General features: G+C 71.1%; 49 protein-coding genes and 2 pseudogenes (1 of these 51 running past the window's edge). 21 read left to right on the top strand and 30 right to left on the bottom strand.

Annotation, left to right across the window (positions count from 1 at the left end):
- The 5 genes from ACFYOP_RS21650 to ACFYOP_RS21630 all read left to right on the top strand — a co-directional run.
- Positions 1-643: hypothetical protein (locus ACFYOP_RS21650; protein WP_388452410.1), on the top strand; the 643-nt coding region annotated here is incomplete at its 5' end.
- A 92-nt stretch (positions 644-735) separates the two neighbouring features.
- Positions 736-1,464, top strand: coding sequence for a class F sortase (locus ACFYOP_RS21645; protein WP_356898854.1), 729 nt, complete (start codon positions 736-738; stop codon positions 1,462-1,464).
- Between the two features lie 12 nt (positions 1,465-1,476).
- Complete coding sequence (locus ACFYOP_RS21640) at positions 1,477-2,427, top strand: nucleoside hydrolase (protein ID WP_356898853.1); 951 nt, start codon at positions 1,477-1,479, stop codon at positions 2,425-2,427.
- A gap of 145 nt (positions 2,428-2,572) precedes the next feature.
- Positions 2,573-3,277 (top strand): class F sortase, encoded by a 705-nt coding sequence (locus ACFYOP_RS21635; protein WP_356898852.1) that lies wholly within the window; start codon positions 2,573-2,575, stop codon positions 3,275-3,277.
- 90 nt (positions 3,278-3,367) lie between these two features.
- Positions 3,368-3,718 carry a PRC-barrel domain containing protein gene (locus ACFYOP_RS21630; RefSeq protein ID WP_356898851.1) on the top strand — a complete coding sequence of 117 codons (351 nt, stop codon included), beginning with the start codon at positions 3,368-3,370 and terminating at the stop codon, positions 3,716-3,718.
- Between the two features lie 27 nt (positions 3,719-3,745).
- Here the strand turns inward: ACFYOP_RS21630 and ACFYOP_RS21625 are convergent, their stop codons facing one another.
- The gene (locus ACFYOP_RS21625; RefSeq protein WP_356898850.1) at positions 3,746-3,961 is read right to left on the bottom strand and encodes a DUF6381 family protein; all 216 of its coding nucleotides are present in this window, start codon (positions 3,959-3,961) and stop codon (positions 3,746-3,748) included.
- A gap of 272 nt (positions 3,962-4,233) precedes the next feature.
- On the opposite strand from ACFYOP_RS21625, the gene ACFYOP_RS21620 reads away from it, so the two are divergent.
- On the top strand, positions 4,234-4,710 hold the full coding sequence (locus ACFYOP_RS21620) for an SSI family serine proteinase inhibitor (protein WP_356898849.1): 477 nt from the start codon (positions 4,234-4,236) through the stop codon (positions 4,708-4,710).
- Between the two features lie 30 nt (positions 4,711-4,740).
- On the opposite strand, the gene ACFYOP_RS21615 is transcribed toward ACFYOP_RS21620, so the two are convergent.
- From ACFYOP_RS21615 to ACFYOP_RS21595, 5 genes are all read right to left on the bottom strand, one after another.
- On the bottom strand, positions 4,741-4,899 hold the full coding sequence (locus ACFYOP_RS21615) for a hypothetical protein (protein WP_356898848.1): 159 nt from the start codon (positions 4,897-4,899) through the stop codon (positions 4,741-4,743).
- A gap of 93 nt (positions 4,900-4,992) precedes the next feature.
- Positions 4,993-5,946, bottom strand: a complete 954-nt coding sequence (locus ACFYOP_RS21610) for a cytochrome c oxidase assembly protein (protein WP_356898847.1) — start codon at positions 5,944-5,946, stop codon at positions 4,993-4,995.
- A gap of 153 nt (positions 5,947-6,099) precedes the next feature.
- Positions 6,100-7,125, bottom strand: coding sequence for a 6-phosphofructokinase (locus ACFYOP_RS21605; RefSeq protein WP_356898846.1), 1,026 nt, complete (start codon positions 7,123-7,125; stop codon positions 6,100-6,102).
- Positions 7,126-7,311: 186 nt separating this feature from the next.
- Positions 7,312-8,040, bottom strand: coding sequence for a glutamine amidotransferase (locus ACFYOP_RS21600; protein WP_356898845.1), 729 nt, complete (start codon positions 8,038-8,040; stop codon positions 7,312-7,314).
- Positions 8,041-8,069: 29 nt separating this feature from the next.
- A complete protein-coding gene (locus ACFYOP_RS21595) occupies positions 8,070-9,308 on the bottom strand; it encodes a MurT ligase domain-containing protein (RefSeq protein ID WP_356898844.1) in 1,239 nt (412 codons plus the stop codon).
- A gap of 149 nt (positions 9,309-9,457) precedes the next feature.
- On the opposite strand from ACFYOP_RS21595, the gene def reads away from it, so the two are divergent.
- Positions 9,458-10,021 (top strand): peptide deformylase, encoded by a 564-nt coding sequence (def, locus tag ACFYOP_RS21590; protein ID WP_356898843.1) that lies wholly within the window; start codon positions 9,458-9,460, stop codon positions 10,019-10,021.
- Positions 10,022-10,324: 303 nt separating this feature from the next.
- Here def and ACFYOP_RS21585 read toward each other — a convergent pair whose 3' ends face one another.
- A complete protein-coding gene (locus ACFYOP_RS21585; protein ID WP_356898842.1) occupies positions 10,325-10,960 on the bottom strand; it encodes a TetR family transcriptional regulator in 636 nt (211 codons plus the stop codon).
- A 165-nt stretch (positions 10,961-11,125) separates the two neighbouring features.
- Between ACFYOP_RS21585 and ACFYOP_RS21580 the strand changes: the two genes are divergently transcribed.
- On the top strand, positions 11,126-12,352 hold the full coding sequence (locus tag ACFYOP_RS21580; RefSeq protein ID WP_356898841.1) for an acyl-CoA dehydrogenase family protein: 1,227 nt from the start codon (positions 11,126-11,128) through the stop codon (positions 12,350-12,352).
- 68 nt (positions 12,353-12,420) lie between these two features.
- On the opposite strand, the gene ACFYOP_RS21575 is transcribed toward ACFYOP_RS21580, so the two are convergent.
- From ACFYOP_RS21575 to ACFYOP_RS21560, 4 genes are all read right to left on the bottom strand, one after another.
- Positions 12,421-12,633 carry a hypothetical protein gene (locus tag ACFYOP_RS21575; protein ID WP_356898840.1) on the bottom strand — a complete coding sequence of 71 codons (213 nt, stop codon included), beginning with the start codon at positions 12,631-12,633 and terminating at the stop codon, positions 12,421-12,423.
- A 53-nt stretch (positions 12,634-12,686) separates the two neighbouring features.
- Entirely contained in the window at positions 12,687-13,172 is a 486-nt protein-coding gene (locus tag ACFYOP_RS21570) for a glutathione peroxidase (protein WP_356898839.1), read from the bottom strand.
- Positions 13,173-13,259: 87 nt separating this feature from the next.
- The gene (locus ACFYOP_RS21565) at positions 13,260-14,126 is read right to left on the bottom strand and encodes an acyl-CoA thioesterase II (RefSeq protein ID WP_356898838.1); all 867 of its coding nucleotides are present in this window, start codon (positions 14,124-14,126) and stop codon (positions 13,260-13,262) included.
- Positions 14,127-14,187: 61 nt separating this feature from the next.
- Positions 14,188-16,701 carry a DUF3516 domain-containing protein gene (locus tag ACFYOP_RS21560; RefSeq protein ID WP_356898837.1) on the bottom strand — a complete coding sequence of 838 codons (2,514 nt, stop codon included), beginning with the start codon at positions 16,699-16,701 and terminating at the stop codon, positions 14,188-14,190.
- A gap of 119 nt (positions 16,702-16,820) precedes the next feature.
- Here ACFYOP_RS21560 and ACFYOP_RS21555 point away from each other — a divergent pair, with 119 nt between their 5' ends.
- A complete protein-coding gene (locus tag ACFYOP_RS21555) occupies positions 16,821-17,612 on the top strand; it encodes a metal-dependent hydrolase (RefSeq protein ID WP_356898835.1) in 792 nt (263 codons plus the stop codon).
- 115 nt (positions 17,613-17,727) lie between these two features.
- Here the strand turns inward: ACFYOP_RS21555 and ACFYOP_RS21550 are convergent, their stop codons facing one another.
- The 3 genes from ACFYOP_RS21550 to ACFYOP_RS21540 form a co-directional block, all read right to left on the bottom strand.
- A complete protein-coding gene (locus ACFYOP_RS21550; RefSeq protein WP_356898834.1) occupies positions 17,728-19,509 on the bottom strand; it encodes an ABC transporter ATP-binding protein in 1,782 nt (593 codons plus the stop codon).
- Positions 19,506-21,341 (bottom strand): ABC transporter ATP-binding protein, encoded by a 1,836-nt coding sequence (locus ACFYOP_RS21545; protein WP_356898833.1) that lies wholly within the window; start codon positions 21,339-21,341, stop codon positions 19,506-19,508. The genes ACFYOP_RS21550 and ACFYOP_RS21545 overlap by 4 nt, the downstream gene beginning before the upstream one ends.
- A 186-nt stretch (positions 21,342-21,527) precedes the next feature.
- Positions 21,528-21,974, bottom strand: a complete 447-nt coding sequence (locus ACFYOP_RS21540) for a MarR family transcriptional regulator (protein WP_356898832.1) — start codon at positions 21,972-21,974, stop codon at positions 21,528-21,530.
- Positions 21,975-22,065: 91 nt separating this feature from the next.
- On the opposite strand from ACFYOP_RS21540, the gene ACFYOP_RS21535 reads away from it, so the two are divergent.
- Together ACFYOP_RS21535 and mltG are read left to right on the top strand one after the other, a co-directional pair.
- The gene (locus tag ACFYOP_RS21535; RefSeq protein WP_356898831.1) at positions 22,066-23,874 is read left to right on the top strand and encodes an ABC transporter ATP-binding protein; all 1,809 of its coding nucleotides are present in this window, start codon (positions 22,066-22,068) and stop codon (positions 23,872-23,874) included.
- Positions 23,875-24,290: 416 nt separating this feature from the next.
- On the top strand, positions 24,291-25,163 hold the full coding sequence (gene mltG, locus ACFYOP_RS21530; protein WP_356898830.1) for an endolytic transglycosylase MltG: 873 nt from the start codon (positions 24,291-24,293) through the stop codon (positions 25,161-25,163).
- Positions 25,164-25,184: 21 nt separating this feature from the next.
- Here mltG and ACFYOP_RS21525 read toward each other — a convergent pair whose 3' ends face one another.
- Both ACFYOP_RS21525 and ACFYOP_RS21520 read right to left on the bottom strand, forming a co-directional pair.
- Positions 25,185-26,282, bottom strand: coding sequence for an NAD(P)-binding domain-containing protein (locus ACFYOP_RS21525; RefSeq protein WP_356898829.1), 1,098 nt, complete (start codon positions 26,280-26,282; stop codon positions 25,185-25,187).
- 70 nt (positions 26,283-26,352) lie between these two features.
- Entirely contained in the window at positions 26,353-26,784 is a 432-nt protein-coding gene (locus ACFYOP_RS21520) for a hypothetical protein (RefSeq protein ID WP_356898828.1), read from the bottom strand.
- A gap of 231 nt (positions 26,785-27,015) precedes the next feature.
- On the opposite strand from ACFYOP_RS21520, the gene ACFYOP_RS21515 reads away from it, so the two are divergent.
- Both ACFYOP_RS21515 and ACFYOP_RS21510 read left to right on the top strand, forming a co-directional pair.
- Positions 27,016-27,438: a YjbQ family protein gene (locus tag ACFYOP_RS21515; protein WP_356898827.1), complete on the top strand. Its 423-nt coding sequence runs from the start codon at positions 27,016-27,018 to the stop codon at positions 27,436-27,438.
- Between the two features lie 67 nt (positions 27,439-27,505).
- Positions 27,506-28,183 (top strand): recombinase family protein, encoded by a 678-nt coding sequence (locus ACFYOP_RS21510; protein WP_356898826.1) that lies wholly within the window; start codon positions 27,506-27,508, stop codon positions 28,181-28,183.
- Here the strand turns inward: ACFYOP_RS21510 and ACFYOP_RS21505 are convergent.
- The 5 genes and pseudogenes from ACFYOP_RS21505 to ACFYOP_RS21485 all read right to left on the bottom strand — a co-directional run.
- A pseudogene (locus ACFYOP_RS21505) lies at positions 28,175-28,402 on the bottom strand (transposase family protein); the annotation flags it as partial. The gene ACFYOP_RS21510 and the pseudogene ACFYOP_RS21505 overlap by 9 nt on opposite strands.
- A 15-nt stretch (positions 28,403-28,417) precedes the next feature.
- Positions 28,418-29,689: a TIGR02679 family protein gene (locus ACFYOP_RS21500; RefSeq protein ID WP_356898824.1), complete on the bottom strand. Its 1,272-nt coding sequence runs from the start codon at positions 29,687-29,689 to the stop codon at positions 28,418-28,420.
- Positions 29,686-33,924, bottom strand: coding sequence for a TIGR02680 family protein (locus ACFYOP_RS21495; protein WP_356898823.1), 4,239 nt, complete (start codon positions 33,922-33,924; stop codon positions 29,686-29,688). Before ACFYOP_RS21495 ends, ACFYOP_RS21500 begins: the two co-directional genes overlap by 4 nt.
- Complete coding sequence (locus ACFYOP_RS21490) at positions 33,921-35,246, bottom strand: TIGR02678 family protein (protein ID WP_356898822.1); 1,326 nt, start codon at positions 35,244-35,246, stop codon at positions 33,921-33,923. Before ACFYOP_RS21490 ends, ACFYOP_RS21495 begins: the two co-directional genes overlap by 4 nt.
- Positions 35,243-36,862, bottom strand: coding sequence for a TIGR02677 family protein (locus ACFYOP_RS21485; RefSeq protein WP_356898820.1), 1,620 nt, complete (start codon positions 36,860-36,862; stop codon positions 35,243-35,245). The genes ACFYOP_RS21490 and ACFYOP_RS21485 overlap by 4 nt, the downstream gene beginning before the upstream one ends.
- 419 nt (positions 36,863-37,281) lie before the next feature.
- Here ACFYOP_RS21485 and ACFYOP_RS21480 point away from each other — a divergent pair, with 419 nt between their 5' ends.
- The 8 genes from ACFYOP_RS21480 (at position 37,282) to ACFYOP_RS21445 (ending at position 46,733) form a co-directional block, all read left to right on the top strand.
- Positions 37,282-37,626 carry an alpha-amylase gene (locus ACFYOP_RS21480; RefSeq protein ID WP_356898819.1) on the top strand — a complete coding sequence of 115 codons (345 nt, stop codon included), beginning with the start codon at positions 37,282-37,284 and terminating at the stop codon, positions 37,624-37,626.
- A gap of 386 nt (positions 37,627-38,012) precedes the next feature.
- Positions 38,013-39,821, top strand: a complete 1,809-nt coding sequence (locus ACFYOP_RS21475; protein ID WP_356898818.1) for a cytochrome P450 — start codon at positions 38,013-38,015, stop codon at positions 39,819-39,821.
- Positions 39,822-39,872: 51 nt separating this feature from the next.
- Positions 39,873-40,892, top strand: a complete 1,020-nt coding sequence (locus ACFYOP_RS21470) for a UbiA family prenyltransferase (protein ID WP_388452387.1) — start codon at positions 39,873-39,875, stop codon at positions 40,890-40,892.
- An 11-nt stretch (positions 40,893-40,903) separates the two neighbouring features.
- Entirely contained in the window at positions 40,904-41,596 is a 693-nt protein-coding gene (locus ACFYOP_RS21465; RefSeq protein WP_356898816.1) for a ubiquinone/menaquinone biosynthesis methyltransferase, read from the top strand.
- Between the two features lie 148 nt (positions 41,597-41,744).
- Entirely contained in the window at positions 41,745-43,622 is a 1,878-nt protein-coding gene (locus ACFYOP_RS21460) for a non-ribosomal peptide synthetase (protein ID WP_356898814.1), read from the top strand.
- Positions 43,619-44,350: a thioesterase domain-containing protein gene (locus ACFYOP_RS21455; RefSeq protein ID WP_356898813.1), complete on the top strand. Its 732-nt coding sequence runs from the start codon at positions 43,619-43,621 to the stop codon at positions 44,348-44,350. The genes ACFYOP_RS21460 and ACFYOP_RS21455 overlap by 4 nt, the downstream gene beginning before the upstream one ends.
- An 11-nt stretch (positions 44,351-44,361) precedes the next feature.
- Positions 44,362-45,561, top strand: coding sequence for a cytochrome P450 (locus tag ACFYOP_RS21450; RefSeq protein ID WP_356898812.1), 1,200 nt, complete (start codon positions 44,362-44,364; stop codon positions 45,559-45,561).
- Positions 45,558-46,733, top strand: coding sequence for a DUF711 family protein (locus tag ACFYOP_RS21445; protein ID WP_356898811.1), 1,176 nt, complete (start codon positions 45,558-45,560; stop codon positions 46,731-46,733). Before ACFYOP_RS21450 ends, ACFYOP_RS21445 begins: the two co-directional genes overlap by 4 nt.
- Before the next feature lie 32 nt (positions 46,734-46,765).
- Here the strand turns inward: ACFYOP_RS21445 and ACFYOP_RS21440 are convergent, their stop codons facing one another.
- The 9 genes and pseudogenes from ACFYOP_RS21440 to ACFYOP_RS21400 form a co-directional block, all read right to left on the bottom strand.
- On the bottom strand, positions 46,766-48,415 hold the full coding sequence (locus ACFYOP_RS21440; RefSeq protein ID WP_356898810.1) for an FAD-dependent oxidoreductase: 1,650 nt from the start codon (positions 48,413-48,415) through the stop codon (positions 46,766-46,768).
- Between the two features lie 43 nt (positions 48,416-48,458).
- Positions 48,459-49,371: pseudogene (locus ACFYOP_RS21435) on the bottom strand (diiron oxygenase).
- 328 nt (positions 49,372-49,699) lie between these two features.
- Entirely contained in the window at positions 49,700-51,319 is a 1,620-nt protein-coding gene (locus ACFYOP_RS21430; RefSeq protein ID WP_356898809.1) for a polyamine aminopropyltransferase, read from the bottom strand.
- 7 nt (positions 51,320-51,326) lie between these two features.
- Entirely contained in the window at positions 51,327-51,764 is a 438-nt protein-coding gene (locus ACFYOP_RS21425) for a DUF350 domain-containing protein (protein WP_356898808.1), read from the bottom strand.
- Between the two features lie 58 nt (positions 51,765-51,822).
- Entirely contained in the window at positions 51,823-52,230 is a 408-nt protein-coding gene (locus tag ACFYOP_RS21420) for a DUF4247 domain-containing protein (protein WP_356898807.1), read from the bottom strand.
- Positions 52,227-52,724, bottom strand: coding sequence for a DUF2617 family protein (locus ACFYOP_RS21415; protein WP_356898805.1), 498 nt, complete (start codon positions 52,722-52,724; stop codon positions 52,227-52,229). Before ACFYOP_RS21415 ends, ACFYOP_RS21420 begins: the two co-directional genes overlap by 4 nt.
- Positions 52,725-53,590: 866 nt before the next feature.
- Positions 53,591-54,277 carry an HAD family phosphatase gene (locus tag ACFYOP_RS21410; RefSeq protein WP_356898804.1) on the bottom strand — a complete coding sequence of 229 codons (687 nt, stop codon included), beginning with the start codon at positions 54,275-54,277 and terminating at the stop codon, positions 53,591-53,593.
- Between the two features lie 25 nt (positions 54,278-54,302).
- Positions 54,303-54,785: an Lrp/AsnC family transcriptional regulator gene (locus ACFYOP_RS21405; RefSeq protein ID WP_356898803.1), complete on the bottom strand. Its 483-nt coding sequence runs from the start codon at positions 54,783-54,785 to the stop codon at positions 54,303-54,305.
- A 94-nt stretch (positions 54,786-54,879) separates the two neighbouring features.
- Positions 54,880-56,340, bottom strand: the 3' portion of a protein-coding gene (locus ACFYOP_RS21400) for a SpoIIE family protein phosphatase (RefSeq protein ID WP_356898802.1). Its footprint extends 1,263 nt past the window's final position; only the last 1,461 of its 2,724 coding nucleotides appear in the window; the start codon falls outside the window, past its right edge — the gene reads right to left on this strand; the stop codon is at positions 54,880-54,882.

The raw sequence follows: 56,340 nt of genomic DNA, 5'->3' as shown, positions 1-56,340 counted from the left end.
CAAGGGCGGTAAGCCGCACGGTGGCATGCACACGGGTGGTGGTGCTCTCGCGTCGGTGACGGAGGACCACAAGGACTGGGAGAAGGACAAGGGCGGTAAGCCGCACGGTGGTATGCACACGGGTGGCGGCGCCCTCGCGTCGGTGACGGAGGACCACAAGGACTGGGAGAAGGACAAGGGCGGTAAGCCGCACGGTGGCATGCACACGGGTGGTGGTGCTCTCGCGTCGGTGACGGAGGACCACAAGGACTGGGAGAAGGACAAGGGCGGCAAGCCGCACGGCGGTATGCACGCGGGTGGTGGTGCTCTCGCGTCGGTGACGGAGGACCACAAGGACTGGGAGAAGGACAAGGGCGGTAAGCCGCACGGTGGCATGCACACCGGCGGCGGCGCCCTCGCCACGGTGACCAACGAGGACTGGGAGAAGGACAAGAGCGGGTCGGGCAACTCGGAGACCGGCGGCCGGTCCGAGAAGTCGGAGGGCTGGAAGGGCGAGAAGCCCAGCGGCGGCATGCACACCGGTGGCGGCGGCCTGGCCTCCTCCGGCAGCGGCATGGCGGCGGGGAGCCTGCTCCTCCTCGGCGGCCTCGGCGCCGGTGCCTACATGCTGCGCCGGCGCAACGCGAACGGCACCGCGGCCTGACCGCGTCCGTCTCGTGGTGATGTGACCGCGGCCGCCGCCTGGCTCAGGCGGCGGCCGCGGCTTCGACAGCAAGGTGCAAAGGATCCGCCCGCATGACTGTTCGTCCGACCGACGTCTCAGGAGCCTCGTGGATCGCCGGCGTGTCCCGTCGCGCGGTGCCGCTGGTGCTGTGGCCGCTGGCGCTCGCCGTGCTGGCGCTGACCCTGCTCAATGCCATCGCGGCGTCGCCGGCGTCCGCGCCGGGCAAGGCAGGCGACGAACCCCGGCCTGCCGCCGCCGCGCCGGGCAAGTCGTCCGAGGCGTCCGCGCCGGCCAAGGCTGCCGCGCCGTCGCATCCGGCGCTGCCCCGCTCGGCCCCCACCCGGCTGGTCATTCCGCAGATCGGCGTCGACGCGCCCTTCACCGACCTGGCCATCGGGCCCTCCGGCGCTCTTGACGCGCCGCCGCAGGACGACGTGAACCTCGTCGGCTGGTTCGCCGCCGGGGTGTCCCCGGGCGAACACGGCACCAGCATCATCGCCGGCCACGTCGACACCGTCACCTCGCCTGCGGTCTTCGCCGAGCTGAGCGAACTCAAGCCGGGCCACCGCTTCCACGTCCGGCGGAAGGACGGCACGACGGCCACCTTCGTCGTCGACTCCCTCGAAAGCTTCCACAAGGACGCGTTCCCGAGCGAGCGGGTCTACGCGGACACCCCGGACGCCCAGGTGCGGCTCATCACCTGCAGCGGCAGCTACGACCGCAAGGCCAAGGACTACACCGAGAACCTGGTCGTCTTCGCCCACCTCGACGCCCCGAAGACACCTCCCGCCGCCCCGTGATCGGACAGTGCCGTGCCCGAGCCCGTACCCGTCGTCCTCGACTGCGATCCCGGACACGACGACGCCCTCGCCATCATGCTGGCCGCCGCCGACCCGGCGGTCGACCTGCTCGCGATCACGACCGTGGCGGGGAACCAGACCCTCGAGCGCACGACCCTGAACGCCCGCCGGGTCTGCACCGCCGCCGGGATCACCGGGGTGCCGATCGCCGCGGGCTGTGCGCGGCCGCTCGCCCAGCCGCTGCTGGTCGCCGGCGACGTCCACGGCGACTCGGGCCTGGACGGGCCCAGCTTTCCCGAACCGGCCGTGGACGTGGTGCCCGAGCACGCGGTCGACCTCATGCACAAGGTTCTGGCGGAGCACCCGGAGCCGGTCACGCTCGTGCCCACCGGCCCGCTGACCAATGTGGCGCTGCTGCTGACCCGTCACCCCGACAGTACCCGGCACATCCGCGAGATCGTCCTCATGGGCGGCTCCGCCGGGCGGGGCAACACAACACCCGCCGCCGAGTTCAACGTCTACGTCGACCCCGAGGCCGCGGCCATCGTGTTCGGCAGCGGGCTCCCCGTCACGATGTGCGGTCTCGATGTCACCCACCAGGCGCTCGCCACGCCCGACGTGCTGAGCCGCCTCGAGAACCTGGACACCGGACTGTCGCGCATCTGCGTGGAGTTGCTGACGTACTTCGCGTCGGCCTACCGCCGGCTGTGGGGGTTCGCCGCCCCTCCGCTGCACGATCCGGTCGCCGTGGCCCGGGTCATCGACCCCGGGATCGTGCGCTGCGTCGAGGCGAACGTGGTCGTCGAACTGCACGGGCAGTACACGCGCGGCGCGACCGTGGTCGACCTCCACCGGTACCTGGACCGGCCGGTGAACGCGCGGGTCGCGGTCGAGCTGGACGTCGAGAGGTTCTGGGACCGGGTGATCACGGCGGTCGACGTACTCGGCGGCCACGCACCCTGACGCACCGCCGGCAAGTCCTGCCGCCGCGTCACTCGTCTCGCGCACAACGTCGTCCGTCTGCCGCTCTCCCAGGTGGTGGGGCGGCCGGAACAGCCCGACCGTGAATCTCGTCGTCCCTGTGTCGTCGCCGTGAAAGGTACGCATCATGGTCCAGCAGCAGCAGCAGCAGCAACAGTCGGAGGAGCCGCCCGCCACCCGTTCGTTGGGGCGCGCCCTGCTGTGGCCCCTTGCCGCGGTGGCACTGGGCATCCTGCTCATCCACAACTCCGTCGGCGCCCCTTCGGACGCCAAGCCGCCGACGCGGCCCGTGCTCGCGGCCCCCGCCTCACCGGCGCCCGACGCCGCCTCGGCCCCGACCTCGCGGCCCGGCGCGGGCATGACGCTGCCGCGTGCCGAGCCGACGCGCCTGATCATCCGGTCCATCGCCGTGGACGCGCCGTTCATGCCGCTGTCCATCGGCGCGTCCGGACAGCTCGACTCGCCGCCGCCGACGGACGGCAACCTGGTCGGCTGGTTCCGGGAGGGCGTGACGCCGGGCGAGCCGGGGGCCGCGATCGTCGCCGGGCACGTCGACACCAAGTCCGGGCCCGGAGTGTTCCTGTATCTGGGTTCGGTCGGGCCCGGCACGCTGGTGGACGTGGCGCGCGAGGACGGCTCGGTCGTCACCTTCGCCGTCGACTCCGTCGAGAGCTTCAGCAAGACCGACTTCCCCGACGACCGGGTCTACGGGGACACCCCGGACCCGCAACTGCGCCTGATCACCTGCGGCGGCGAGTACGACAAGAAGGCCAAGGACTACAAGGAGAACGTCGTCGTCTTCGCGCACATGGTGGCCGCGCGGCAGGGCTGAGAACGGCCGGTCGGCAGCGGTGTCAGGACCGGGCGCACGGGTACCCGCGCCGATGTGACGGGAAGATCCCGTACAGGCGAGGAGGCGACGATGGCAGGCGACATGTGGGGCTACCCGGAGACCGCCCGTTACGCACCGGGGGCGCAGCTCGTCGGGTACTCCGTCGAGGCGTCCGACGGGTCGATCGGGAAGATCGACAAGCACACCGAGGAAGTCGGCCGCTCGTACCTCGTCGTCGACACCGGACCGTGGATCCTCGGCCGGCGGGTGCTGCTGCCCGCCGGGCTCGTCTCCGAGATCGACACCACGGCCGAGACCGTCCGAGTGGCCTGCACCAAGGCCGAGGTCAAGGACTCACCGCCGTTCGAGAGCGGCAGGCACGAGGACGACGCGGACTACATCCAGCAGATCGAGAGTCACTACGCCAACCGCCACATGTAGACGGCGGGCATCAGACGGACAGGCCCCCTACTGGGGGCCTTCCTCGTCCATGTCGTCGGCCACGAAGCGGTCGCCGGTCTCCCGGCGCAGCTCCGCCTCGCTGCGCGACCGCAACCGCTCCGCGCGGTACCTGAGCCGCTCCGACTGCTCCGGGTCCTCGGCGCGGCGGGCCTGCTCGAACAGCTGCTCCGCCTTGTCGCGGTCGTGCTCCGCGTGGGTGCGATGGCTGTCGTGCTCATGCATGGCGTCCTCCTGCGGTCCGCGGCGGCTGCGTTCCGGCGCGGGTGGCCGGACCCCGTCCAGGAGCCGACTGCCCGTGTCATATCGGGGCAAACCAGGCATTCGATGTGGGAACGGGGGAGCGGACGGTGGTGCGCGCCGTACGGGCCAAGCGGCGCACCCGTACGCGCTACCGAGCGGCGCGGCGCATTGCGCCGTGCGGCGGCCGGGGAGTGCTCTATGCCTCGCCCCGCTCGTGCCGGCCGAGAGCCGGCCTTCCCCACCAGGAGCACCCGATGCACCGCAGTGCCGCCCTTGCCGCCGCCGCCCTGTTCGCCGTCGCCGTGGCCGCACCCGCCACGGCGTCGTCGGCCTCACCCGCGCCGGACGCGCCGGGCTCGCCGGACACCGTACAGATCGCCGCCGCCGACCGGACCGACGCCGTCGACCGCCCGGGTGAGCCGGACCCGAAGCGCGGGCTGTTCCTGACCGTGTCGGGCGCCGAGAACACCTGGATCCGCGGCGTGCTCCTGCACTGCAGCCCCGTACCCGCGGGCCCCCACCCGGAAGCGGCGGCCGCCTGCGCCGCGCTGGACGTCGCCGACGGCGACCTGGACCGGCTCCCGGGCGACCGGAACCCGTGCACGCATCAGTACGACCCGGTCACGGTCAGTGCCACCGGCGCCTGGCGGGGACGTCCGACCGCCTGGCACAAGACCTTCGCCAACGCCTGCGAACTCGCCGTGCACACCGGAGCGGTCTTCCGCTTCTGACCGGCGCGGGGCGGCCCGGACCCGGCGGCCTCAGGTGCCCTTGGAGGCGACCACCCCGATCGTCACCATTCCGAGTACCACCCAGCCGAACCAGAGCCAGCCGTTGCTGCCGAGTGCCGCTGTGTACGCCGTCACGGCCACCAGGGACCCGACGGTCAGCACTCCCATCGTCTTCGTGGAACCGGACATGAGCGCCCTCCTTCGGCGGCGGGAGCCGTCGAGGACCATCGTCGCCCCTGTACGGGTCCCGGCGCTACCGCCCGGCGGCAAGCCGGCCGCCGGCTACCCGCCGCGGGCCTGGAGCGAGGCGAGATAGGCGTTGTACGCCTCGAGCTCCTTGTCGCCGTCCCGGTCCGCCGCCCGGTCCCTGCGCTTGGCCAGCCGCTGGTCGGAGCGGTACCACTGGAACACCAGCGCGATCAGCACCAGCACCGACGGGATCTCGCTGAACGCCCACGCGATGCCGCCCGCCGCGTTCTGGTCGGAGAGCGCGTCGATCCCGAGCGAGGCCGGCGGGTCGCGGTACGCGCCGACCATCGGCTCCGTGGCCATCATCAGCGCGATGCCGAAGAAGGCGTGGAACGGCATCCCGGCGAACAGCTCCAGCATCCGCATCACATAGCCCGGCCGGTGCGGCCCGGGGTCCACCCCCATGATCGGCCAGAAGAACACCAGACCGACCGCGAGGAAGTGGACCATCATCGCGATGTGCCCGGGCTTCGAGTCCATCAGGAAGTCGAACAGCGGCGTGAAGTACAGCCCGTACAGGCTGGCGATGAACAGCGGGATGGTGAAGGCCGGGTGCGTGACGATCCGCATGTAGTGGCTGTGCAGCAGCATCAGGAGCACCTCGCGGGGCCCCTTGCCCCCCCGGCGGGCCGCGACGGGCAGCGCGCGCAGCGCGAGCGTGATCGGCGCGCCCAGCAGCAGCAGGATCGGCGACAGCATGCTGATCACCATGTGCTGCACCATGTGCACGCTGAACATGACCATGCCGTAGTCGTTCAGCTTGGTGCACATCATCAGCGCGATGCTCAGCACCCCGGCGGCGAACCACACCGTGCGGCTCACCGCCCAGTCGTCGCCGCGGCGGCGCAGCCGCACGACGCCCCAGCCGTACAGGCCGAGCGCGAGGAGGCAGCCGACGAGGAAGAAGACGTCCGGTGAGAACTCGAGGCCCCGCCCCAGCGTGAACGGCGGCAGATCCATCGTCATGCCGTGCCCGCTGTGATCCATCTGTCTACTCCCGGGGGCTGCCTCGTCCGCGCCGACGATCCGTACCGGCGATTCGCGCGGGTTGTCCGCTTGCTCGCACCAGAGTAGAACCGCCCCCGGCCGCGACTGCGACCGGGGGCGGTTCGTACGGATCCGGGCGGACCCGCGGGCGGATCAGAGGACCGTCTCGGCCTCTTCGTACCGGTCCTCGGGCACCGTCTTCAGCGTCTGGGTGGCCTCGGCGAGCGGCACCATCGTGATGTCGGTGCCGCGCAGCGCGGTCATCATGCCGAACTCGCCGCGGTGCGCGGCCTCCACCGCGTGCCACCCGAACCGGGTCGCCAGCACCCGGTCGTAGGCCGTGGGCGTGCCGCCGCGCTGGACGTGGCCGAGGATCACCGGGCGGGCCTCCTTGCCGAGCCGCTCCTCCAGCTCGACGGAGAGCTGGCGGGCCACACCCGCGAAGCGCTCGTGGCCGTAGACGTCCTTGCCGCCCTCGTCCCACCGCATCGTGCCCTCGCGGGGCTTGGCGCCCTCGGCGACGACCACGATCGCGAACCGCTTGCCGGCCTCGAACCGGGCGCCGACGCGCTTCGTCAGCTCCGCGATGTCGAACGGGCGCTCCGGCACCACGATCGCGTGCGCGCCGGCCGCCATGCCCGAGTGCAGCGCGATCCAGCCGGTGTGCCGGCCCATGACCTCGACGATCAGGACCCGCTGGTGCGACTCGGCGGTCGTCTTCAGCCGGTCCAGCGCCTCCGTGGCCACGCCGACGGCCGTGTCGAAGCCGAAGGTGACGTCCGTGGAGGAGATGTCGTTGTCGATCGTCTTGGGGACGCCGACGATCGGAAGCCCGCTGTCGGAGAGCAGCCGGGCCGCCTTGAGGGTGCCCTCACCGCCGATCGGGATGATGGCGTCCAGGCCGAGGTCGGCCACGTGGCCCCTGGCCCGCTCCACGCCGTCGCGCAGATGCGCGGGCTGGACCCGGGAAGAGCCGAGGATGGTGCCGCCGCGGGCGAGGATGCCGCCCACCGCGTCGAGGTCGAGCTTGCGGTAGTCGCACTCCAGGAGGCCCTTCCAGCCGTCGTGGAAGCCGATGACCTCGTCACCGTGGTCGACTACGGCGCGGTGCACGACGGAACGGATGACAGCGTTCAGACCGGGGCAGTCGCCGCCGGAAGTGAGCACACCAATGCGCATTGCCCGAAAACCTTTACAACGTGGGCGGACTCCCGGACCACGTCGTCCGGTCGGTTCCGTGTCACCCTACCGGCGCACGGTGGAGGTTCCGAAACGGGCGTCCGCCTGGTGGGACCGCGCCGCGGCCTGCTCGCTCAGTTGAGCGAGGAGGCCGCGGAATGGGTGCTCGGGTGAGCGGAAAGACCGTCAGGCGGGCTGCGTCGCGGCCGTGATCCGCTCCGCGCGCAGCGCCTCGTACCACCGGTCGTCGGTCGGCGGCAGCGCGTTCACGTCGAGGGCCAGCTTCAGCAGCAGATCGGCGATCTGCGGGTTGCGGGCCATGACCGGGCCGTGCATGTACGTGCCGAAGACGGTCTCGTTGTACGCGCCCTCCGTGCCGTCCCCCGTGCCGTTGCCCCGGCCGAGGACGGTACGGGCGAACGGGCGGGCCGACGGGCCGAGATGGGTGATGCCCTGGTGGTTCTCGAAGCCCGTCAGCTGCGGCAGGCCCAACTGCGGGTCGATGTCCGCCAGTACGTCGCCGACGCAGCGCTCGCCCTCGCCGCGGGTGGAGACCACGTCGATCAGCCCGAGACCGGGCTCGCGCTCACCGAGGTCGTTGATGAACTCGTGGCCGAGGATCTGGTAGCCCGCGCACACCGAGAAGATGATGGCGCCGTTCGACGCCGCCCGGCTCAGACCGCCGTCGCGGCGCAGCCGCTCCGCCGCGAGCCGCTGCGGACGGTCCTCGCCGCCGCCGATCAGATAGATGTCGCCGGACGTCGGCACCGGCTGATCGCTGCGCACGTCGATCCGCATCACATCGAGGCCGCGCTGCCGGGCACGGCGCTCGACGACGAGGGCGTTGCCCTGGTCGCCGTAGGTGCTGAGCAGATCCGGGTAGACCCACACCAGACGCAGGCTGCTGTCACTCATTCTCATCAGTCCTCTTCGTCCGTCCGCCGTCAGTTGCCGACGCGGCGGCGCACGTCCTGGAAGGCGGTGTAGTTGGCGATCAGCTCGATCCGGCCGGGCGGGGCGCTCTGCACCGCCTCGTCGACCGACTCGCACACCCGGAAGTCCAGCCCCGCGACCTCGAGCCGGACCGCGAGGTCCAGCCTGCGGTCGCCGATCACCATGATCGGGTGCCCGGCGAGCCGGGTGTAGTCGACGTCCCACAGCCAGGAGGTGTCCGTGCCGTCCGCGCCGCGGGCGTTCACGGAAAGGATCACCGGCGTCGGCGGCGGGTCGATCAGCGAGAACGTCTCCAGCCAGCCGGCCGGGTTCTTCGCCAGCAGCAGCCGCACGTCGCGGCCGAGGAAGGACACCACGTCGTACCGTCCGGCCACTGCCTGCACCTGGTACATGCGCTCCAGGGCGACCTGCGGCGGCACGCCGAAGCTCGCGGCCACGGCGGCGGAGGTGGCGGCGTTGGCCTTGTTGGCGCGGCCCGGCAGCTGGAGGTGGATCGGCCACGCCGAACCGTGCGGGTCGATGACGTGGTCACCGCTGAGCACCCAGCTCGGGGCGGGGCGGCGGAAACCGCACTCGGCGCAGAACCAGTCGTCGCCGGGGCGCTGCATCACACCGCCGCAGGACGGGCAGGACCAGGCGTCGTCCTTCCACTCCTGGCCGGCGGCCACCCACACCACGTTGGGCGAGGAGGAGGCGGCCCACACCACGAGCGGGTCGTCCGCGTTCGCGATGATCATCGCCTTCGAACCGGACAGGCCCTCACGCCACTTCTCGGCCAGCATCCGGGTCTCCGCCGCGCGGTCCAGCTGGTCGCGCGAGAGGTTCAGCAGCGCGATGGCCTTCGGTGTCACATCCCTCGCCACACCGGCGAGGTACTTCTCGTCGACCTCGATCACACCGAACCGGGCGTCAGAGCCGCCGGCCAGCGCCGAGGTGATGCCCGCGGGCATGTTCGCGCCGAGCGCGTTCGACACGACCGGGCCGCTGGCGCGCAGCGCCTCCGCGATGAGCCGGGTCGTCGTGGTCTTGCCGTTGGTCGCAGAGACGAGGACCACGTCCAGGTGCTGCGCCAGCCTCTTCAGCAGATCGGGGTCGAGCTTGAGCGCCACCCGGCCGCCGATCACCGATCCGCTGCCTCGCCCGGCGGCGCGGGACACCGCTGCTGCGGCCTTGCCCGCCGTCACGGCCAGCTTGGCTCGCGGCGTCAGGGGCTCCGAGTTGCCTGACATCGTCCTTGATCCTCCTTGCGTCGGTCCGGACTCAGCCTATCCAGCTCCGGCGGGCCGCCCGTACCGCGGCACCGTCGGGAAACGTGGAGGTCACGGGGGAAACCGAGCGCGGGGTACGGGGACCATACGGGGAACGTACGCTGGGCGCCATGCGAAACCGGTCGATCCCAGGCAGTACCGGACGCGTCAGGCCCATGAGCCTGCTCGCGGACCCGGTCCTGCACGCGCCCTGCGAGCCCGTCACAGACTTCGGTCCCGCTCTCGCGGAACTCGTCGAGGACCTGTTCGCGACGATGTACGCGGCGCAGGGTGTCGGTCTCGCCGCGAATCAGGTCGGTGTCGGGCTCCAGGTCTTCGTCTACGACTGCCCAGACGACGAGGACGTCCGCCACCTCGGACACCTCGTCAACCCCCGTCTGGTGGCCGCGGACGGCGTCATCGTCCGCGGCCCCGAGGGCTGCCTGTCCCTGCCGGGTCTGGAGGCGGGCACGGAGCGCCACGACCGTGCGGTGGTCGAGGGCCTGACCCTCACCGGCGAGGCGGTCCGGGTGGAGGGCACGGGCTTCTTCGCGCGCTGCCTGCAGCACGAGTACGACCACCTGCAGGGCCTGGTCTACGCGGACCGCCTGCCGCGCCGCCGCCGGGCCCGGCTGGGGCGGGCGGCACGGAAGGCGCCGTGGGCGACGGGGGAGCGGGTGGCGCGGCTGCTGTGACGTTGCGTTGCGGGGCGGGTGCGGCGCCTGCGGCGGGCTTGTTCCCCTACCGCCCCTTCCCGCTGTACCGATGTGCGGCTCCGCCGCGTGGGGGCAAGCCCCGGACCCCGTGCCCCCCGGGCGGCGGGCCGGGCTCCGCCCGTGCCCGGTACCGCGCTTCGCGCGGCGGCCTCAATCTCCCCCTACGGCCTGGCGGTCGTAGGGGGAGATTGAGGCGCGGGGTTCGGGGCGGAGCCCCGACAAGACCAGCGAGTTCCAGCCCCGCCGGCCATTGAGGCGCGGCGCCCACCGGCCGGACGTGTGTCAGAAGCCGGGGCCTCCCACGCGGTCCTTGACCACGAAGAGGCGGCCGCACAGAAGGTCCGTCAGGCTTTCCACCAACTCCGCGCGTGAGCAAGGGCGTTCGCCCAGCCACCAGTCGCCCGCCGCGTGCATCATGCCGACGATGCCGTGGCCCCAGACGCGGGCCACGAGGTCGCCCGTGGGGCCCAGGTCGACGCGTTCGGCGATCACGTTGCCGAGTTCCTCGCCGAGGCGGCGCAGGAGCGGGGCCGAGTGGCGGCCCACGTCGAAGCCCGCCTCTGAGGAGTGGCTGTCCTCCGCCGGGTGCATCAGGAAGCGGTACACCTGAGGGCGGGCCTCGATCGCGGCGAGATACGTGTCGAGCGTGACCGCGACCCGCTCGCGGCGGTCGACGTCCGCGTCGACGGCCCCCTGAAGGGCCCTCAGCAGCGCGTCGGTGTGGCGCTTGGCCAGCGCCCGGTAGAGCCCGCTCTTGTCGCCGAAGTGCCGGTAGAGGATGGGCTTGGTGATGCCGGCCTCGGCGGCGATGGCGTTCATGGAGGCGTGGGGGCCGTCCCGGAGCACCACCCGGTCGGCGGCTTCCAGGAGTTCCCGGCGCCGCTGGTTTGCCGACCGCTGCTGTTGTGTGGTCTCCATGTGCTTCTCCCCGCCCGGATGATTGCGTGACGCCTGCGCAACGTAACACTCTGCCCGTACGCACACCTGATCGGGCCATGGCCGGTTGACAGGGGCTACCAGTCGGTAACACACTTCCGTTACCGCAGGTAACATGCACGTCATCGCCGCAGCGCTGGAGGGGACATGACCGAGTTCACGCTCGATCTCAACGACGACCAGAAGCAGGTCCGTGACTGGTTGAACGGATTCGCCAGGGACGTCATGCGCCCCGCCGCCGCCGAGTGGGACGAGCGTGAGGAGACCCCGTGGCCGGTGATCCAGGAAGCGGCCAAGCTCGGAATCTATTCCCTCGACTTCTACGCCCAGCAGTTCTTCGACCCCACCGGCCTCGGCATCCCCATGGCGATGGAGGAGCTGTTCTGGGGGGACGCCGGCATCGCGCTGTCGATCGTCGGCACCGGCCTCGCCGCCGTCGGCGTCCTCGCCAACGGCACCGAGGAGCAGATCGGCACCTGGATCCCGCAGATGTACGGCGATGCCAACGATGTCAAGGTCGCCGCCTTCTGCTCCTCCGAGCCGGACGCCGGCTCCGACGTCGCCTCCATGCGCACCCGCGCCGTCTACGACGAGGCCAAGGACGAATGGGTGCTGAACGGCACCAAGACCTGGGCGACCAACGGCGGCATCGCCAATGTCCATGTCGTCGTGGCGGTCGTCGACGCCGAGCTGGGCTCCAAGGGCCACGCCTCGTTCATCGTCCCGCCGGACACCCCCGGCCTGTCCCAGGGCCAGAAGTTCAAGAAGCACGGCATCCGCGCCTCCCACACCGCAGAGGTCGTCCTCGAGGACGTCCGCGTCCCCGGCGGCTGTCTCCTCGGCGGAAAGGAGAAGCTGGACGAGCGCCTCGCACGCGCCCGGGAGAAGGCCAAGCAGGGCGGCGAGCGCGTGAAGAACGCCGCGATGGCCACGTTCGAGGCATCCCGCCCGGCCGTCGGCGCCATGGCCGTCGGCACCGCCCGCGCCGCGTACGAGGTCGCGCTCGACTACGCCAGGACCCGCGAGCAGTTCGGCCGCCCGATCATCGACAACCAGGGCATCGCCTTCCAACTCGCCGACATGCGCACGCAGATCGACGCCGCGCGGCTCCTGGTGTGGCGCGCCTCCTGGATGGCGACCACCGGCAAGCAGTTCACCTCCGCCGAGGGCTCCATGTCCAAGCTGTTCGCCAGCGAGACCGCCAAGAAGGTCACCGCCCAGGCCATCCAGATCCTCGGCGGCAACGGCTACACCCGCGAGTACCCGGTGGAGCGGATGCACCGCGACGCCGCCATCTACACGATCTTCGAGGGCACCAGCGAGATCCAGCGCCTGGTGATCGCCCGCACCCTGTCGGGCATGCCCATCCGCTGACCCGCCCGGACCACGTCGAAGGCTCCGGCCCGCCTCAGCGGCGGGCCGGAGCCTTCGTACGGCCCGCCTCAGCGGCGGGTCAGTTTCCCGATCAGCAGGGCCGGCAACAGCAGGACGACGAATCCGACCTTGAACAGCACCGGAGTCACCACCAGCGCCAGCACGATGCCGAGGACGAACGACTCGTACGCCGACCAGACCCCGAGCGCCGGCCCCAGCAGCCCGCCCACGATGCCCGCACCGACGGGCCACGCGCCCTCGCTCTTGCGGAACCCTCCCACAACGCCCCCTGGGAAATCGGCCCCCGCATCGCTCCCCGCGACGCAGGCGGATGTCAGGCGAACAGGAGCGCCTCGATCGCCGACACGATCTGCGGGGAACCGGGCTCCGTGCCGGGGCGGAAGCGGGTGACCTCGCCCCGCGGGGAGATCAGGAACTTCTCGAAGTTCCACTGCACGTCGCCCGCTTCGCCCTCCGCGTCCGCGACCTTCGTCAGCTCCACGTACAGCGGGTGCCGGGTCTCGCCGTTCACGTCCGACTTCTCCAGCAGCGGGAAGGACACCCCGTACGTCGCCGAACAGAACGTGGCGATCTCCTCCGCGCTGCCCGGCTCCTGGCCCCCGAACTGGTTGCAGGGCACGCCCAGCACCGTGAAGCCCCGGTCGCCGTACTCCTTCTGCAACTGCTCCAGACCCGCGTACTGCGGCGTCAGCCCGCACTTGGAGGCCACGTTGACCACCAGGACCGTACGGCCTTGGTAGTCGGCGAGGGACGTCGGCTCGCCGGACAGGGTGCGCAGCGGTATGTCGTACAGGGTCATCGGAGCTCCTCAGAGGGGACACGGGGGTCTTGTCGCACAACATCGCCGGGCCTGGCGGCCTTCCCGGGCGCCGGGCACGCCGGCCGGCTACACCGGCCGGAACAGGCCCTCCTGCACCACGGACACCAGCAGCCGGCCCTCACGGTCGTAGATCCGGCCCCGGGCGAGGCCGCGGCCGCCGGTCGAGATGGGCGACTCCTGATCGTAGAGGAACCACTCGTCGGCCCGGAACGGACGGTGGAACCACATCGCGTGGTCCAGCGAGGCCATGTCGAAGCCCCGGGGACCCCACAGCGGCTCGATCGGGATGCGCACCGCGTCCAGCAGGGTCATGTCGCTCGCGTAGGTCAGCGCGCAGGTGTGCACCAGCGGGTCGTCGCCCAGCGGGCCCACCGCGCGCATCCAGACCGCGCTGCGCGGGTCCGCGTCCTTGATCTCGTCCGCCGTCCAGCGCAGCCGGTCGACGTAACGGATGTCGAACGGCTGCCGGCGGGCCATCCGCTCCAGCGCCTCCGGCAGCGCGCCGAGATGCTCGCGGATCTCCGTCGCCACGGTGGGCAGCGACCCGGGGTCCGGGAAGTCGAGCCGCGGCGGCAGCTGGTGCTCGATGCTGCCGGGCTCGGGACGGTGGAAGGACGCCGTCAGATTGAAGATGGTCCGTCCCTCCTGCACGGCCGTGACCCGGCGGGTGGTGAACGAGCGGCCGTCCCGCACCCGTTCGACCTGGTACACGATCGGCACCCCGGGGCGGCCGGGCCGCAGGAAGTACGCGTGCAGCGAGTGCACGGGACGCTCACCGTCCGTGGTCCGCCCCGCCGCGACCAGCGCCTGGCCGGCCACCTGGCCGCCGAAGACCCGCTGCAGCGACTCGTTCGGGCTGAGCCCCCGGAAGATGTTGACCTCGATCTGCTCCAGGTCGAGCAGATCGACCAGACGCTCCGCCGGATTCGTCATTCTCGGTCCTCTCGCTGTCAGAGTCTCAGAGCTGTCACAGCCGTCGGGGCTGTCAGAGCTGTCAGAGCTGTCCCACGGAGGTGACCCGGACGACCGCCCGGCCCTCCTCGTCGGAGGCTGCCAGGTCGACCTCCGCGCTGATACCCCAGTCATGGTCGTCGTTCGGGTCGGCGAAGGTCTGGCGCACACGCCACAGGCCGTGCGCCGGGTCCTCCTCGATCGACAGGAGCTTCGGCCCGCGGGCGTCGGGGCCGGTGCCCAGGTCGTCGTACTCGTCCCAGTACGCGTCCATGGCCTCGCCCCAGGCGTCCTCGTCCCAGCCCGACTCGGCGTCCATCGCGCCCAGTTCGCCGACCTGGTCGAGCGCGGCCAGCTCCACCCGACGGAACATCGCGTTGCGGACCAGCACCCGGAACGCGCGGGAGTTCGCCGTGACCGGCTTGACCTGGTCGGCCTTCTCCTGCGCCTCCTCGGCGGTCTCCACCTCCGGGTTGGCCAGCTGCTCCCACTCGTCCAGCAGACTGGAGTCCACCTGGCGCACCATCTCGCCCAGCCAGGCGATCAGGTCCTCCAGGTCCTCCGTCTTCAGGTCGTCCGGGATGGTGTGGTCGAGCGCCTTGTACGCGCTCGCCAGATAGCGCAGCACGATGCCCTCGGTGCGGGCCAGCTCGTACCAGGACGTGAACTCCGTGAACGTCATCGCCCGTTCGTACATGTCACGGATCACGGACTTCGGCGAGACCGGGTGGTCACCGACCCACGGGTGCGACTTCTTGTAGACGTTGTACGCGTGCCACAGCAGCTCCTCCAGCGGCTTCGGGTACGAGATGTCCTGGAGCCGCTCCATGCGCTCCTCGTACTCGACGCCGTCCGCCTTCATCCTGCCGACCGCCTCGCCGCGCGCCTTGTTCTGCATGGCGGCGAGGATCTGGCGCGGATCGTCCAGCGTCGACTCGACGACCGAGACCATGTCCAGCGCGTACGACGGGGACTCCGGGTCCAGCAGGTCGAAGGCGGCCAGGGCGAACGTCGACAGCGGCTGGTTCAGCGCGAAGTCCTGCTGGAGGTCGACGGTGAGCCGGACCGTACGGCCCTCCGCGTCCGGCTCGTCCAACTGCTCCACCACTCCGCCGTCCAGCAGTGAACGGTAGATCGCGATCGCCCGGCGGATATGACGCAGCTGCGCCTTGCGCGGCTCGTGGTTGTCCTCGAGCAGATGGCGCATGGCCTTGAACGCGTCGCCCGGCCGGGCGATCACCGACAGCAGCATGATGTTGGTGACCCGGAAGCGCGAGGTGAGCGGCTCCGGCTCGGACCCGATCAGCTTCTCGAACGTGGTGTCCGACCAGCCGACGAAACCCTCCGGAGCCTTCTTCCTGACCACCTTGCGGCGCTTCTTCGGGTCGTCGCCGGCCTTCGCGAGCGCCTTCTCGTTCTCCACGACGTGCTCGGGCGCCTGCGCGACGACCAGGCCCGCCGTGTCGAAGCCCGCACGGCCCGCGCGGCCGGCGATCTGGTGGAACTCGCGTGCCCGCAGGGTCCGCACCCGGGTGCCGTCGTACTTGGTCAGCGCCGTGAACAGCACCGTACGAATGGGGACGTTGACGCCGACGCCGAGGGTGTCCGTGCCGCAGATGACCTTCAGCAGACCCGCCTGCGCGAGCTTCTCGACCAGCCGGCGGTACTTGGGCAGCATGCCCGCGTGGTGCACGCCGATACCGTGCCGCACGTAGCGGGACAGGTTCTTGCCGAACTTGGTGGTGAAGCGGAAGTTGCCGATCAGCTCGGCGATCTGGTCCTTCTCCTCGCGCGAGCACATGTTGATGCTCATCAGCGACTGCGCCCGCTCCACCGCCTGCGCCTGCGTGAAGTGCACGATGTACACCGGAGCCTGCTTGGTCTCGAGCAGTTCGGTGATCGTCTCGGTGATCGGTGTCAGCCGGTACTCGTACGACAGCGGCACCGGACGGGTCGCCGAGCGGACCACGGACGTGGGGCGGCCGGTGCGGCGGTGAAGGTCCTTCTCGAACATCGACACGTCGCCGAGCGTCGCCGACATGAGGACGAACTGCGCCTGCGGCAGTTCCAGGATCGGGATCTGCCACGCCCAGCCGCGGTCCGGCTCCGCGTAGAAGTGGAACTCGTCCATCACGACCTGGCCGACGTCGGCGTGCTTGCCGTCCCGCAGGGCGATCGAGGCCAGCACCTCGGCGGTGCAGCAGATCACGGGGGCGTCCGCGTTCACGGACGCGTCGCCCGTCAGCATGCCCACGTTCTCCGTGCCGAACAGCTTGCACAGGTCGAAGAACTTCTCCGAGACCAGCGCCTTGATCGGCGCGGTGTAGAAGGTGACCTGGTCATTGGCGAGAGCCGCGAAGTGCGCGGCGGCCGCGACCAGGCTCTTTCCGGAACCGGTGGGGGTGGACAGGATCACGTTCGCCCCCGAGACCACCTCGATCAGCGCCTCCTCCTGAGCCGGATAGAGCGTGATGCCCTGTCCCTGCGCCCATGAGGAGAAGGCGTCGAAGAGAGCATCGGGGTCGGCGGTCGGCGGGAGCTGATCGATAAGGGTCACACCCCCATCTTGCCTGCCCGTACCCCCGATCCGGGAACCGGGCGAGAGCCGCAAGATCACGACCGATACGCTGCCCTGTCAACTTGGGTTCGGAACAAGAGCAATGGGGCGGAACACACATGATGGGACCGGCGCACTCGCTGTCCGGGGCGGCAGCCTGGCTGGGGGTGGGCGCGGCGACGGCCGCCGCCGGTCACCCGATGCCGTGGCCCGTCCTCGTCGTCGGAGCACTGATCTGCGCGGGCGCGGCGCTGGCGCCCGACCTCGACCACAAGGCGGCGACGATCTCGCGGGCCTTCGGGCCCGTGTCGCGCGGGTTGTGCGAGATCGTGGACAAGCTGTCCTACGCGGTCTACAAGGCGACGAAGAAACAGGGCGACCCCCGCCGCACCGGCGGCCACCGCACCCTGACGCACACCTGGCTCTGGGCCGTCCTCATCGGGGCGGGCGCCTCCGCGCTGGCGCTCTTCGGCGGACGGTGGGCGGTTCTCGCGATCCTCTTCGTCCACATGGTGCTCGCCGTCGAGGGCCTGCTGTGGCGGGCCGCGCGGGTCTCCAGCGACATCCTGGTCTGGCTGCTCGGCGCCACCAGCGCGTGGATCCTGGCGGGCGTCCTGGACAAGCCGGGCAACGGCGCGGACTGGCTCTTCGCCGCGCCCGGCCAGGAGTACCTGTGGCTCGGCCTGCCGATCGTCCTCGGCGCCCTCGTCCACGACATCGGCGACGCCCTGACCGTCTCGGGCTGCCCGATCCTGTGGCCGATACCGCTCGGCAAGAAGCGCTGGTACCCGATCGGCCCGCCGAAGCCGATGCGCTTCCGGGCCGGCAGCTGGGTGGAGCTGAAGGTCCTCATGCCGGCGTTCATGGTCCTGGGCGGCGTGGGGGGAGCGGCGGCGCTGAACTTCATCTGAGGGGGCGGGGGCGGGGGCGTCACGCCCCCGGTTCCCCGTCAACGTGACCGGGACCGGGCCCCGCCCGGAAGGCGTGACCGGGACCGGGCCGGCCCGAGAGCCGCGGAGCCACGTCCTAGCCGTGCCAGGAGCGCCACAGCGCCGCGTACGCGCCCTCCGCCGTCACCAGCTCGTCGTGGCTGCCGAGCTCGCTGATCCGGCCGTTCTCCACCACCGCGATCACGTCCGCGTCGTGCGCCGTGTGCAGGCGGTGGGCGATCGCCACGACCGTACGGCCGTCGAGCACCCGCGACAGCGAGCGCTCCAGGTGGCGGGCCGCCCGCGGGTCCAGGAGCGAGGTGGCCTCGTCCAGGACGAGCGTGTGCGGGTCCGCCAGCACCAGGCGGGCCAGCGCGATCTGCTGGGCCTGGGCCGGGGAGAGGGCGGTGCCGCCCGAGCCGACCTCCGTCTCCAGGCCGTCGTCCAGCGCCCGCGCCCAGCCGTCGGCGTCGACCGCCCCGAGCGCCGCCCACAGCTCCGCGTCCCCGGCGGACGCGCGCGCCAGCAGCAGGTTGTCGCGGAGCGAGCCGACGAACACGTGGTGCTCCTGGTTGACGAGCGCGACATGCTCCCGCACCCGTTCCGCCGGCATCCGGGACAGCTCCGCGGCGCCGAGCGTGACCCGGCCCGTGCGCGGGGCGTAGATGCCCGCGAGCAGCCTGCCGAGGGTGGACTTGCCGGCGCCGGACGGGCCGACCAGGGCAAGCCGGGTGCCGGGCGGCACGTCCATCGAGACGCGGTGGAGCACGTCGACGCCCTCCCGGTACCCGAAGCGCACCTCGTCGGCTCGGACGTCGCGCCCGTCTGGCCGTACCCGCTCGTCGCCCGCCTCCGGTTCGATCTCCCGCACGCCCACCAGGCGTGCCAGGGACACCTGGGCCACCTGCAGCTCGTCGTACCAGCGCAGGATCAGGTTCACCGGGTCGACCATCATCTGGGAGATGAGCGCGCCGGTGGTGAGCTGGCCGATGCCGATCCAGCCCTGGAGCACGAACACGCCGCCGATCATCAGCACGGACGCCAGCACGGTCGCGTGGGTGAGGTTGATGACGGGGAACAGGACCGAGCGCAGGTAGAGCGTGTAGCGCTCCCACGAGGTCCACTCCTTGATCCGCCGGTCGGAGAGCGCCACCCGGCGCGCCCCGAGCCGGTGGGACTCGACGGTGCGGCCCGCGTCTACCGTCTCCGCGAGCACCGCCGCCACGGCCGCGTAACCGGCGGCCTCCGAGCGGTACGCCGACGGCGCCCGCTTGAAGTACCAGCGGCAGCCGACGACCAGCAGCGGCACGGCGACCAGCACGGCGGGTGCCAGCGGCGGCGCGGTCACGGTGAGCCCGCCGAGGAGCAGCACGATCCAGAAGACGCCGATCGTCAGCTGCGGCACGGCCTCGCGCATCGCGTTGGCCAGGCGGTCGATGTCCGTGGTGATACGGGAGAGCAGGTCGCCCGTGCCCGCCCGCTCCAGCACGCCCGGAGGCAGCCCCACGGAGCGGACCAGGAAGTCCTCGCGCAGATCCGCGAGCATCCGCTCGCCCAGCATCGCCCCGCGCAGCCGCACCAGCCGTACGAACAGGGCCTGGACGACGAGCGCCCCCGCGAACAGCGCGACAGTGCGCTCCAGATGGAGGTCGCGGGCACCGTCGGCGGCCTTCTCCACGAGGGAGCCGAGCAGCCAGGGACCCGCCATCGAGGCGACGACGGCGACCGTGTTCACCGCGACCAGGACCGTGAAGGCCCGGCGGTGCCGGCGCAGCAGCTCGCGCACATACGCCCGGACGGTCGCCGGCGAGCCCACGGGCAGGGTCGTCGCCGTGCGCAGGGCGGCCGGATCGTACTCCGGCGGCGCCAGGCCGATCATGCCGTCTCCTCGATGTCATCGGTGTCGGCCGTGGTGAAAGGGGCTTCCGGGGCTCCGCGTTGGGCCCCGACGAGCTGCTGCTCCGCCTCCGTCTCGCGGGTCACGACCGCGCGGTACCGGGGCTCGGTGTGCAGCAGGTCACGGTGCGTACCGACGGCCACGGCCCTGCCCTCGTGGACCAGGACGACCCGTTCCGCACGGTCGAGCACCAGCGGCGACGACGTGAACACGACCGTCGTCCGGCCGGAGCGCAGCTTCCGCACGCCTTCGGCGATCTTCGCCTCGGTGTGCGAGTCGACGGCCGAGGTCGGCTCGTCGAGGACCAGCACCTCCGGGTCGGTGACCAGCGAGCGCACGAGTGCGAGCCGCTGGCGCTGGCCGCCGGAGAGCGAGCGGCCGCGCTCGGTGATCGGCGCGTTCAGGGGGTCGTCGTCGAGCGACGCCTGCGCCAGGGCGTCGAGCACGTCGCCGCACTCCGCCGCCGCCAGCGCCCGGTCCGCCGCCACCTCGCCGGACGCCGGTACGTCGAGCAGCTCCGCCAGGGTGCCGGAGAGCAGCACCGGGTCCTTGTCCTGGACCAGCACCGCCGTGCGGGCCTGTTCGAGCGGCACGTCGTCCAGCGCGACGCCGCCGAGGAGCACGGACGGCAGGCCGTCCGGGTCCGTCGGACGGCCGCCGAGCCGTTCCGCGAGCTGTCCCGCCGCGTCCGGGTCGCCGCAGACGACGGCGGTGAGCGATCCGGCGGGGGCGAGCAGACCGGTGGCCGGGTCGTACATGTCGCCCGTCAGCGCCGAGTCCGCCACGGCGACGGCGTTCGCCTCCTGGGCGCTGCCCGAGCTCCGTTCGAGCGAGAGCACGCGGGCCGCGCGCCGGGCCGACGGACGGGAGAAGGAGTACGCCATCGCGATCTCCTCGAAGTGCCGCAGCGGATAGCTCAGCAGCATCACCGCGCTGTAGACGGTGACCAGTTCGCCGACCGCGATCCGGCCGTCCCGGACGAGCCCGAGGCCGTGCCAGACGACCGCGATCAGCAGCAGGCCCGGCAGCAGCACCTGCACCGCCGAGATGACCGCCCACATGCGGGCGCTGCGCACGGCGGCCGTGCGCACCTCCTGCGAGGCGCGGCGGTAGCGCTTCAGGAAGAGCTCTTCGCCGCCGATGCCGCGCAGGACCCGCAGGCCGGCGACGGTGTCGGACGCCAGCTCGGTCGCGCGGCCCGCCTTCTCCCGCTGGACGTCGGCGAGTTCGGTCGCCCGGGGGAGCAGTGGCAGCACCCCCAGGGCCAGCACCGGAACGCCGACGGCGACGATGACGCCGAGGGCCGGCTGGTAGACCGCGAGACCGACGCAGACGACCACGACGGTCAGCGCGGCGGCGAGGAAACGGGAGACCGCCTCCACGAACCAGCCGATCTTCTCCACGTCACCGGTGGAAACCGCCACCACTTCACCGGCGGCGACCCGCCGGGTGAGCGCGGAGCCGAGGTCAGAGGTCTTGCGGATGAGCAGTTGCTGCACCCGCGCGGCGGCGGTGATCCAGTTGGTGACGGCCGTGCGGTGCAGCATGGTGTCGCCGAGAGCGATGCAGACCGCGGCGGCGGCGAGGATCCCGCCCGCCACGGCGAGAGAGCCGCCGGACCCGTCCACGACGGCCTGGACCGCCGTGCCGACCCCGTAGGGCAGTGCCATGACGGAGACGAAGTGGAGCATCCCCCAGGACAGTGAGCGGAGTTGGCCCTTCAGCTGACTGCGTCCGAGCCACAGCAGGAACTTCGGTCCGGACCGGACGTCCGGAAGACCGGGATCGACATACGGAAGGTCGCGAATCTGCATGATGTCCCAGATCGTCGGAGAGTGGCACAGACTCGCCAGCCTCCCGCTCCGGCACCGGCGGCAGCAAACGATTTACGGGCCGCACGGGGCCTCTTGAGTGCCTCCCGGCCGGATCCGGCGGGCCGCCGAGTCCGCCTCCCGACCCGGTCTGCGGCCACCGGAACCGCCTGCCTGGCGGCGACGCCGTCAGCAGTGCGGCCCCGGGCTGTCGACCAGTGTGGAGAGGAGTCCGGCGAACACCTCGCGCTGCTCGGGAGTGAGCGGGGCCAGCACGTCCTCCGCCGCCGCCCGGCGGGCGTCCCGCAGGGTGCGCAGCGTGGCGCGGCCGGTGTCGGTCAGCTCGATACGGGTCACCCTTCGGTTGGCCGGGTCCGCGACCCGGCGGACCCTGCCCCCCGCCTCCAGTCCGTCGACCAGACTCGTCACGGCCCGGGGGACCACCTCGAGGCGCTCCGCCAGATCCGCCATCCGGGGCGGCCGGTCGTAGTGCGCGACCGTGCGCAGCAGCCGTGACTGGGCGGGGGTGATCGCTATGTCGGCCGATTCGAGCTGGCGCTTCTGGCTGCGGTGGAGCCGGCGGGTCAGCCGGAGCAACTGCTCGGCCAGCAGGCCGTCGGCGTCGGGGGTGCTCATGCGGGAACAATATCAGGACCTTGTTCATTGTGAATACAGGTAACAATGAGCTAGGCTCCCGATGCTCGTACCGCCCTGCCCGAGGAGACCGTTGCGGCCCGAACACACCACCTGGACACCACCGGCCAAGGACCCCGACCAGCCGCCCGCCGAGGTGCGGCGGATCCTGCGGCTGTTCCGGCCCTACCGGGGTCGGCTCGCCGTCGTGGGCCTCCTCGTCGGCGCCTCTTCGCTGGTCTCCGTCGCCTCGCCGTTCCTGCTGCGCGAGATCCTCGACACCGCGATCCCGCAGGGGCGGACCGGGCTGCTCAGCCTGCTGGCCCTCGGGATGATCGCCACGGCCGTGATGACCAGCGTCTTCGGTGTGCTCCAGACGTTCATCTCCACGACCGTGGGCCAGCGCGTCATGCACGACCTGCGCACCGGGGTCTACGCCCAGCTGCAGCGGATGCCGCTCGCCTTCTTCACCAGGACGCGCACCGGCGAGGTCCAGTCCCGCATCGCCAACGACATCGGCGGGATGCAGGCGACCGTGACCTCCACGGCCACCTCGCTGGTCTCCAACCTCACGGCGGTCGTGGCCACCGTCGTCGCGATGCTGGCGCTGGACTGGCGGCTCACGGTGGTCTCGCTGGCCCTGCTGCCGCTTTTCGTCTGGATCAGCCGCCGGGTCGGCCGCGAGCGGAAGAGGATCACCACACAGCGGCAGAAGCAGATGGCCGCCATGGCGGCCACCGTCACCGAGTCCCTGTCCGTGAGCGGCATCCTCCTCGGGCGCACGATGGGCCGGGCCGACTCCCTCACCCGGTCCTTCGCCGAGGAGTCGGAGCGCCTCGTCGACCTCGAGGTGCGCTCCAGCATGGCCGGCCGCTGGCGGATGTCGACGATCGGGATCGTCATGGCCGCCATGCCCGCCCTGATCTACTGGGCCGCGGGCTTCGCGAGCCAGTCCGGCGGCCCCGCGATCTCCATCGGCACGCTCGTCGCCTTCGTCTCGCTCCAGCAGGGCCTGTTCAGGCCCGCGGTGAGCCTGCTCTCCACCGGCGTGCAGATGCAGACCTCGCTCGCCCTCTTCCAGCGGATCTTCGAGTACCTCGATCTCCCGGTCGACATCACCGAGCCCGCACGGCCCGTGCCGCTCGACAAGATCCGGGGCGAAGTGCGTTTCGAGAAGGTCGACTTCGCCTACGACCCGGCGCAGGAGCGGCCCACCCTCGACGGCATCGACCTCACGGTCCCGGCCGGCGGCTCGCTCGCGGTGGTCGGCCCCACCGGCTCCGGCAAGTCCACGCTCAGCTGCCTCGTCCCCCGGCTGTACGACGTGACCGGCGGCCGGGTCACCATCGACGGTGTCGACGTGCGGGAGCTTGACTTCGCGACCCTCGCGCGGGCCGTGGGGGTCGTCGCCCAGGAGACGTACCTCTTCCATGCCTCCGTCGCCGACAATCTGCGCTTCGCCAAGCCGGACGCCACGGCCGAGGAGATCGAGGCCGCCGCCCGTGCCGCGCAGATCCACGACCACATCGCGGCTCTGCCGGACGGGTACGACACTCTGGTCGGCGAGCGGGGCCACCGCTTCTCCGGCGGAGAGAAGCAGCGGCTCGCCATCGCCCGTACCATCCTGCGCGACCCGCCGGTCCTCATCCTCGACGAGGCGACCAGCGCCCTCGACACCCGTACGGAACACGCGGTGCAGCAGGCCATCGAGTCGCTCTCCCGCGGCCGCACCACCATCACCATCGCCCACCGGCTCTCCACGGTCAGGGACGCGGACCAGATCGTCGTGCTCGACGGCGGGCGCATGGTCGAGCGCGGTACCCACCAGCAGCTCCTCGACCGGGGCGGCCGCTATGCCGCCCTGGTGCACCGCGACGCCCGGCTCGCCCCCGCCGTCTCCTGAGCGGGGCGCGCGTGTCCGCGGGGACCGCCGCACACGACGGCGCCGCCGCTCCCGTGGGACGGGGAACGGCGGCGCGCGGTGGAGGCGAACGTCAGACGAGCCAGCCGACGAAGTGGACGATGCCGGCGAGCAGGTCGGTGAGGAAGTTCATGGTGGTGCGTTCTCCTTGATGCGTGGTGCTCTGTGTGTGGGACAGCGCGGTCGCGGTCTGCAGCCCGTCGCTTGCGCACCGTAAGCATCTTGGTTCCAGGGCGAGTTGGGGGACGGAAAGCGGTACGACCACACATTCGGGCGAACAGCCGCGCTAGCGTTCGTTTGTTCGCGTGGGCATTCGTCAGAGGGCGGATGGGCTGGAGTGCCGTGTCGCCGCCGGTCGGCTCCCGGATCGGCGCACCTGTCCCGGTTAGCGTGCCCGTATGACGAACGAGGCCTCGCCGCCCGGACGGTCCGGACGCGGCCCCCGCCTGACGCGCCGTGGGCGGCTGGTGCTGCTGACGAGCGCCCTGGCACTGGCGGCAGCCGCCGCCCTGGTCCCGCTGCTGACCCCCGAGCCGCGGAAGCAGGACCCGCCGCCTCCGCCGCCCCCGAAGATGCTGGTCATTCCCGAGGGCTGGCGCGCCACGCAGGTCTACGCCGCCGTCGACAAGGTGCTGGGAGTCCCGGCCGGGACCACCGGGAAAGTGGCCGGCACGGCGAAGCTGAACCTCCCGGCCGACGCCAAGGGCAATCCGGAGGGCTATCTCTTCCCGGCCACATATCCCGTCGTCGACGGGACGACCACCCCGGTGAGCCTGCTCAGCTTCATGGTCAACACCGCCAAGCAGCGCTTCGGTACCGAGCGCGTCACCGGCGGCGCCCGGCGCGTCGGCCTGAGCCCGCACGAGGCGGTGAACGTCGCCAGCATCGTGCAGGCCGAGGCCGACACCGCCGACGACATGGGCAAGGTCGCCCGCGTCATCCACAACCGGATCGCCCAGGGCATGCCGCTGCAGATGGACGCGACCATCAACTACGCGCTCGGTCGCAGCACCCTGGACACCACGACCGCCGACACCCGCCTGCAGAGCCCGTACAACACCTACGAGCGCCAAGGGCTGCCGCCCACCCCGATCGACAACCCGGGGGAGGAGGCGATGCACGCCGCGGTCGCCCCGCCGCCGGGCGACTGGCTCTACTTCGTGACCGTGCGGCCCGGCGACACCCGCTTCACCGGCAGCTACGAGGAACACCAGCGGAACGTCGCGGAGTTCAACGCCGTACGCGCCGAGTCGCGTGCCGCGGGCGGTTGACGGGCCGCGCGCCGCCGCCCGTCAGACCAGTGCCGGTTCGCGCTCCAGCAGCCGGCGGATCTCCCGTACGGCGGTCCGCCCGGCACGGTTGGCGCCGATCGTCGAGGCCGAGGGCCCGTAGCCGACGAGGTGCACCCGGGCGTCCCGTACGGCCCTGGTGACCTCCACCCGGATGCCGCCGCCCGGCTCGCGCAGGCGCAGCGGTGCGAGATGGTCGATCACCGGCCGGAAGCCCGTCGCCCAGAGGATCACATCGGCGTCCACGATCCGGCCGTCGTCCCAGGCGACCCCCGTCGGTGTGATCCGGTCGAACATCGGCAGCCGGTCCAGCACTCCGGACCCACGGGCCCGCCGGACCGCGTCGGTCAGCGGCAGCCCCGTGACGGACACGACGCTCCGCGGCGGCAGCCCGCGCCGTACGCGCTCCTCGACCAGCGCGACCGCCGCGCGGCCCGCGTCCTCGTCGAACGGCCCTTCGCGGAACACCGGGGGCCGCCGGGTCACCCAGGTCGTCCCGGCCGCGACCTCGGCGATCTCCATCAAATGCTGCGTCCCGGACGCCCCGCCGCCGACGACGACCACGCGCCGACCGGCGAACTCGGCCGGACCCGGGTAGTCCGCGGTGTGCAACTGACGTCCGCGGAAGGTCTCCTGGCCCGGGTAGCGCGGCCAGAACGGACGGTCCCAGGTTCCCGTCGCGTTGATCAGGGCGCGGGCAGACCAGATCCCCTGCGAGGTCTCGACCGTCAGCCGTCCGCCGTCCCCCTCGCGGACCGCCGCGACCCGGACCGGCCGGTGCACGCGCAAGCCGAAGCGCTCCTCGTAGGCGGCGAAGTAGGCGCCGATCACTTCGGAGGAGGGCCGCGTGTCGTCGGCGCCGGTCAGCTCCATGCCCGGCAGCGCGTGCATGCCGTGCACCTTGCCGTACGTCAGCGAGGGCCAGCGGAACTGCCAGGCGCCGCCGGGGGCGGGGGAGTGGTCCAGCACCACGAAGTCCCGGTCCGGCGCCAGACCGGCACGCCGCAGGTGGTACGCGGCGGACAGCCCGGCCTGCCCCGCACCGACGACCACCACGTCCACTTCCCGAGCCGCCCGTTCCCGAGCCACGAAGTCGTTCACGTTTCTACCAACAGTGGACGCTGCCTGGATCTTCCCGTGGCGATGTGCGCTCCTGGTGCCGTCTCGATCCCTACGGGGAGCCCACCGCCTCGCGGGCATCACCGCGTTCCGGGCCCGGGTCTGCCTCGAGCCGGACCGACGGGCGGGTGGGGAGCCAGAGGGTGGCCGCCGCGAGCAGTGCCACCGCCGCGCATCCGGTCAGGACGGGCACATTGCCGAGCCAGGCCGCGAGTGCGCCGCCGGCCAGCGCGCCGATCGGCACGGTGTTGATCAGAGCGGCCTGGACGAAACCGGCGACGCGGCCCTGCAGGCCGTCAGGAGTGACGAGTTGCTGGGTGGTGGTCATGGAGATCGCCCAGACGGTGGCGGTCAGCCCGAAGGTGAACTGGTACGCGAGGAGGACAGGGTAGGCGAGCCCCAGTGCGGCGGCCGGGATCAGGAAGACGGCCGCGCCCGCCAGCACCGCGCAGAGCTGCGTTGCACGCCACCCGTCCCAGAGCATGTGCCCGTACGCTCGAGTCGTTGAGCCTCAAGTGGCCGTACTGCAGGCAGAGTTGAACATGACGCGCCATGGCGGCGCCAGTGGGCCCGGCCGTGTGGCGGCTCCCGCGCCACGGGACCGACAGGCGCCCCGGGCGACCTCACGGAACCGGTCCTCGGCGACTCGTCCGCACGCCGGTACCGGGCGTGGCGTAGGCGCGAGTGAGTGGCCCGGGGACGAGAGGATGGAGCCATGTCCGGAACCTTCACCACCACGACCCTGACCGTCGGCACCGGATCACAGGAGACGGTCACCGACCTGACCGACGCCTGTGAGCGCTTCCTCGCGGAGAACGCGAACGGCGGGGACGGACTCCTCAACGTCTTCGTCCCCCACGCGACAGCCGGCATCGCCGTCATCGAGACCGGCGCCGGCAGCGACGACGACCTGCTGGCCGCGCTGCACACCCTCCTGCCGGCCGACGACCGCTGGCAGCACCGCCACGGCAGCCCCGGCCACGGCCGGGACCACGTCCTCCCGGCCCTGGTCCCGCCGCACGCGACGCTCCCGGTGATCGGCGGCCGGCTGGAGCTCGGCACCTGGCAGTCGGTGTGTCTGGTCGACACCAATAAAGACAATGCCAACCGTCAGGTTCGACTGAGCTTCCTCGGCTGACCAAGATCGTTCAGCTGGGGCGTGCCGCCGCTTCTCCGTACCATGCGCGCTCGAACGGAGAGAAGAAATGCGCGGTACGGACCTCAACACGATCGAACGACCCTACGACGGATGTGGCAAGTGCCTGCTCGGAGTGCGGCGGCTGTCACGCGTGAAGCTGGCGACGTCTTCGCCTGAGCGCCAGCGCGAGAACGTGCTCACGGCCGCCGCCGTCGGGGCCCACATCATCGGCTGGGCGAACGACTGGGAGGTCTCCGGCGCCACGGATCCCGTGACCCGCCCCCGCCTGGGCCCGTGGCTCCGTGACGAGAGGGGCCCGTACGACGGCTTGGTCGCGGCAGCGGTGGACCGGCTCGGCCGCAACGTCGTCGACTGCCTGAACACCGGCTACAAGATGCGGGACGAGAAGAAGGTGCTCGTCACGTACGGGCACGACGGAGCCTGGAACCTCGACGACCCCGCCGACGAGAACCGCTTCACCATGGAAGCCTGGGGTGCGCAGATGGAACTGCGCGCGATCCAGCGCAGGAACCGTGACGCCACGGTCAAGACGCGTGCCGCCGGCCGCCCGAAGGGCAAGCCGTCGTACGGCTTCCAGTACGTGCGGAAGGTCATGGGAGGAAGGATCGAACAGGTCGAACTGCATCCGCATGCCTCCGAAGTGCTGCGGAACATCGCCCGCCGCATCCTCGCCGATCCGGAAAGCGTCACCTGCAGCAGTGAGCCTTTTCCATCCTCACTCTGAGCTGGCCAGATGCAGGACGAGGACGGCCTGGACGAGGCTGGTGATGCGGGTGGTCGAGCACCGGAGCCTGCGGAGGAGCCGCCAGGCTTTGAGGGTGGCCACGGCCTGTTCGACGAGTGCGCGGATTTTCGCGTGGGACCGGTTGACGGCCTTCTGACCGGCGGAGAGGGTTTCCGGACTCCTTGCGCCAGGCTGACGTCTTCCTCTGGCCGGTGGACGTGGCCCGAGACATCTCTACGTACGACCCGACAGCTCGTCTACTAGAAGGTCGAGGGTCAGCTCCTCATGAAGTGCGACGCCGAGGGCGGTCATGGCAGGAGCGAGACCTGCGTCCCAAGCCGCGCTGATGGGCTGGCCGTCGAGCGGCAGCTGGGGGATTCCCGCGGCCTGGCTGTGAGTGGCCAGGCGCTCGTAGTCCTCGGCGCCCATGCGCCATGGCTGGGCTCCGTAACCACGGATGATCCGGTTCGCCAGAGCGATGCCCGGCCAGTCGAAATCCCCGTGGTACGCGAAACGGCAGTCGGTGGCGGCAAGGGCGTCAAGGAGTGTGAGGACGACCGTGGCGGCGCTGCCGGAGGTACACACCAGGGGGTGGATGCAGGCTGCGTTCGCCGCAGCCTCCACCACGCGCGGATTCTCACAGATGTGGATCACTGTTCCGGCAGGTAGCTGCAGCTGCAGGTCGTGCAGGTCCCGCGAGGTGAGGTGGGCTTCGGCATGATGGTCGGCCCGCGCTCGTAGTTCCTGCTCCCGCCAGCCTCCGCCGACGGGCCGCAGTCCGTAGGTCAGTACTGTGCTGGAGACCTCGTCCGGTGTGACGGACACCAGCCGCCACAGCGCGCGCCGGCCTGCCGCGTTGCCGGGGAACTCGGTGCCGTGGGCGAGGGCGACGCCGCGTTGGACGAGGCGCGCGAGCCAGGTGCTGTCGTCCAGGCCGTGTGCGGACCCGGTCGCCATGGCGGCGAGTTCTCCTCGGCCTCGGGTGCCACCCTGCTCCGGGCCGAGCAGTACGGTGAGGACCTGGACAGCCTGCTGAAGCGTTCGTATCGCCGTTTCAGGTGTCACTCCTCTTGGGACGCCGCTACGGCGGAGGAGGTCGTACCACTGGCCGGTCCACTCCTGGCCGGCGAGTGGAGAGGCGTCCAGCGCCGAGGCGAGCGACGACCAGAGGTGCTCGCGCTGGGCCGTGATGCCCGCGCGGACGGCACGGCGGTCGGTGAGCGGAGGACCGAGTTCCTCCAAGGCGTCCCTGAGCCCGAGCCCGGCCGCCGAGGCGCGCAGCCGCGTGTCGAGCGCATCGAGGCGCACAGTTACGGCAGCGCGCGTGACGGGTTTGCCCAGCAGGAGCGAAAGGTCGTTGCGTTCTTGGGCGCTCACTGAGGTCAGCCGGACGGAACCGGTGGCCTGCACGCCATTGCCTTCCAGGCGTTTGCGTACCGCTTCCCAAAGCCGGGTGAGCCCGGGACTGGCCAGCCAGTCCCGTGCCGCCGCGGGCAGCTTGCTCATACGGACACCAGATGCCGCTGCCGACCGTTCCAGGTGTAGTGCAGGGTGGCCACCCCGCGCACATGTGGATCGCGGAGGCACTCGTAGATGTGCAGGGACGGCACCTCCGGCCAGTTGCCCATGAGCCGTTCGCTGGTGAGGACGAAGTCGAGGTCGAGGTCGACGAGGATACGGCCCAGCCGGCCGTGGGTGGGTTCGTCGACCTTGGCGAAGGCGTCGTCGAGCAGGATCAGCCGCGGGGCGTGGGGTGCCGACTCGGCGAGGCTGGCGAAGTGGGCTGCGGCCGCAGCGAAGAGCACGAGGTAGGAAAGCACCCGCTGCTCGCCCTGGCTGAGCCCGGTCCGGCCGGTCAGTTTCCGCCTGCGTCCCGGGGCGGCGTCCTCCACCACGAAGGTGTGGAAGCGGAACCAGTCGCGGTAGTCCAGCGCGGTCCGCAGGTGGGCGGCGTAACCGGCTGAGGGATCGGCCCGTCGGGCATCCTCGATCCGTCGTTGCAGCACCTCGCGGAGCTGCTCGGTCTGCTCTCGCGTGCGCAGGCTCGACGGACTGCGCAGCAGCTCCACGGCCGCCCGCACGTCCGCGTCCACGTCCTCGTCCAGCTTCCACAGCAGTTCCACGCCGAGACCGTGGGAGGTGCGAACGGTCCGCAGGGTGTCGTTGAGCGCGGCGACCAGGTTCGCTGCGGTGATGACTTGGGCCGAGAGATGGTCTCCGAGCTCGCCGGTCAGGAACCGCTGGAACACCTCGCGTTCGCGTTCGGTGAGCCGCCCCCGGGCCTCCGCGGCCTGGAGGGCGATCCGCTCGCCCACGGTCGCGACGTCGTGGGAACCGTGGTCGTCGATCAGGCGGCACACCTTGACTCCATCGCGTTCCTCCAGCTGCGCGTCGTAACCGCCGGCCAGTTGGTCGCGCAGTTCGGTGTGCCGGTTGAGCAGGATGCTGTCCGACACCTCGCCCTTCGGGCGGCCGAGGGCCTGCTGTACCGCGTCGGCCAGTGTCTGTAGCGCTCGCAGACGGCTGCGGACGTCCAAGGCAGGATCGTCTGCCACACCCTCGGGCAACGAGGACCGGTCCAGCCCGGCGCCGCGCATCACCTCCGGCCGGCCGAGGGCGCCGCGAAGAGCGCCGCCAGTTGTGATGACCGCCGTCTCCTGGTCGGCCAGGGCCTCACGCAGGCGCTTCCCCTCCTCTTCCGCGCGCACGCGCAGGTCGTGGAGGTCGTCTCGGGCCCGCTGTGCCGCCGGAAGGGCCTGAGCGGCATCCGCGATGCGTTGTCTGGTTTCTTCCTCGCGGGTGAGGATCTCTCTTTCGGTCGCCCCAATGGCCTCCTCGCGGGTGCGCAGGTCCTGTTGCGCGGTACGCAGCCCGGTGAGGCGGAGCCGGTAGTTCTCCTCCGCGGCCAGGCGCTCTTGCCGGGCGCGTTCGTACCGTTGGGCGTCGGCGTGATGGGCGCCGAGCCGCTCGCCCGTGTTGCCGACCGCCCTGCGAAGACGCCCGATGCCGGTGAGAAGGGCAGCCAGCGCGGTGCGTACGCCTTCCAGCTCGACGGGGTCCCTGGGCAGGTCATGGGCGGTGGCGGTGGCGTCCGCCTCGGCGCGCACGGCTACGGCGAGAGCGCGGGCCTCCTCGGCCAGCTGTGCCGCGCGGGTCGTCTTGGTGGTCAGGTCACGCAGAACCCCCTCGTCCGACTCGGCTCTGCTCCAGGCGTCGGCGAGGCCTCGTGCCCGGGGGAAGTCCTGCTCCGCGCGCCTGAGGGCCCGGCGCCGGGCATCGGCCCCGGTGAGTTCGTGACTGGCGGCGGCCAGCCGCTGTTCCGTCCGCGTGAGCCGCTCCTCCAGCTCGGCCAGGATGCGCCGCCGGGTCTCGGCGCGTACGGCGGCTCCCACGTACTCGGCGTCACTCTTCTGGTGCCGGCCGCTGAGGATGCCCAGACGCCAGGTTCCGTCGTAGTACACCGCGTCATGAGCGGTCGTCTCCTCGGCCGGTGCGAGCGCGATGGCGCTCAGCAGGTGTTCCACCCGCTCGGACGTGACCCCACATCCCGGTTGGGGTGCCGGGCGCAGGGCCGAGGCGAGGGTTGGCCCCTCCGGCAGTGCGGGGCCGGGACGCAGCAGAGTGTCACGAGTGACGGGATCGACAAGAGCGCCGTCCGCTCCGACCCACGCGTCCAGGATCCCGCCGGCTTCCAGCGCCGCCTCGAGACCGGCCCGATGCGCGGGGCTCACATCATCGGTGAAGTCCACCAGCCGGTAGAAGGGCGCCCCGGTGCCCGGTGTCCTTTCGGCGACGCGGTGGTGAGGGACCGGCGGCTCGGGATCGGTACGTTGCTCCCAGTCCCGCTTCTGGCTCGCCAGGCGGCCGAGTTCCTCGTCGAGTCGGCCGACGGTGAGGGCGAGGGCGTCGCGGCGCCCGGTGAGTTCCTCGCCGTACGGCTCCAGTGCGGCATGGGCGGCCTGCCACGCCTGACTGTCGATGTCGGGCGGGAGTGCACGGTCCGCGAACGGGGCGTCATCGGAGCTCTCGCGGGCGACCGTGGTGTGGACGGTGTCCAGCGGCGGGCAGTCGGACCCGACGGCGGTCCGCGTGCGTGTTGCCCACTCGGCGACCCGGTGGGCATAGGCACCGCTCTCCTCGGCGACCTTCTCGCGGCCGGCGTCGAGACGGCCGGCGGCCTCCTCCGCCTCGCCCTCCAGTCGTTCCCGCTCGGTGTCGGCCTGCAGCGCCCGGCTTCGGGCCGTCTCGGCCCGCGCGGTGAGACCCATTACTTCCTGGACCATCCGGGTCCGGTTCTTCACGACCGTCTTGGCGGCCTCCAGTTGCCCCAGCCAGGACAGCAGTCCGTCCTGCACGGCGGCCGTGTCCCCGCGGACGACCGATGGCTGCCGCACGGTGTGCGTCTCACCGTCCGGAGCGGCCAGTTCCGTCTCGGCGGCCGGAGAGCGGACTGTGCGGGGCAGCGCGACCGCCTCGCCGAGATGCCCGGTGGGAAGCCCGGCCCTTTCCGCCTGCGTCAGCAGTTCCCGGTGTTCGTGGCTCAGTTCGGCGAGCCGGCTCCCGAGGTGTTCGACACCATCGGCCAGCCGCTCGGCCGCGCCTTCTTCTGCGCCGTGTGCGTTGCTGAGGGCGGTGAAAGCGGCCACGGCGGCGGTGTGCAGCGCCTCGACCGTGTTACGGCGTTCCGACAGTTCGCGCAGGCTGCGGTAGGCGTGGCCGGCGTGCAGGGCGGCCAGGTCGGTCCGGGCTGCCTGCTCCTCCTCGCGCAGGGTTTCCAGCCGGCCCTCCGACTCCTCCTCCTGCGTCCGCAGTTCACTGGTCCGCTGTGCGGCGTCTCCGGCCGCCCGGCGCCGCTGCGCGAGGACCTCCAGCGCCCGGCTCACTGCCTGCGCGGAGGAGCGCAGGACTCCGGACAGGTATCCCCGGTAATTGGTGAGGAAGGTGCGCAGCGCCGTATCGGTGCGCTCCAGGCGCCCGAGTTCGTCGCGTACGGCGTCGAGGTCGTGCAGGTTGCGCGCGACCTTCTCGACCACGTCCTCGTCGAGTCCCGGCAGGGTCTCGCTCAGCAGGGAGGCCAGTCCACCGTGCTCGATACGGTCCCCGACGGTGGGCCGCCGCAGTCGGTGGAGGAGCTGGGTGAGATTGCGGTAGCGGGTCGCGTCGGTGATACCGAACAGTTCCCGGGCCACCCGCGAGCGGTGGACGACCGCGCGGTCGGTGACGTTGTCGGAGCCGACGACTTCCTTCAGCCGGTCGACCGGCAGGGGCCTTCCGCTCTCGGCCAGGTGCAGGTCCTCGCCCACGCGCAGCGGAGTGACGAAGAACGTCGGCAGCGCCCTCTGCGTCGACTTCGAGGCGCGGATGGCGGCGCCGAGGGTGAAGTGGCGGTGGTCGCCGCTGTCGGTCGTGCCCCGGAACTCCACCCACAGGTAGCCGAGACGGTTGGTCTGCTTGAACCCGTCCAGCATCAGCCAGGCGAGGGTGGTCCTGCCGGTGCCCGTTGCGTCCAGTGCCCGTGAGTCGCCGTCCAGCAGATACGGCAGCAGCATTTCGAGAGCCTTGGACTTGCCCGCACCGTTCTTGCCGCGCAGCAGCAGCCGTCCGTCGCCGAAGGCGAACTCCTGCTCGTCGTACTGCCAGACGTTCTGGATGCCCGCGCGGTGCAGCCGGAATCGGGTGCCGGCGGTCGTCGCCGGGCCGGAACGCGGCAGCGGGACGAGGCCACGCGCATCGGTGGTCACAACGGCAACTCCTTCTGGATATCGGCAGCCTTTCGGGCTGCGGTGGCCGGGCGCACGGTCACGTGGGTGGCGTAGCGTGACGCCGCGGCCAGCAGCACCCAGTCGTCCCCGCCGGGCCGTGCCTCACGGACATCGGTCACGGTGCGCCCTTCAGGCGCCTCGTCGGTGTACCCCTCCGGCAGGCCGTATCCCTCGGCACGCAGCTGACCGGCCCGGGCCATCAGCCGCATGCGGGCCAGCAGATCCAACGCGGCCTCCCGCAGGGCGGAAAGGTCCTCCAGGTAACCGCGCTGCCAGTTGCTGCGCTGTCCGTACTCGGCGACCAGTTCGGCCAGCAGCTCGTCCATCAAGCCGCCCGGGACAGCCACGCCGATGACGAGCGTCCCTCCGGTCGCCGGGTGTCCGGGCTCCTGCGGCCGAAGCCGCTCCACGAGCCGTTCCACCAGCAGCAGCGCGGCCTGCGCCACTGTCCCGGTGCCCGGCAGGTGCAGATCCGTCAGCTCGTCCTCGGGGTCCACCAGCGCCACTCCCTCGGCGCGGATCTCCATCTCCAGGCCCAGAAGCTCGGAGAACGCCTGCGCTTCGCGGCGCTGCCGGGTGCGCAACCAGTCGCGTTCGGCGTCGGTCAGCTCGTCGAGGTAGACGACGGGCGTCTCGACGAGCATCCGGCGCACATAGGTGCGGGGTCCGCCGAACCCCGGGTCCGCTGCCCGCCGGACCAGGTCGGCGCCGTCACGGGCCTGGGCGAGCGGGCCGGCGACGACAACGCGGGCCAGCTCGCGGTCCACCGTGATCAGAGCCTCTCCGCCCGCATCCTGCGCGAGCGCGGCCACATGACCCTCGGTCTCGATGAGGACACCCCACTCGACCAACAGGCGCAGAGCCGCTACCAAGGTCCGTTTCCCGGCCGCCCTGCCCGTCTCCTCCAGCTCGATCTCCGCGTCGGCTGCAGCGGCTCTGATGTCGGCCACCAGCTGTGACAGCAGCAGTTGTTCGGGGGCGGTCACCAGCACGGACAGGGCCAGCGTGAGGCAGGCGTAGGTGTGTGGGCTGAACGGGGTGCCGGTGGAGCGCTCCAGCCGGTGGCCCGCACCTGTCCCCAGCCCTGCCTTGAACAGCCGGGCGTAGGAGCTGTCGACCAGGAGACGGTAGCCGAGCACCTGCTGGAACCGCTTGCCCAGCCAGTCGGCATGCCTGCGGATCAGCGGGAAGAGGTCGGAGTACGGGCCGTCCGAGGTGACCAGCGGATGGGCGAGCAGCAGCCGGGCGGCGCTGCGGCGCTCGGCTGCCAGAGCGACGTCGTGTGTCGAGGGGAGGGTCATGACACGCTCACCTCCGCATCGCCGTCGGCCGCGTTGGAGGAGGTACGGCCGACGTCCAGTTCCAGGTCGTCCAGCAGCAGGTCGCCGTCGGCAGAGTGCAGAACGCACCGCGCACCTGCGGTGCGTCGTACGGTGAGCTGGATGCCCAGTTCAGCGTCCTCACTGTGCGCCTGGTCGAGTTCGAATACCGTCGCGCCTTCCCCGTCCGTGCCGGCGTGACGTCGGAGCTGCGCATTCCCGAGCGCGGTGGCCAGCAGCTCCAGGAGCAGGCCGAGCGCTGCCGAGGTGAGGCGCACCTCGGCGAACCGCCCCGAGGCACTGCGTAGTTCGTCCGCCGCCGCTGTCCGGGCCGCCGCCCGCTCACGGGCGGCCTCCCGCAGCCGCTCCTTCTGAGCGGAGTGGTCCTCCACTGCGGACGTCCGGCCCCGCTGGGCACGGCTGCCCCTTTCCCGCAGGGCCACCGGCACCTCGACCACCGGGCCGGTCCACCAGCTCGTGTAGGCGGGCACCACCTCGTCGGTGGCCGGGGGTATGCCCAGATGGCGGGCGGCGTGGAGTCCGAAGGCGGCGACGGCGATGTCGTGCGCGTCCTGCGGCGCTGCTTCGTCGAACCACCGGGCCAGCCGCAGCAGATCTCTGCGCCGGGACATCTCCCCAGTGGCTGACCGCAGCATCCGCTTGGCGTTGGCGAGCAGCGACTGCAACGCGCGGAGGGTGGCGTCCCGCAGTTGATCGACCTGGCTGCCCTGCCCGTCAGTGTCGCTGAACCAGCCGCGCAGGCCCTCCCAGTCCGCGAGCTCGCGCCCACGGCTGCGTTGGACCCGCGTCTCCAGTCGGCCGTCGCCCTGCGGTGACAGCCCCGCGAGGCCCTGGGCGTGGGCGTCCAGTCGGGCCAGCAGACCCGGGACGTGTGGCCACAGCGTGTCCAGTGCCGCCGAGATCCGGGGTGCGCGGAACGCCACATCCTCTGTGATCGCCTCGACGTAGTCGAGGAGCAGCTCCTTGAAACCCTGGTACTCGGCGCTGTCCAGGTCGTACCGGGCCAGCACCTGGCCGAGGTAGGCGTAGAAGTCCCGGATGGAGTCAGCGAACTCGGTGAACTGCACGAACAGCGTGCTGACCCGCTCCAGCCCGTCCTGTGGTTCGATGCCGCCGGGCGCGGTCACGAGCTCGGCCAGCTCCCTGAGTCCCCGCTCGACCAGGGCGAGCAGCTCGTTGCTCACCTCGCGGGCGGCGTCCGCCTCGGCCAGGACTCCGTCGGCGTCCCGCTGGATGCGCTCGCCCAGCTTCGACAGCTGGTAGCGAGCACGGGACCGCTGATACTCGCTGATGCTGGACGCTTTCACGGTGTGACTGCTGCGCAGCAGGTTTCCCCACCTCACCAGCTGCTCCAGCCGGACCGTGAGGGTGTCGGCGTCGAGCCCGGCGGCAGTACCGCCGGCCTCGCGCAGCTTCGCCATGACTTCCGCAACGGCCAGGTCCGCGAACAGGGTCCCGCAGAAGACCCGCATGATCGCGACGTGCTCCAGTCGCTCGGGCGCGCTGAGATAGCTGTAGGCGTCCAGACGCCGACGCGCCTCGTCGTCGTGCGCTGCGCCTGGTGCGGGTGCCTTCACATCTGGGACTTTACGTGGTCTGTTCAGCCGTTGGCGGTGTGTTGTTCGGCCGTGCCGGGCTGCAGAGGCTGATCGACAGCGCACAACCCAGCAGGGGCACCTGCTTGTTCCGCGTCCATGGCGGGCCGGGGGCCGCGGAGGGGCGGCGTCCGGGGAGGACGAACTGTCGGGAACCATCGAATCTCAGCCACGGTGAACCCGATCGTCACAGGCGCACCCAGCCCCCGGCCGCCGCCGCCGGAACGGCTGATGGCATGGGTACCCGGCTTCCTCACGGAGGTGGCACGCGAGAGGTGTGCACGTGCTTTCAGAACTGGAAAGCGCAGTTGAACTGCTCCTTGATGACACACACCGACCACCTGTCTGAAAATCCTTGCAGCAACTTGCGCAAGTGGCCCTGTGTCTCAAGGATTCGGGGCGTGACAAACCACATGAAGCGCATATCGCGTCCAGCCACCCTCGCCGCCACGGCTGGGGCAGGTCTCCTGACGGCCCTGGCTTGGGCCCCGTCCGCCGCAGCGGCCACCGAATCCGCTGCTCCCGAGTGCGTGGAGTACTACCAAAGCTGGCGCTACACCGACGTTTTCAACGGCTGCGGTGACACCGTCGCCGTCACTGTGGAGTACACGAACGGCCAGTGGGCTCCGTGCCGCGTCGTCCAGCCCGGCGACCGGGCGACCTTCGCCGGCTACGGGACGGACGGCAACTACGTCACGGCGCTGCGGACGTGCGACCCCGCCCTCGCCGCCACCAGCGGCGCCTGAGCCCCACACTTCCGACGATCGGTGCAGCGCAGGTCGGCGACCTCGCCGCTGCCCTGTGCCACACCGTCCCCACAGCCTCAGGTCGCGTAGGTGAGCGCGGATACGGACCCGGGACCGAGACGCGGTCCGGCCGACGGGTTGGTGGCCGCCTGCGAGCCGGTCGCGTTCAGGTACGCCACCACGGCTCGCGTACGAAGAGGCTCTCGTCGCTCGTACAGCCCACGCCGTTGGAGATCTGTCCGGAGTCAAGGTTCCACCCGACGACACCGTTGCCCTTGCGGCCACGGCACCCGGGGCGCGGCAGCCGGTACCGGCGGTGTCCGGGCGCGCCCGGGTCAGGCCGGCTCGTCCAGTGCGAACACGACCATCACCGGGAGGCCGGTGTCGTGCCGGACGACGCCGGCGGTCAGGACCCGGCCGTCCAGGGTCCACGTGCGCGCCGCGATGAACTCGTCCTTTTCGGCGGCCGCCTGCTCGGCCTCGGTGAGGCGGCCGTCCCCGCATCTCCTCCAGCATCGCGTTCACCGCGGGCCATGAGCACATCCCGGTCATGCCGCTCATTGTCGTCGTTCCGCCGACGTGGGCCGCCGGTCCGCCCGCGACGACCGGCCCCTCGACCGGGTGGCAGCTTCCTGACAGGCCGTCCTGCCGCCCGGGCCTTCCGGGGTAGGAAGATCCCTGTGACCCGGGGGGTCTTGTGCTGTCCGCTGCCGAAGGCAACAGCCTTCTTCCCGGTGCTCTCGATAGGGATTCCATGTCCAGCGCTCTGCGAGAAACGGCTCACCACGGGGATCGGAATGGCGGGAACTGCGAGCAGCGCACTGCCCACGCGGCGGATACGGCACGACAGCGGTGTGCTCTCGTCACCGACGGCGCCACGCGTGCGCGTTCCGGTGGTCGGGGATCTTCTGCGGCTGCGGGCGAATCTGCTGAATGCCGTCCAGTACGCCGCCTCGGCCGGCAGCGAGGTGTCGCATTTCCAGGCCGGCCCCAAGAGCATCTTCTTTGTGAACCGCAGCTCGGCTGCGGACGCCGTCCTCTCTGACATCCACACCTTCGGCAAACCGGACGGTGAGAACCCGCTGAGACTGGTCCTCGGCGACGGACTGATCAGCAATCCGGACCACGACGACTGGTTGCGGCGCCGGAGGGCCCTCCATCCCATGTACAGCCGCGCCAGCCTCGCGGGGATGCGGCCGAGGATGGCGACAGTGATAGCCGACCGCACGAGGCGATGGGAACGTCAGGACCGGACGGAGCTGAACGTTCACGAAGAAATGCTGGGCGTCGCTCTCGACAGTGTTTCGATCTCCATGTTCAGCCGGTACGGCGACACGGTGTCCGACATCATCACGCCGAGAACCGCTTCGTTTCTGCTCGACTTCGTCGAACGCCGGCTGCGGGGGCCGTTCTCCTTGCCGGTGGGCGCACCGAGCCGGCGGAACCGTGAATTCGCCTCGATCCTGCGCACTCTCGACGCTCTCGTCTACCGGCTCATCGGTGAACGACGCGGATCCGGCACGCGGCACGGCGACCTTCTGGATCTTCTGCTGGAGGCCCGGGTCGGCGACGACGAGAGGCCACTGACGGATCTCGAGGTACGGGACGAAGTCCTGACCACGTTCCTGGCCGCGTACGAGACCACGGCCAGTGCGCTGACCTGGGTCCTCTATCTGCTCGCGTGCTATCCGGACATCCAGCGGCGCGTACGGGAGGAGGTGCGTACGAACACAGCGACGGATCGCGGAACTCCCGGTCACGCGGAGCCGCGGAGCGGCGCGCTGCTGGAATGCGTCATCAACGAGAGCATGCGGCTCTTCCCGCCGTCGCCGACGATTCCGCGGCAGGCGAAGAAGGATGTGCTCGTCGGCTCCGTCGAGGCCCCGGAAGGGGCGCTCGTGATGCTCAACGTCGCGGCGATCCAACGGGATCCGTCCGTCTGGGAACGGCCCGACGAATTCATTCCCGAGCGCTTCATGAACGGCAGCCCCGGGAAGGCCACATATCTTCCCTTCGGCGCCGGAGCGCATATGTGCATCGGCAAGGGATTCGCCATGATGGAGATGGGTCTGCTGGTGGTGAACCTTCTCGCCAGGTTCGAGATATCCCTGCGGGACTCCGCCGGCCCCGATCCCATGGCGCTCATCACGCTGAGGCCGCGTGACGGTTTCGGACTGACGCTCACCAGGATCTGAACCGCCGCCACATTCCCGCCGGAAACGCCCGACATCTTGAGAGGTGGACCAATGCGCCGCATGGCACGTTTCAACGCGACAGTCGAGCTCGTGCGTCCTCGTACCCTGCTGGTCACCCCCCTCTCGTACTGCGTGGGCGTGTCCGTGGCCGGTCACGGCTTCGACCTCGTGGTGCTGCTCGGCATCGTCTTCCACGTTCTCGCCCCGCTGGCGGCCAACGCGCACAACGCCGTGACGGATCTCGTGGAGGACGGAAGGAACGTACCCGGCCGCTTGAAGCTGGTCGAAGCGGCGGGCGAGCGGCTTCTCCAGAGAATCGTGTACGTGAGCCTGGGCGTCATGCTGCTGCTGTCGCTGATGATTTCCCTCGCCCAGAGCATCATCTGGGTGTTCAGCGTGTTCCTGGTGCTCGGCTATTCCTCACCGCGATTCCGGCTCAAGGGCCTTCCGGTCATCGGTATGGCGGTGTTCGCGATGGCGGTCACGGAGCCGTTCATCGCGGGCGCGCTTCTCGGGGACTCGTGGTGGGAGATCCCGCACTACGACTCGTACCAGCCCATGGCGCTCGGGGCGTTCCTGTTCTTCTGGTACTTCGCGAAGGGGATCATGAAGAATGTTCCCGACTACGCGGGGGACAAGGCCGCCGGACTCAGAACGATTCCCGCGCTCATGCCGTCGCAGCGCTCCGCGGCCTGGGCCGCCGCGGCCGCGACCACCTTGGTCTACGCCGCGTTCCCGGTGCTCGTTGTCGTCACCGCGCTCCCCGATCGGCTGGCCTATGTGGGCCTCATGACGCTGCCGGCCGTGGCTAACATGATCGCCATGGTCCAGGCCCGAACGCAGTTGCAGTACAACCTGGTCGGCCAGCGCGACATGTATGTCTCCGTCGTGTTCCTCGGCCTTCTGCTCTTCGCGTGGCGACCGTCGGTGAGTGCCGCGCTGATCGGACTCCTCGCCGTCGCGGTCATGGTCTGGACGGACGTTTCCGGAAAGGACTCCAGGGCCAGTCGCCATCTCGACCGGGCCGAGTCGGCAGTGACCGTTCCAGACGGAGTAGGTGGCCAGAAGTGACACTTGAACGCATGCCTCGTGACAAAGGCTCAGAGGTGCACGGCATCTTCGAGAAGATCGCCGGGTACTACGACCGGATGAATTTCGTCATGACGCTCGGGCGCCATGACAAGTGGTGCCGTGAGGTCGCCGCCCGTGTCGCACCGCCCGCGGGCGGACAGCTCCTGGACCTGGCCACGGGGACAGGCGTGATCGCCCTGAAGGCGGCACGGAACTACCCGTCCGCCACCGTGACGGGCGTCGACTTCTCGGCGGAGATGCTGAGTCGCGCGAGGACCAAGTCCGGGGCGGACGCGGTGCGATGGCAGCAGGCGGACGCGGCCGCTCTGCCGTTCGACGGCGAGTCCTTCGACGGGATCACCGAGGGCTATCTCCTGAGGAACGTCGAGGACCTGGACGGAGTGCTGCGCGAGCAGTACCGGGTCCTCAAGCCCGGCGGCCGGATGGTGATCCTGGAAACGTGCCCGCCGAGCGGCATCGCGAAGCCGGTCATGAATTGGGGAGTCCGCACCGTCATTCCGCTGCTGGGGCAGATCGTGGCCCGCGACCGGTCGTCCTACACCTATCTGGAGTCCAGCACGCGCGCCTTCGAGTCACCGCAGCACATCGCCGACATTCTCGAGCGGCTCGGCTTCGAGAACATCGGCTGGCAGAAGAAGTTCTTCGGCACGAACGTCATTCTGTGGGCCACCAAGCCGAGCTGACGGGACCGGCGTGCCGGATCGTGCAGTCGCCGTCGGATTTACCGGGCCGGGGATCACGGATCAGGTCTGTGCAAAAAAGGACAGCCGACAGCAGAGGTTTCCCGATGTGCCAGGAGTTTCCCGGCGCGCCGGGAGAGGGGGAGATTCTGTGAGCACCACCGTATCGACCGGCACCGCCGCCGTTCCTCACGTGTCACACGCGAAGGAGGCGCTGGAACGCTGGGCATGCAAACACCCCGACCGGGTCGGGTCGGCAGGGATCGACGGCGGTGAGCTGACCTGGAGGGAAATCGCCACCTCGACACGGACCCTGGCCGCCCTGCTCCAGCGGGCCGGCGTCACGGCCGGCGACCGGGTCGCCGTCATGGCCGGACGGTCGCGGTACGCGCTCAGCAGCCTGCTGGCGGTCTGGGCGAACGGATCGTCGGCGGTGCTCCTCGACGAACGGCACCCGGTCGAGCGGCTGCGCTGGACGACGCGGGACGCCGGTTGCGCAGTGCTCGTGTCCTCGGAGCCGGAAGCCACGGAGCTGGGCCTCACGGTGATCGGGACATCCGGGTCCGAGACGCGGTCCGAGGCAGGCTCCCGAGCCGGGTCCGAGACGCGGTCCGAGGCAGGCTCCCGAGCCGGGTCCGAGACGGGTCCGGGGACCGGGTCCGCCGAGGCCGGCTGCGACGGCTGGGCCCGCACGGACGCCGGGGCGGAGGCGTACGTCGTCTACACCTCGGGTACCACCGGGCGTCCCAAGGGCGTTCGCGTCGGCTCCGCCGCCCTGGAGAACCTCCTGACGAACGCCGAGACGCTGGCGTACCGTCCGGGCAGCCGCGCCGTCTCGGTCGTCTCTCCGGGTTTCGACGGCTGGCTGTGGTCGATCCTCACGCCGTTCGTCAACGGCGTGACGTGCGTCGCGATCGACACCGCGCTCGGGGACGTGGAACAGGCCCTGGCCGCACAGCGGATCGACAACCTCTGCATGACCCCCTCGCTCTACGCCGCGATCGATCAGCTGCCCGCGGTCGAGGTCGCCGTGGTCGCCGGCGAACGCTGTCCGGAATCCCTCGTCGCCCGGCTCCAGGAGATCGCCGGCCGAGTGATCAACGTGTACGGGCCGACCGAGGCCACTGTCGCCGCGACCATGGCCGACACCGCTCGCGGCGACGACCCCCGCACCATCGGCCGTCCGCTGTCGGGCTGCACCGTCACGGTCGTGGACGCCGAACTGAACGAGGTCCCCGCCGGCGTCACCGGCGAGATGCTGATCGGTGGCGCCGGGATCGCCCACGGGTACGTCGGCGCGGGCGAGCCGGGCGCGGACCGTTTCATCGACCGGGACGGCGCCCGGTACTTCCGCACGGGCGACCTCGGGGTGCTCGACGCCGACGGCCGGCTCGACTGCCTCGGCAGGATCGACAACCAGGTCAAGATAGGCGGCTTCCGTGCAGAGCTCGAAGAGGTCGAGCACATCGCCTGCGAGGTTCCCGGCGTCGAAGGAGCGGTCGCCTATCCGCGGGGTGAGCCGCAGACGCTCGCGGTCGCTCTCCGTACCGCGCCGGGCGTCCCATGGGACGACGACCTGCGGCAGTTGCTGAGTTCCGCGTTCGCCGCACGGTTGCCACGACAGCTGTGCCCGACCTACCTGCACCGGATCTCCGACGTTCCGCTCGAACCGACCGGCAAGGTCTCGCGCCGCGAGGTGGCCGCGCTCGGCGAGGCCGAAGTGCAAGCCCGAGCCCACCGAGCCGAAGCCGAACTGTCCGCCCGGCACGCCGCGGTCGCGGACAGGGCCGGCTCCGGTCCCGAGGACCAGGTCCTCGACCGCGTCCTCGACGCCTGGAACGGGGTGTTCGGACACAGCGTCGCCGCGGACGCCGACTTCTTCGCCGTCGGCGGGCACTCGCTGCTCGCCGCTCAACTGGCCTCCCGCATCGAGACGCAGCTCGACGTCACCGTCTCGATCACCGACGTGCTCACGGCCAGGACCCCGCGGGCGCTGGCCGTCCTGATCGACGGGACGAGGGCGGCATGACCTATCTGCGGACCTTCACCGCCGAGGACGACGCCGCCACGACGGTGGTGGTGTTCCCGCAGTCCGGCGCGGGCTGCCTACGGCTGCGGACGGTCGTCCCCGCGCTGCCCGCCGGGCCGCACCTGCTGGGCGTGCAGATGCCGGGGCGCGAGGACCGGCTGCAGGACGCCGCACCGGGCAGCCTGTCCGAGGTCGTGGACCGCGTCAGCTCCGAACTGCGCGATCCGGCGCGCCGTCGGCCCATGGTCTTCCTCGGGGTCAGCCTCGGTGCGGTCATCGCCCACGAGGTCGCCAGGAAGCTCGAATCGGAGGACGCGGCGCCCGGTCTGCTCGTGGTGGCCGCGGCCCGGTCGCCGGAGTGGTGGAGCGCCTTTCCCGCGGCGGACCCGCCCCTGGCGGAGCTGACCGCCCTGCTGCCTCCCTCGGTCCGCGGGACCGAGCCGGCCCGTTACGCGCTCGCGGCGATGGCCTCGGACCTGCGGCTCATGGCCGGGTATCGAGTCCCGTCCGCACCGCTGAGCCGTACATCGCTCCGATCGGTGGCGGGATGCCGCGACAGCATCGTCACCAGCGAGCAGATGTCCGGCTGGCGCGAGAGATCGACCGACTACCGAGGACATCAGGTGATCGACGCGGACCATCATGAATTCATGGACCAGGACGTCCTCGTCGGGCTGCTCGCCGACGCCGCGTCCAGGACCGCTGCACGTCGGGCGGCGCACGGATGAGCCCGCGGAGCGTGCCGGACCAGTTCGCGCCGGACCAGTTCGTGCCGGACCTGTTCGCGCCGGGTCTTTTCGAGGGGACCACGTTCTACGAGGTCTTCGCCTGGTACCGGGCGAACGATCCGGTCTCCTGGCAGCATCCGCCCGGCGAGCCGGAGGGCTTCTGGAGCGTCACCAGGTACCACGACGTGGTGTCCGTCCACAGGGACAGCACGAGGATGAGCTCGACCAAGGGGATGCGGCTCGGCTCCGCGGACCCCGCCGTCGACGCCGTCGCGAACAAGATGCTCATCGTCTCCGACCCGCCGGACCACACACGGATGAAGCGTGTGCTCATCCAGCCGTTCTCGAACGAGATCCTCGCCAGGGCCGAGGAGTACGTGGAGAAGGTCGTCGCCGACGTCGTCGCAACGGCCGTACAGAACCCGGAACCGGATCTGATCGGGCACCTCGCACGCATTCCCACCGACGTCATCTGCGCGATCATGGGGCTGCCCCGTTCCGACTGGGAATGGATCGGAAAGAGGACCACGGAGGCCTTCGAATCCCCCTCGGAAGTCCGGCGGGTCGCGGCGAACGGCGAGATCTTCAGATACTTCGCCGACATGGTGAGCGAGAACCGCAGAACCGGCGCCAACGACTTCATCAGCGGGCTCACCGCCCGGAACGACAGCGGCCCCCGACTGACCGACGCGGAACTGATCCTCAACTTCAGCGGCATTCTGGCCGGCGGAAACGAGACCACCCGGTACACCCTGGCCTCGCTCACCCATCAACTGGCGGAGCACCCGGACCAGTGGCGTCGCATCGCCGAGGGCGAGGTCGACCCGGCCGTCGCCACCGAGGAGGGACTGCGCTGGTCGGTGCCAGGGATGCATGTGATGCGGACCGCGACCGAGGCAGTCCGGATCGGCGGGGCGGAGATCGAGCCCGGCCGGCGCATCGTGACCTGGATCGGCTCGGCCAACCGTGACGAGGAGATATTCGACAGCCCGGACACGTTCGACGTCGGAAGGGCCGCCAACCGGCATCTGAGCTTCGGCGCGGGCCGCCATGTGTGCCTGGGGAGCCGGCTCGCGAGACTGGAGATCACGGCGTATCTGCGGACGCTGCGCGGCATGGTGAGATCGATGACGCTCGAGGCCGAGCCGCGCTACAACGGGTCGAACTTCACCTGGGGCCTCAACGACCTGCCGGTGGTGCTGCACGCATGACGGACGCCATACCCGCTTCTCATGTACGTGCCGTGACCCTCTGCCTGCCCGACGAGATCTTCCGGGGCGGACGAACCAGTGTCGCGGGCATCACCGAATACGGTGAGAAGGCACTGGAGATCGGCGACGGGCTCACGCGCGCGGAGTTCGACGTGCAGACGGTCCGGCTGTCGAGCCCGGCACTCGACGAGCCGCTGGACCGCGGACAACTCGGCGCGCGCGCCGCCGATCTGGTGGAAGGCTGCCGGCGCGCGGGCGTGGGCAGCGCCTCCCTGGCCGCGTTGCGGCCCGCCGCGCTGGCGAAACTGGAACCCTTCGACGTCGCCGACGTGCTGATCGCCTACCCGTCGCTGTTCCTGTCCGTCGTCGTCGCCGACGGCGCGGAAGTGGACCACGGCGCCGTCGACTTCAGCGGGGCCGTGGTCCGCGAGCTGGCGAACCGTGACCCGGAGGCCAATTTCCGGTTCGCGGCCGTCGCCAATCTGGCCGCCGACGCACCCCTCTTCCCGGGTTCCTTCAGCGACGGCGGCAGGGCGGGCGTGAGCGTGGGGCTGCAGTCGGCCGGCACACTGCTGGCGCGCGCCCGGGCGGATCGCCCCCGCGACCTCGCGGCGGCGACACGGCTGACCAGGACCTGTCTGCGGGACCAACTGGCCGTCCTTGAAGACGTGCTGGTACCGGCAACCGCCCGGCGCGGCCTGCTGTTCCACGGGTTCGATCCGTCGCCTGCCTGTGCGCCGGACGCGAGCATCGGCGAATTCCTCGAAATCGCCGGCGGGGTGCGGTTCGGCGCGCCCGGCACCATGGCGGCGTGCGCGGCCGTCACGGCCGGCATCCGGTCGGCCTGCCGGCCCACGGTCGGATACGCGGGGCTGATGCTCCCCGTACTCGAGGACCCGGTGCTCGCACTCGCCTGGCAGGAGGGCCGCATCGACGCCGACTCCGTGCTCGCCTACTCGTCGGTCTGCGGAGCGGGACTGGACACGGTCCCCCTGCCGGGATCGACCCCGCAGCGCGCGGTCGTGGGCATGATCAGGGACATGGCCGCACTCTCGGCGCGGTGGGCCAAACCGCTGTCCGCCCGTCTGATGCTCGCACCGGCCGGCTCCGATCCGCGGCGCACGCAGTTCCGGGCGGAGCAGATCATCAACATCGACTATCCGGCCGGTTGAAGCGGCGACCGGCGGGCGCCGTTGCCGCCGCCTCAGCGCGGCAGCCGGCGGCGGGCGCCCTTGGCCGCTCCCACGAGTTCGCCGACCGTGGTCAGCTTGACCCGCGGCCTGTCGTCGTCCCGGCCGCGGGCCCGCTCGGCACGCTCGATGGCCGCGAGGCCGCGAGCGTCGACGACCTGGCGGTTGCGGCTCCGTACGAGGCGGCGGAACGCCTTCGCCGGCTGCGTCGTCGACGGCAGTGAGCCGGCGACGGCGTCGGCGAGGAGGGTGCCGACCGTCTCGGCGGCGCAGGTGCGGTTGGCGCCGATGCCGCCCGACGGCCCGCGCTTGATCCAGCCCACGACGTACGTCCCCGGCCGGCCGCTCACGCGGCCCCCTTCGTGCGGGACCGTGCCGGTGGCCTCGTCGAAGGGCAGACCGGCGACGGGCACCCCGCGGTAGCCGACGGCCCGCAGCAACAGGCCCGCCGTGATCTCCGGCTCGGCCGAGGAGCCGGTGGCGCGCACCGCGCGCACCTCGCCCTCGCCGAGCGCAGCCACGGGCGCGGAGTGGAAGCGGAACACGATCCGCCGGCCCGGTGCGGGCGGCTGCGACCAGTCGACCGTGCGACGGGTGACGTCCCGCAGGTCGCCGGCTCTGTCCTTCGGTCCGGCGGCGTCGATGCTCCCGCCGATGCGCGGATCGTGGTCGTCCACGACGAGTTCGACCCCGGGCAGATGCCTGAGCGCGAGCAGCTCGGACCGGGTGCAGGCCGCGTCCTCGGGGCCGCGCCGTCCGAGCAGCACCACCTCGCGCACCGAGCCGGCGCGCAGCGCGGCGAGGGCGTGGTCGGCGATGTCGGTCCTGGCCAGCGACTCCGGGTCGCAGACCAGGATCCGGGCGACGTCGAGCGCCACGTTGCCGTTGCCGACGACGACCACCCGCTCCGCGGACAGATCGACCGCGTCGGGCGCGACCTCCGGGTGGCCGTTGTACCAGGCGACGAACGTGGTGGCGGAGATGCTGCCGGCCAGGTCCTCGCCCGGGATGCCGACGCGGCGGTCGGTGGAGGCTCCGACGGCGTAGATCACCGCGTCGTGGTGCGCGGCGAGCTCCTCCGCGCTGATGTCCTTGCCCACCTCGACGCCCAGGTGCATCCGCACCCGCGGGTGCGTGTGGAACCGTGCGAACGTGTCGCCGACCTTCTTCGTGCCGGGGTGGTCCGGAGCCACCCCGTACCGTACGAGACCGCCGGCCACCGGCAGCCGGTCGACGAGCGTCACCTCGGCGTTGGTGTGCAGCAGCAGGTCCTCCGCGGCGTACATGCCCGCCGGGCCGGTGCCCACCACCGCGACCCGGATCGGCGCGAAGTCGGACGGCAGTGAGCGGTCGAAGGACGGCTCGCCCCAGACGTGGAAGTTCGGGCTGTCACCGGCCGGCTCCGGCGCCTCGTCCTCGAAGTACGCGGCGTTGATCGCGGCGTACTCCTGCTGCGCGCCGGACAGCGCGTCCACGGGGTGGATGGCGTCGACCGGGCAGGCGTCCGCGCAGGCCCCGCAGTCGATGCAGGACCGGGGGTCGATGTACAGCATCTCCGTGCTGCCGAAGGCGCGTTCCTCCGGGGTGGGGTGGATGCAGTTGACCGGGCAGACGGCGACGCAGGTGGCGTCGCTGCAGCAGGTCTGGGTGATGGCGTAGGTCATGTCGTCAGCTCGGCTCGTTCGTGTCGGGTCGGCTCTTGTCCGGTCAGATGAGGTGCGCGCGCTTGTAGAAGAACAGCGCGGGCCCGGTGAGCAGGCCGGCGGAGGCCAGGAACTCCATCAGGCCCGAACAGCTCGACCGCATCATCGACTTGTGGTGCTCGTTGGCCTTCGCCTCGCGCAGCGCGCGCTCCTCGTCGAGGCCGGCGTTCTCGTAGACCTTCGGGTTCACCATGCTGGTGACGATGTAGTAGGATGCGACGGCGACGACGAAGGCGTTGAAGTGACGGCGTACGCGGCCGGCGCGCGAGGTGCCTGCGCGTCTCGTCGCGGGCGAACTTCATGTGCCGGGACTCCTCGACGACATGGATGTTGTTGATGGTGCGGACGAACGGCACGACCCGCTCGTCGCGCATCCAGTCGCGCTGCATGACGTCCAGCACCTCCTCGGCGACGAGGATCGCCGCGTACGCCGCCTCGCCGAACGCCACCGTCTTGAAGGCGCGGCCGAGTTCGACGGCGACGCGGTGCGGCCGGTAGGGCGGGGCACCGAGCTTCTGGGCGCCGCGGGCGAACATGATCGAGTGCCGGCACTCCTCGGCGATCTCGGTGAGCGCCCACTGGAACCGGTCGTCGGTCGGGTCCTTGGCGTAGATGTCGCGCAGGACCATCTGCTGCAGGATCATCTCGAACCAGATGCCGGTGCTGGCCACCGACGCCGCCTCCTGGCGCGTCAGTTCCTTGCGCTGGGCGTCGGTCATCTCCTGCCAGTAGCCGGTGCCGTAGAGCGTGCTCCACTCCGGGCTCGCGCCGTGGAAGTCCTTGTCCAGGGGCGTCTCCCAGTCCACCTCGGTGGCGGGGTCGTACGCCAGCATCGCGGCCGAGTCGAGCAACCGCCGGGCGACGTCGTACTGCGGGGTCCGGTCCTGCGTCTTCGGTCGAACGGTGCTGCTGGCCATGTGAGCGACTCCTCGGAACGCTGTCGGGCAGGTGCGCGGCACCTTGTTAGACGGAGTGTCTAGCAAGCTGTTGGACGGACCGTATAGCAAGGGACCGGGATCGGCCTACCCCCCGGTAGGAAATCCGTGCGCGATGTCCGGGCGGCACGGAGCGGCCGGTCCCGTTCGCGGGCGCCCGGCGGCGGTTCAGGGTGTGCGGAGGTTGGCCGGAGCAAAGGCCGGTGCGGCGAGGCCGGACATGGATGCGGTCAGGCAGTACGGCACTTCGGCCGTAGGCGTCTCCGATCGCTTCGCGATCGCAAGGCTGTGGGAGGGGAGCCCGACGGGCTCAGTAGTTCTCCCACTCGTTACGTGTGTACTCCAGCACCACCGGGTCCATCAGCGTGCTCGCCCTGACGTCCTGCGGACGGCGGTCCAGCGGGAAGACGGTGGCGGCGTCGAGGACGGCGTCGTCCAGGAACCGCAGCGGCGGCACCTCACCGGGCAGACGCAGGTCCGGCGCGGGGCCGCTCTTCCCGGGCACGGCCAGGACGAAGCCCCAGTTGCCGAAACTGGGCACGTCCACCTGGTACTCGGTGGTGCGGTAGCCGGCCTCGCCGATCGTCGTGGCGATGGACCAGTACGACTTGGGGGCGAAGAAGGGCGAGCCGGCCTGCACCACGACCTGGCTCTCCGGCTTCAGCGCGTGGCTGAGCAGGTGGTAGAACTCGACGGAGTACAGCTTCGCCAGCGCCGCGTTGTCCGGGTCGGGAAAGTCGATGATCACCGTGTCGAAGCGCTGCCCGGCGTCCCGGAGCCAGTTGAAGGCGTCGGCGTTGACGGCCGTGACCCGGGGATCGGCCAGGGCGTCGCGGTTCAGTTCACGCAGCGGATCGAAGTCGCGGGCGAGTCTCGTCATCGCCGGATCGAGGTCGACGAGCGTGACCTCCTCGACGTCGTCGTAACGCAGCACCTCCCGCAGGCCGAGCGCGTCGCCACCGCCCATGATCAGCACCGAGGAACGTTTCCCCGACAGGGCGGGATGGACCAGCGCCTCGTGGTAGCGGTACTCGTCGACGGAGGAGAACTGCAGATCGCCGTTGAGGAACAGCCGCATGTCGGGCTCACCGGTGAAGGCCGTGGACCGGGTGACGACGATGTCCTGGTACGGGGTGGTCTCCGCGTGGACGATCGGGTCGCGGTACAGCTGCTGGCGCGCCGTCACCTCGATGTCGTCGGCCAGCGCGTACACGGTGCCGAGCACGGCGAGGACGCCGGCCATGCCGGCCAGCAGCGACAGCCGTACGACGCGGCGGGTCTCCTTGCGGAAGATCCACAGCACGACGACGACCCCGGCGACCGCGTTGACGGCACCCACCACCAGCGCGCCCTTGAGCTGCCCGAAGGCGGGGAGCAGCAGCAGCGGGAAGCACAGCCCGCCGACCAGCGCCCCGATGTAGTCGACGGCGAACATGTCCGCTACGGCGCTGCCCGCCTCCTGCCGCCGGATCCGCTGCAGCAGCGTCATCAGCAGCGGGATCTCCGCGCCGATGAGCAGGCCGACGGCGAAGGTGACCACCACCATCGACGGCATATAGATCCGCAGCCAGGCGAACGACACGTACAGCACCAGCACCGACAGGCCGCCGACGAGCGCGAGCACCCCCTCCACCAGGGCGAACGAGCCGACCGCGCGCCGCTGCAGCGGTTTGGCCGCGAGCGAGCCGATCCCCATGGCGAAGACCATCACGGAGATGACCACGGAGGTCTGCATCACCGAGTTGCCGATGAGATAGCTGCCCAGCGCCGTCAGCGCCAGCTCGTACACCAGCCCGCAGGCCGCGCAGAGGAACACCGAGAACAGCAGCAGAAACCGCGCCCTCCGCGAATGGACGGCGGGGGCGGCATCCGCGGCGGGGGCGGGGGCGGGGGTGGGGGTGGCGGTGCGGTCCGCGGTGGTGGTGCTCATAGGGGGGTCAGGAGACCGCGGCGCCGACCATGAAGGCCGTACCGATGTACATGGCGGCCTGGACCCAGGCGGCGGGGTGCGGGCGGTCGCCGTTGTCGTCCAGCACGGCATGGCCGAGACGGCCGGGCGTCAGCAGACCGACGACGATGGCGATGAACGTCATCACGACGACGCCGGCCAGGCCGTACAGCAGCGTGCTGAACAGGCCCAGGCCGAGGCCCTGTTCCGATTCGCTGGCCCGGATCGACTGGTCGATGACGAGGCCGATGGCGAGCGTCTGGCCGGCGAGCAGCACGGCGGCGCCGCGGTTGCGCTCCGTCCACACCACATGGACGAGCTTGCCGGGCGTCACCAGGTCGAGCGCGATGAAGCCGACCGCCATCACGAAGAAACCGACCAGACCGTACAGCAGGGCGATGCCTGCCGACTCGAAGATCTCTGCCACGGGGGTGCCTTTCGGGGACGTCGTCGAGGAGTTAGGACGGATGGAGGACCGGGGTCGGTCACTTGCCGGAGCCGGGGCCGCCGCCGCGGAACGAGTCGCTGTCCGGGTCCGGCCATGCCGACCGGATGTGCGTCTTCCAGCGGTAGTAGCCGCTGCGGTAGTCGTCGATCTCGATCCGGCTGCCGCTCTTGAGCGGGGTGATCGCCACGATGTCGTTCCGGTAGCGCAGGAAGACCTTGCCGTCGTCGTCGACACGGCCGCCGGCCGCGGTGTGGCCGTCGATCTCCCTGGCCACCTTGGACGTCGCGTCGCTGCTGTCGACATAGCCGGCGCCGACGCTGCTGCTGCTGTACTGCTGGCGGATCCAGCTGGACGGCACGGCGTTGGCGTCCTCCGGGTCGCCGCCGCATGCGGTGAGCGCGACGAGGGCGAACAGCGTCACGCAGATGAGTCGGGCGGTCTTCATCGGGCCTCCAGCCGGGTGTGCGTCGCCACGATCTGGCGGCTCTGCGGGTAGGTGTGCCAAGTGCGCCAGCCCAGTCCGGTGCCGTGGCGTTCGACGGTCAGCGCGGTGACGGCCTCCACGGAACCCGGGAAGACCCCGTACAGCGCCGTCTCGGGAGACGCGTCGGCCCGGCCGCGGATCAGCGCCACCTGTTCGCCGAACCGTGCCGCGGTGAACTGCTCGACGCGGGCGCTGAAGTGGTACGACCAGCCGTCGAACTCCTGCGCCGCCGAGTCCGGCAGCCCGCCCTCGACACCGGGCAGACAGGCCACGGTCTCGCGTACCGGCCCCGCGAAGACCTGGTGGGAGGCGCCCAGGAGCCGGAGTTGGACGTCCAGACCGCCGACGGTCAGATCACGTACCGCGAGTGCCTCACGGGCGGGCCGCCCCAGGGTGAAGGAGAGCTGGTCCGCGTCCGTGTCCAGATACGGCGTGGTCAGTTCTATGCCGCTCATGTGCCGAGTCCCGCGCGGACGCCGGGCGTTGCCCGGGCGGGGGTCTTAACCGGCGCGGCGGCCCGGGTGACGGCGGCGGCCCTGACGACGGGCCGGGCGCCGAGGACGGCGAGCACGGGCTTCAACGGTGATCCCCACGGCTTCGGAACTGGCAACGAGCGCGCTGAGTATGGCACAGGCCCGGTGCCGCGCCCGCAGGGGGAGTCCGGCTCCTCTGCGACCGGGTGGAACAGCTCTGCCGTCAGCCGATTGCCCCGGGTGTCTCCCGCCGTCGGTGGTTGGCTGACGGGATGGACATATTGGTTCCGGTCGGAACGGCATGGGTCGGCAGAGAGTTGTCGCGGCAGGCGGTGGAGCGCGGCCACCGGGTGACGTGCCTCGCCCGCGGTCACAGCGGACACGTCGCCCACGGGGCGACGCTGGTGGCCGCCGACCGGCGCGACCCCGCGGCGTACCGGCCGGTGCTGGACCGCGACTGGGACGCGGTGGTCGAGGTGTCGTGGCAGCCGGGCTTCGTCCGCGGGGCGCTGGCGGCCCTGAGCGGCCGGGCTTCGCCACCGGCCGGCGGCGCGGACGCTGGCCGACACGCTGGTCTGGGAACGCGAGCAGGGACTGGACCGGCCCCGCCGCGCGGGCCTCAATGCCCGGCGCGAGCGGGAGCTGCTCGCTCTCCTCGGCTGAGGCTCCGTTCGCGGGCGCCGGAAGCGGCCGGGTCGGAAGCCGCCCCGGGCCGGAGGGCCTTGCCTGCCGGAAGCGGCGCCGGGAGCGCTGACGGCCGGGGCCGTACCGGGCCGGCGGCCCTTGCCTGGCCGAAGCGGCTCCCGGTCGGGGCCGTCGCGTCCGAGGGCCGCTCCCGGGACCGGCCATCACCCCGTGCCCATGATCCATTCGTACGCGGCCTGCGCCGTGAACTCCCTCTGCCCGCCCGCGAACAGCAGGTCCGCCGCCAGGAACGCGGCGTCGCCGGCCGTGTCCTCGACGTACGGCACGGCGATGCACCGCATTCCCGCCGCACGGGCGGCCGCCGCTCCCGGCGGCGCGTCCTCCAGGACCACGCAGTCGTGGGGAGCGGCGTCCAGACGCCGGGCCGCCTCCAGGAAGACGTCCGGCTCCGGCTTGCCGCGGCCGACCTCCTCCGCGGAGACGGTCACCGGGATGTGGCCGGCCAGACCGGTGCCGGCGAGCACCGCCTCGATGGCCGCCCGGGACGAGCCGGAGGCCACCGCCATCGGGACGCCCGCCGCCGACAGGCGCTCCACGAACTCGCGCATCTGCGGGAACACCACGGTCGAGGTGCTCGCCAGCTCCAGATAGACGCGGTTCTTGGCGGCCAGCAGCTCGTCGACCGGGGCGTCGATGGCGTTCCGGGCGCGCAGGACCTCCAGCGTCTCGCGGGTCCCGATGCCGATGAACCGGGTGTGCTCGTCCCAGTCGAAGCCGAGCACTCCGTGCGCGGCCAGGACCCGGCGCCCCGCTTCGAAGTAGTTCGGCTCGCTGTCCACGAGTGTGCCGTCGAGATCGAAGACGACCGAAGGAGTGCGCGCGGTGCTCATGCCCTCCAGGATGCCAAGCGTCTGATCAGCGCCGGCCACCGGCCGACCGGCCCACCGACTCGACGAGGGGCAGCAGCCGGTAGGGCACCCGCTCGCGCAGGGCCATCTCGGTACGGGTGCGCACCACGCCGGGCAGGTTGATCAGGCGCTGGATCACGTCCTCGAGATGCCCGTTGTCCCGCGCCGCGACCCGGGTCAGCAGATCCCCGCCGCCCGTGATGGAGAACGCCTCGATGATCTCCGGCACGGCCGCCAGCGCGTCACCCACCTCGTCCAGATGTCCCTGCGTCACCTCGATGTGCACAAAGGCCAGCACCGGGTGGCCCAGCGCGGCGGGGGACAGGAAGGGACCGGTCGCGGTGATCACGCCGTCGCGTTCGAGCCGGTCGATCCTGGCCTGCAGAGTGCCGCGCGCGATGCCGAGGATGCGGGCGTACTCACGGACGCTGGTGCGCGGCTGCTCGATCAGCAGACGCAGGATGCGGGTGTCGAGCTCGTCCACCGCCATGGTCCATCGGGCCCTTTCGCGGCGCGGTTCACGGAGCCCCACCGTACCAATGGCCCAGGTCCACGGGCCGAGGGCCGGCCGGTGACCCGGCGCCTCACCAGTCGGTGTCGGCCGACAGCAGCGGCTCGGCCGACGGCTGCCCGTCGGTCAGCGGCTGCTCGGTCCAGATCACCTTGCCGGTCGGTGTGTACCGGGTGCCCCACCGCGCCGCGAGCTGGGCGACGAGGAACAGCCCGCGCCCGCCCTCGTCGGTGGTGGCGGCCCGCCGCAGGTGCGGCGAGGTGCTGCTGCCGTCGGAGACCTCGCAGGTCAGGGTGCGCTCGTAGAGCAGCCGTACCCGGATGGGCTCGGTGCCGTAGCGGATCGCGTTGGTGATCAGCTCGCTCAGGACCAGCTCGGTGGTGAAGCCCGCCTCCTCCAGCCCCCACGCGTCGAGCTGGCGGCTGCACGCGCTGCGCACCGGCGCGACGGCGGCCGGATCGCGCGGCACGTCCCAGGTGGCGATCCGGTCCTCTTCCAGCAGGCGGGTACGGGCCACCAGCAGCGCGATGTCGTCCCGGCGGGACTCGGGCACCATGGCGTCGAACACCGCCTCGCAGGTCTCCTCCGGCGTCCGGTCGACATGGTCGGCCAGGACCGTGCGCAGCTTCTCCAGACCGGCGTCCAGGTCGCGGTCGCGGTGCTCGACGAGACCGTCGGTGTAGAGCACGAGGCCGCTGCCCTCCGGCAACCGGACCTCCGCCGACTCGAACGGGAAGCCGCCCAGGCCCAGGGGAGGGGAGACCGGCACCTCCAGGAACTCCACGCTTCCGTCGGGACGCACCAGGGCCGGCGGCAGATGACCGGCCGTCGAGAAGGTGCACAGACCGGAGACCGGATCGTAGATCGCGTACAGGCAGGTGGCGCCGGTGATCCCCTCGCCCTCGCCGCCGGAGTCCTCGAGATCGATGCGGCCCACCAGCTCGTCGAGCCGGGTGAGGAGTTCGTCCGGCGGCAGGTCCAGGGTGGAGAAGTTGTGGACCGCGGTCCGCAGCCGGCCCATCGTCGCGGCGGCGTGCAGTCCGTGGCCGACGACGTCCCCGACGACGAGGGCCACCCGCGCGCCGGGCAGCGGGATGACGTCGAACCAGTCGCCGCCCACCCGTGCCTGAGCGGGCAGATACCGGTAGGCGATGTCCACGGCCCCCTGAACGGGCAGGACGTGCGGCAGCAGGCTGCGCTGGAGGGTCTCCGCCATGGTGTGCTCACGGGTGAAACGGCGGGCGTTGTCGATGGCGACGGCGGCGCGCGCCGCCAGCTCCTCCGCGAAGGACAGATCCTCCTCCCCGAAGCGTTCCTCCCGCTCGGAGCGCCAGTAGTTGACCATGCCCAGCACCACACCGCGGGCCTGCAGCGGAGCCGTGATCAGCGAGTGGACGCCGTAGGCGAGGGCCTGGTCCGCCCCCTCGTGGTCCTGGGCCCGCCAGCTGTCGGCGACCGTCAGATCCGCTTCGAGCACCGCGTGCCCGCCGGCCAGGGCCTCGGCCATCGGAGTGGCCGGAGCGAGGAACCGGAT

This window comes from Streptomyces sp. NPDC006294 (assembly GCF_042870895.1).
Classification (GTDB): domain Bacteria; phylum Actinomycetota; class Actinomycetes; order Streptomycetales; family Streptomycetaceae; genus Streptomyces.
This window is presented reverse-complemented; position numbering and strand designations above follow the sequence as displayed.

What these genes read in the sequence shown, in the direction of transcription:
- ACFYOP_RS21515 (WP_356898827.1), top strand. Translation starts at nt 27,016, where the DNA reads ATGTCCGGAACCTTCACCACCACGACCCTGACCGTCGGCACCGGATCA.
- ACFYOP_RS21550 (WP_356898834.1), bottom strand. Translation starts at nt 19,509, where the DNA reads ATGATCGGCCTGGCGCCGCCGGAGTACGATCCGGCCGCCCTGCGCACG.
- ACFYOP_RS21430 (WP_356898809.1), bottom strand. Translation starts at nt 51,319, where the DNA reads ATGAGCACCACCACCGCGGACCGCACCGCCACCCCCACCCCCGCCCCC.
- ACFYOP_RS21585 (WP_356898842.1), bottom strand. Translation starts at nt 10,960, where the DNA reads ATGGAGACCACACAACAGCAGCGGTCGGCAAACCAGCGGCGCCGGGAA.
- ACFYOP_RS21555 (WP_356898835.1), top strand. Translation starts at nt 16,821, where the DNA reads ATGATGGGACCGGCGCACTCGCTGTCCGGGGCGGCAGCCTGGCTGGGG.
- ACFYOP_RS21565 (WP_356898838.1), bottom strand. Translation starts at nt 14,126, where the DNA reads ATGACGAATCCGGCGGAGCGTCTGGTCGATCTGCTCGACCTGGAGCAG.
- ACFYOP_RS21445 (WP_356898811.1), top strand. Translation starts at nt 45,558, where the DNA reads ATGACGGACGCCATACCCGCTTCTCATGTACGTGCCGTGACCCTCTGC.
- ACFYOP_RS21620 (WP_356898849.1), top strand. Translation starts at nt 4,234, where the DNA reads ATGCACCGCAGTGCCGCCCTTGCCGCCGCCGCCCTGTTCGCCGTCGCC.
- ACFYOP_RS21420 (WP_356898807.1), bottom strand. Translation starts at nt 52,230, where the DNA reads ATGAAGACCGCCCGACTCATCTGCGTGACGCTGTTCGCCCTCGTCGCG.
- ACFYOP_RS21580 (WP_356898841.1), top strand. Translation starts at nt 11,126, where the DNA reads ATGACCGAGTTCACGCTCGATCTCAACGACGACCAGAAGCAGGTCCGT.
- ACFYOP_RS21470 (WP_388452387.1), top strand. Translation starts at nt 39,873, where the DNA reads ATGCGCCGCATGGCACGTTTCAACGCGACAGTCGAGCTCGTGCGTCCT.
- ACFYOP_RS21630 (WP_356898851.1), top strand. Translation starts at nt 3,368, where the DNA reads ATGGCAGGCGACATGTGGGGCTACCCGGAGACCGCCCGTTACGCACCG.
- mltG (WP_356898830.1), top strand. Translation starts at nt 24,291, where the DNA reads ATGACGAACGAGGCCTCGCCGCCCGGACGGTCCGGACGCGGCCCCCGC.
- ACFYOP_RS21500 (WP_356898824.1), bottom strand. Translation starts at nt 29,689, where the DNA reads ATGAGCAAGCTGCCCGCGGCGGCACGGGACTGGCTGGCCAGTCCCGGG.
- ACFYOP_RS21545 (WP_356898833.1), bottom strand. Translation starts at nt 21,341, where the DNA reads ATGCAGATTCGCGACCTTCCGTATGTCGATCCCGGTCTTCCGGACGTC.
- ACFYOP_RS21595 (WP_356898844.1), bottom strand. Translation starts at nt 9,308, where the DNA reads ATGTCAGGCAACTCGGAGCCCCTGACGCCGCGAGCCAAGCTGGCCGTG.
- ACFYOP_RS21610 (WP_356898847.1), bottom strand. Translation starts at nt 5,946, where the DNA reads ATGGATCACAGCGGGCACGGCATGACGATGGATCTGCCGCCGTTCACG.
- ACFYOP_RS21625 (WP_356898850.1), bottom strand. Translation starts at nt 3,961, where the DNA reads ATGCATGAGCACGACAGCCATCGCACCCACGCGGAGCACGACCGCGAC.
- ACFYOP_RS21510 (WP_356898826.1), top strand. Translation starts at nt 27,506, where the DNA reads ATGCGCGGTACGGACCTCAACACGATCGAACGACCCTACGACGGATGT.
- ACFYOP_RS21465 (WP_356898816.1), top strand. Translation starts at nt 40,904, where the DNA reads ATGCCTCGTGACAAAGGCTCAGAGGTGCACGGCATCTTCGAGAAGATC.
- ACFYOP_RS21455 (WP_356898813.1), top strand. Translation starts at nt 43,619, where the DNA reads ATGACCTATCTGCGGACCTTCACCGCCGAGGACGACGCCGCCACGACG.
- def (WP_356898843.1), top strand. Translation starts at nt 9,458, where the DNA reads ATGCGAAACCGGTCGATCCCAGGCAGTACCGGACGCGTCAGGCCCATG.
- ACFYOP_RS21645 (WP_356898854.1), top strand. Translation starts at nt 736, where the DNA reads ATGACTGTTCGTCCGACCGACGTCTCAGGAGCCTCGTGGATCGCCGGC.
- ACFYOP_RS21635 (WP_356898852.1), top strand. Translation starts at nt 2,573, where the DNA reads ATGGTCCAGCAGCAGCAGCAGCAGCAACAGTCGGAGGAGCCGCCCGCC.
- ACFYOP_RS21405 (WP_356898803.1), bottom strand. Translation starts at nt 54,785, where the DNA reads ATGGCGGTGGACGAGCTCGACACCCGCATCCTGCGTCTGCTGATCGAG.
- ACFYOP_RS21540 (WP_356898832.1), bottom strand. Translation starts at nt 21,974, where the DNA reads ATGAGCACCCCCGACGCCGACGGCCTGCTGGCCGAGCAGTTGCTCCGG.
- ACFYOP_RS21600 (WP_356898845.1), bottom strand. Translation starts at nt 8,040, where the DNA reads ATGAGTGACAGCAGCCTGCGTCTGGTGTGGGTCTACCCGGATCTGCTC.
- ACFYOP_RS21410 (WP_356898804.1), bottom strand. Translation starts at nt 54,277, where the DNA reads ATGAGCACCGCGCGCACTCCTTCGGTCGTCTTCGATCTCGACGGCACA.
- ACFYOP_RS21490 (WP_356898822.1), bottom strand. Translation starts at nt 35,246, where the DNA reads ATGACCCTCCCCTCGACACACGACGTCGCTCTGGCAGCCGAGCGCCGC.
- ACFYOP_RS21615 (WP_356898848.1), bottom strand. Translation starts at nt 4,899, where the DNA reads ATGTCCGGTTCCACGAAGACGATGGGAGTGCTGACCGTCGGGTCCCTG.
- ACFYOP_RS21520 (WP_356898828.1), bottom strand. Translation starts at nt 26,784, where the DNA reads ATGCTCTGGGACGGGTGGCGTGCAACGCAGCTCTGCGCGGTGCTGGCG.
- ACFYOP_RS21570 (WP_356898839.1), bottom strand. Translation starts at nt 13,172, where the DNA reads ATGACCCTGTACGACATACCGCTGCGCACCCTGTCCGGCGAGCCGACG.
- ACFYOP_RS21440 (WP_356898810.1), bottom strand. Translation starts at nt 48,415, where the DNA reads ATGACCTACGCCATCACCCAGACCTGCTGCAGCGACGCCACCTGCGTC.
- ACFYOP_RS21605 (WP_356898846.1), bottom strand. Translation starts at nt 7,125, where the DNA reads ATGCGCATTGGTGTGCTCACTTCCGGCGGCGACTGCCCCGGTCTGAAC.
- ACFYOP_RS21415 (WP_356898805.1), bottom strand. Translation starts at nt 52,724, where the DNA reads ATGAGCGGCATAGAACTGACCACGCCGTATCTGGACACGGACGCGGAC.